This window comes from Noviherbaspirillum malthae, assembly GCF_015352985.1.
GTDB classification, from domain to species: domain Bacteria; phylum Pseudomonadota; class Gammaproteobacteria; order Burkholderiales; family Burkholderiaceae_D; genus Noviherbaspirillum; species Noviherbaspirillum malthae.
In genome coordinates, this window is the sequence record NZ_JACYXF010000049.1 from 1 (window position 1) to 48878 (window position 48878).

At 53.2% G+C, this 48878-nt stretch carries 42 protein-coding genes and 1 pseudogene; 15 read left to right on the forward strand and 28 right to left on the reverse strand.

Annotated features, from left to right (window positions below; genetic code table 11):
* Positions 1-261: 261 nt before the first annotated feature.
* A complete protein-coding gene (locus tag IGW03_RS28300) occupies positions 262-1488 on the reverse strand; it encodes a replication initiation protein (RefSeq protein ID WP_194725873.1) in 1227 nt (408 codons plus the stop codon).
* Between the two features lie 1081 nt (positions 1489-2569).
* On the opposite strand from IGW03_RS28300, the gene IGW03_RS28305 reads away from it, so the two are divergent.
* Both IGW03_RS28305 and IGW03_RS28310 read left to right on the forward strand, forming a co-directional pair.
* Entirely contained in the window at positions 2570-2986 is a 417-nt protein-coding gene (locus IGW03_RS28305; RefSeq protein ID WP_194725874.1) for a hypothetical protein, read from the forward strand.
* 35 nt (positions 2987-3021) lie between these two features.
* Positions 3022-3792, forward strand: a complete 771-nt coding sequence (locus IGW03_RS28310) for a TraX family protein (protein ID WP_194725875.1) — start codon at positions 3022-3024, stop codon at positions 3790-3792.
* 722 nt (positions 3793-4514) lie between these two features.
* On the opposite strand, the gene IGW03_RS28315 is transcribed toward IGW03_RS28310, so the two are convergent.
* The gene (locus IGW03_RS28315; RefSeq protein WP_194725876.1) at positions 4515-5234 is read right to left on the reverse strand and encodes a DsbC family protein; all 720 of its coding nucleotides are present in this window, start codon (positions 5232-5234) and stop codon (positions 4515-4517) included.
* Between the two features lie 292 nt (positions 5235-5526).
* Between IGW03_RS28315 and IGW03_RS28320 the strand changes: the two genes are divergently transcribed.
* From IGW03_RS28320 to IGW03_RS28335, 4 genes are all read left to right on the forward strand, one after another.
* Entirely contained in the window at positions 5527-5853 is a 327-nt protein-coding gene (locus IGW03_RS28320; protein WP_194725877.1) for a hypothetical protein, read from the forward strand.
* Positions 5854-6217: 364 nt separating this feature from the next.
* Positions 6218-7012 carry a translesion DNA synthesis-associated protein ImuA gene (imuA, locus tag IGW03_RS28325; protein WP_194725878.1) on the forward strand — a complete coding sequence of 265 codons (795 nt, stop codon included), beginning with the start codon at positions 6218-6220 and terminating at the stop codon, positions 7010-7012.
* A complete protein-coding gene (locus IGW03_RS28330; RefSeq protein ID WP_194725879.1) occupies positions 6951-8444 on the forward strand; it encodes a Y-family DNA polymerase in 1494 nt (497 codons plus the stop codon). The genes imuA and IGW03_RS28330 overlap by 62 nt, the downstream gene beginning before the upstream one ends.
* 11 nt (positions 8445-8455) lie before the next feature.
* Positions 8456-11608, forward strand: coding sequence for an error-prone DNA polymerase (locus tag IGW03_RS28335; protein ID WP_194725880.1), 3153 nt, complete (start codon positions 8456-8458; stop codon positions 11606-11608).
* 79 nt (positions 11609-11687) lie between these two features.
* Here IGW03_RS28335 and IGW03_RS28340 read toward each other — a convergent pair whose 3' ends face one another.
* Positions 11688-11948, reverse strand: coding sequence for a hypothetical protein (locus IGW03_RS28340; RefSeq protein ID WP_194725881.1), 261 nt, complete (start codon positions 11946-11948; stop codon positions 11688-11690).
* 1339 nt (positions 11949-13287) lie between these two features.
* Here IGW03_RS28340 and IGW03_RS28345 point away from each other — a divergent pair.
* Positions 13288-14964, forward strand: a complete 1677-nt coding sequence (locus IGW03_RS28345; protein ID WP_194725882.1) for a DUF4214 domain-containing protein — start codon at positions 13288-13290, stop codon at positions 14962-14964.
* A gap of 1078 nt (positions 14965-16042) precedes the next feature.
* Here IGW03_RS28345 and IGW03_RS28350 read toward each other — a convergent pair.
* The 3 genes from IGW03_RS28350 to IGW03_RS28360 form a co-directional block, all read right to left on the reverse strand.
* On the reverse strand, positions 16043-17626 hold the full coding sequence (locus IGW03_RS28350; RefSeq protein ID WP_194725883.1) for a hypothetical protein: 1584 nt from the start codon (positions 17624-17626) through the stop codon (positions 16043-16045).
* 331 nt (positions 17627-17957) lie between these two features.
* Positions 17958-18392 (reverse strand): PACE efflux transporter, encoded by a 435-nt coding sequence (locus tag IGW03_RS28355; RefSeq protein ID WP_194725884.1) that lies wholly within the window; start codon positions 18390-18392, stop codon positions 17958-17960.
* A gap of 178 nt (positions 18393-18570) precedes the next feature.
* Positions 18571-19062 (reverse strand): hypothetical protein, encoded by a 492-nt coding sequence (locus IGW03_RS28360; RefSeq protein WP_194725885.1) that lies wholly within the window; start codon positions 19060-19062, stop codon positions 18571-18573.
* A 195-nt stretch (positions 19063-19257) separates the two neighbouring features.
* On the opposite strand from IGW03_RS28360, the gene IGW03_RS28365 reads away from it, so the two are divergent.
* Entirely contained in the window at positions 19258-19743 is a 486-nt protein-coding gene (locus IGW03_RS28365; RefSeq protein ID WP_194725886.1) for a hypothetical protein, read from the forward strand.
* A 60-nt stretch (positions 19744-19803) separates the two neighbouring features.
* Here the strand turns inward: IGW03_RS28365 and IGW03_RS28370 are convergent, their stop codons facing one another.
* On the reverse strand, positions 19804-20091 hold the full coding sequence (locus IGW03_RS28370; RefSeq protein ID WP_194725887.1) for an HU family DNA-binding protein: 288 nt from the start codon (positions 20089-20091) through the stop codon (positions 19804-19806).
* Between the two features lie 266 nt (positions 20092-20357).
* Here IGW03_RS28370 and IGW03_RS28375 point away from each other — a divergent pair, with 266 nt between their 5' ends.
* Complete coding sequence (locus IGW03_RS28375) at positions 20358-20678, forward strand: hypothetical protein (protein WP_194725888.1); 321 nt, start codon at positions 20358-20360, stop codon at positions 20676-20678.
* 123 nt (positions 20679-20801) lie between these two features.
* Here the strand turns inward: IGW03_RS28375 and IGW03_RS28380 are convergent, their stop codons facing one another.
* Positions 20802-21359, reverse strand: a complete 558-nt coding sequence (locus IGW03_RS28380; protein WP_194725889.1) for a hypothetical protein — start codon at positions 21357-21359, stop codon at positions 20802-20804.
* A gap of 191 nt (positions 21360-21550) precedes the next feature.
* Between IGW03_RS28380 and IGW03_RS28385 the strand changes: the two genes are divergently transcribed.
* Positions 21551-23617: a TonB-dependent receptor plug domain-containing protein gene (locus tag IGW03_RS28385; RefSeq protein WP_323745038.1), complete on the forward strand. Its 2067-nt coding sequence runs from the start codon at positions 21551-21553 to the stop codon at positions 23615-23617.
* Positions 23618-23682: 65 nt separating this feature from the next.
* Here IGW03_RS28385 and IGW03_RS28390 read toward each other — a convergent pair whose 3' ends face one another.
* Complete coding sequence (locus IGW03_RS28390; protein ID WP_194725891.1) at positions 23683-24942, reverse strand: integrase domain-containing protein; 1260 nt, start codon at positions 24940-24942, stop codon at positions 23683-23685.
* Between the two features lie 1088 nt (positions 24943-26030).
* Here IGW03_RS28390 and IGW03_RS28395 point away from each other — a divergent pair.
* The 4 genes from IGW03_RS28395 to IGW03_RS28410 are packed head-to-tail and all read left to right on the forward strand — an operon-like array spanning position 26031 to position 28675.
* Positions 26031-27059 (forward strand): ParM/StbA family protein, encoded by a 1029-nt coding sequence (locus tag IGW03_RS28395; RefSeq protein ID WP_194725892.1) that lies wholly within the window; start codon positions 26031-26033, stop codon positions 27057-27059.
* Positions 27052-27588: a hypothetical protein gene (locus IGW03_RS28400; RefSeq protein ID WP_194725893.1), complete on the forward strand. Its 537-nt coding sequence runs from the start codon at positions 27052-27054 to the stop codon at positions 27586-27588. Before IGW03_RS28395 ends, IGW03_RS28400 begins: the two co-directional genes overlap by 8 nt.
* A gap of 48 nt (positions 27589-27636) precedes the next feature.
* Positions 27637-28215, forward strand: a complete 579-nt coding sequence (locus IGW03_RS28405; RefSeq protein ID WP_194725894.1) for a hypothetical protein — start codon at positions 27637-27639, stop codon at positions 28213-28215.
* Between the two features lie 16 nt (positions 28216-28231).
* Positions 28232-28675, forward strand: a complete 444-nt coding sequence (locus tag IGW03_RS28410) for a hypothetical protein (RefSeq protein WP_194725895.1) — start codon at positions 28232-28234, stop codon at positions 28673-28675.
* 87 nt (positions 28676-28762) lie between these two features.
* On the opposite strand, the gene IGW03_RS28415 is transcribed toward IGW03_RS28410, so the two are convergent.
* From IGW03_RS28415 to IGW03_RS28450, 8 genes are all read right to left on the reverse strand, one after another.
* Positions 28763-29935 (reverse strand): type II secretion system protein, encoded by a 1173-nt coding sequence (locus IGW03_RS28415; RefSeq protein ID WP_194725896.1) that lies wholly within the window; start codon positions 29933-29935, stop codon positions 28763-28765.
* 101 nt (positions 29936-30036) lie between these two features.
* Complete coding sequence (locus IGW03_RS28420) at positions 30037-30594, reverse strand: PilW family protein (protein ID WP_194725913.1); 558 nt, start codon at positions 30592-30594, stop codon at positions 30037-30039.
* A 23-nt stretch (positions 30595-30617) separates the two neighbouring features.
* On the reverse strand, positions 30618-31721 hold the full coding sequence (locus tag IGW03_RS28425; RefSeq protein ID WP_194725897.1) for a type II secretion system F family protein: 1104 nt from the start codon (positions 31719-31721) through the stop codon (positions 30618-30620).
* On the reverse strand, positions 31718-33529 hold the full coding sequence (locus IGW03_RS28430) for an ATPase, T2SS/T4P/T4SS family (protein WP_194725898.1): 1812 nt from the start codon (positions 33527-33529) through the stop codon (positions 31718-31720). The genes IGW03_RS28425 and IGW03_RS28430 overlap by 4 nt, the downstream gene beginning before the upstream one ends.
* Positions 33530-33558: 29 nt before the next feature.
* On the reverse strand, positions 33559-34092 hold the full coding sequence (locus IGW03_RS28435; RefSeq protein ID WP_194725899.1) for a hypothetical protein: 534 nt from the start codon (positions 34090-34092) through the stop codon (positions 33559-33561).
* Positions 34093-34115: 23 nt separating this feature from the next.
* Positions 34116-35831 carry a hypothetical protein gene (locus IGW03_RS28440; protein WP_194725900.1) on the reverse strand — a complete coding sequence of 572 codons (1716 nt, stop codon included), beginning with the start codon at positions 35829-35831 and terminating at the stop codon, positions 34116-34118.
* A gap of 18 nt (positions 35832-35849) precedes the next feature.
* On the reverse strand, positions 35850-37484 hold the full coding sequence (locus IGW03_RS28445; RefSeq protein WP_194725901.1) for a hypothetical protein: 1635 nt from the start codon (positions 37482-37484) through the stop codon (positions 35850-35852).
* A complete protein-coding gene (locus IGW03_RS28450) occupies positions 37484-38149 on the reverse strand; it encodes a TcpQ domain-containing protein (RefSeq protein ID WP_194725902.1) in 666 nt (221 codons plus the stop codon). Before IGW03_RS28450 ends, IGW03_RS28445 begins: the two co-directional genes overlap by 1 nt.
* A gap of 138 nt (positions 38150-38287) precedes the next feature.
* Here IGW03_RS28450 and IGW03_RS28455 point away from each other — a divergent pair, with 138 nt between their 5' ends.
* Complete coding sequence (locus IGW03_RS28455; RefSeq protein ID WP_194725914.1) at positions 38288-38731, forward strand: lytic transglycosylase domain-containing protein; 444 nt, start codon at positions 38288-38290, stop codon at positions 38729-38731.
* Positions 38732-38864: 133 nt separating this feature from the next.
* On the opposite strand, the gene IGW03_RS28460 is transcribed toward IGW03_RS28455, so the two are convergent.
* The 11 genes and pseudogenes from IGW03_RS28460 to IGW03_RS28510 all read right to left on the reverse strand — a co-directional run.
* On the reverse strand, positions 38865-40241 hold the full coding sequence (locus IGW03_RS28460) for a TraB/TrbI/VirB10 family type IV secretion system protein (RefSeq protein WP_194725903.1): 1377 nt from the start codon (positions 40239-40241) through the stop codon (positions 38865-38867).
* A 1-nt stretch (position 40242) separates the two neighbouring features.
* Positions 40243-41055 (reverse strand): TrbG/VirB9 family P-type conjugative transfer protein, encoded by an 813-nt coding sequence (locus IGW03_RS28465; RefSeq protein WP_194725904.1) that lies wholly within the window; start codon positions 41053-41055, stop codon positions 40243-40245.
* Positions 41052-41771, reverse strand: coding sequence for a VirB8 family type IV secretion system protein (locus tag IGW03_RS28470; RefSeq protein WP_194725905.1), 720 nt, complete (start codon positions 41769-41771; stop codon positions 41052-41054). The genes IGW03_RS28465 and IGW03_RS28470 overlap by 4 nt, the downstream gene beginning before the upstream one ends.
* A 149-nt stretch (positions 41772-41920) precedes the next feature.
* Entirely contained in the window at positions 41921-42946 is a 1026-nt protein-coding gene (locus IGW03_RS28475; RefSeq protein ID WP_194725906.1) for an OmpA family protein, read from the reverse strand.
* Positions 42947-43020: 74 nt separating this feature from the next.
* Positions 43021-44109 (reverse strand): type IV secretion system protein, encoded by a 1089-nt coding sequence (locus IGW03_RS28480; RefSeq protein ID WP_194725907.1) that lies wholly within the window; start codon positions 44107-44109, stop codon positions 43021-43023.
* On the reverse strand, positions 44106-44840 hold the full coding sequence (locus tag IGW03_RS28485; RefSeq protein ID WP_194725908.1) for a hypothetical protein: 735 nt from the start codon (positions 44838-44840) through the stop codon (positions 44106-44108). The genes IGW03_RS28480 and IGW03_RS28485 overlap by 4 nt, the downstream gene beginning before the upstream one ends.
* A 20-nt stretch (positions 44841-44860) precedes the next feature.
* The gene (locus IGW03_RS28490) at positions 44861-45574 is read right to left on the reverse strand and encodes a hypothetical protein (protein ID WP_194725909.1); all 714 of its coding nucleotides are present in this window, start codon (positions 45572-45574) and stop codon (positions 44861-44863) included.
* Positions 45575-45596: 22 nt separating this feature from the next.
* Positions 45597-48071 (reverse strand): VirB4 family type IV secretion system protein, encoded by a 2475-nt coding sequence (locus tag IGW03_RS28495; protein ID WP_194725910.1) that lies wholly within the window; start codon positions 48069-48071, stop codon positions 45597-45599.
* A gap of 11 nt (positions 48072-48082) precedes the next feature.
* Complete coding sequence (locus tag IGW03_RS39100) at positions 48083-48412, reverse strand: VirB3 family type IV secretion system protein (RefSeq protein WP_194725911.1); 330 nt, start codon at positions 48410-48412, stop codon at positions 48083-48085.
* Positions 48412-48735: a hypothetical protein gene (locus IGW03_RS28505; RefSeq protein WP_194725912.1), complete on the reverse strand. Its 324-nt coding sequence runs from the start codon at positions 48733-48735 to the stop codon at positions 48412-48414. Before IGW03_RS28505 ends, IGW03_RS39100 begins: the two co-directional genes overlap by 1 nt.
* Positions 48736-48760: 25 nt before the next feature.
* Positions 48761-48878: pseudogene (locus tag IGW03_RS28510) on the reverse strand (IS5/IS1182 family transposase); the annotation flags it as partial.

Sequence of the window (48878 nt, forward strand, 5' to 3'; positions counted from 1 at the left end):
TCAAGCTGGCTATCTGCGCCGAGCAATCGTTCCGGCGTTTGAAGGGATTCACCTGGCTGGCAGAGGTGATTCGAGGAGTGAAGTTTGTCGATGGAGTTCGTGAGCATCAGCAGCTGGCCGCCGCCTGATCAATCACCGTCTATCCACAACATTTGACGATACCTCAGCGGAGTCAAGGTCCTGTTTCTTGATGTGCGGCTTCAACGCCTTGTCAGCTTCCTTGGCATTGCTTCCAAATACGTCTTTCGTCATAAAAGCTGATCAAGCGGTGTTGGCGCGGTCTCCGGCGACCACGCGTTCCCGCAGCCAGGCAGTGAACAATGCAGCATGGATGCCGGCGAACTTGCCGGTGGTTTCGTTAAAGCGTGCGTCTTTGCCTTGTGCCGTTTTCATAAATTTGGCTGCATATGCACGCCGCTCCTCTGGCGAAATGCGCTTCATACTTTGCACGGTCTCCGCGCGCTGCGCATCTTCCTTGGCCCGCTGCTGCTTTTCCTTTGCAACTTCCTGCGCGGCCCGCTGCTTCTGTTCCTTGATGATCTGCGCGTCCTCGATCACGCCGTCCTCGAACAGCCGGCGGGCATAGCCGGCTGCATTCTTTTTGATCTTGCCCAAGTGCGCTTTCTGCTCGACCTGCTCGACGACCTTGCGCGCCTTTTCGTAATCCTCGCCAAGCCACTGCACGGCCAGCCGCTGCGCAATGCCAAGCGCCATCAGGCGGTTGCACAGTTCCGAGTTGGCCAGTTCGGCTTCGTAGTCGCTCTGCTGGAACAGGGCCGATTGCTGTGCATTCTTCGCGACCACCTCGAACGAAAAGCCGACGACGTTGCGCCCATTCTTCGACGGCACGAACGTCAGCGTGATATCGGTCAGCTTGTTGATCTCGTCAACCGAGGGCTTGATGATCCGTTCGTTGAAGCGCTTGAACGTGTCATACAGCGGAGCATCGGCGCCGAGCACCTTGCGCCAGGTATCTATGGTATGGATGCCGGTCGAACCGGTTCCGATGAAACGCTGGCAGTTTTCATACAACGCCAGCGCATAGTGCGATGACAACATGCGCTGTACGTTCAGGTTGATCATCGAGTAAGTCGCCGGATTGGCCAGCAACTCTGCCAACTTGCTCGAATACTCGTATTCGCAGACGCCATCCTTGATCACGGCGGATGCGAGGTGCGACATCACGCCCCATGCCGGTGACGGCCCGCTTCGATTGAACAGGTCAAACTCAATCTGCGTGGCCTGCACGGACTTGAGGGCCACCTTCAGCGCTTGCTGGTTCTGGCTGTCTTCCCATCCGACCATCGGCATCAGGATCGACACGGGGATAGAATGAATGCGCTTGTGCGGTAATGAGTCGTAGGCATTGAGCAGCAGGACATTGACGAGCTTACGTTCCAGAAGCGAGAGCTTGCCACTGCTATGAATCGCCTCGACCGCCTTGCGCAGTTCTTCGCGCGGAGTAGGTAGTTGCGGTGGTTTAGTCATGTTGGCTAAGCAAGGTTTATCAGTTTCAATGATCATAGCCCACATAAGTCACCATAGGAATACCGTAAAAGGTGACCTTTGCAAAAAAACTCACCGTTGGCAACACGGTTACCCGAGATGGTGACCTATAGCGAATGTGCTTATTCATACCTCAAAAGGTGACCTATGGCGAAATGTCCCTGTTCATACCTCAGAAGGTGACTTATGGCGAATTTTGGCTATTCGTACCCCAGAAGGTGACCTATGCACCGTAAACGGTGACATAACGGGTAAACCGCTACCCAAGACGGTGACCTTTCCCATACCTCAGACAGTGACCTAATACCCGAAACAGTGACCTTTCCTACCCAATAAGGTGACCAAATCGGCCGGAAACCCGCATGGATACTGGGATTGCAGTGTGTAAACGTTGTTAAAGATGTTGTTGTTAATAAATACAACAACAGCAATCCAACACCCAAGAAGGTGCCAATTCAGGGGGTGAGAATGTTTGGGACCTATTTTTTTCGGAATTTACTCCGAGTTATTAGCTTACTGGGAGTAATTTCACCCGCTTAGGTCACCAAATCGGGTACGGAACCCGAATGGATAGGTCACCTTTTTCGGTATGGACGAGCCAAAGCACCCCGCAAGGGCAAAGCACCCGTTGCAGACAAAAATGTGGCCGAGTGTTCCCCTAAACGAACAACGTAGGCATGCAAAGCGCTGGAGAGTTACCCTAAAGTTTCACCGTCAAGGATGAAGCGTTCACCCGAACTATGACCATTAGGTCGAGAAGGGGCGATCAGTGTTTTCTTTCGGTGGAATATGCTTCGGGAAGTCGAGGCGAATGACTGTATATGGTTCTACCGGATGTAACTCCCTGCTACCTGGAATAAACGGCTCAAGGCGTCGAGCTGTTCTCGCTCATCGCAATGCGAGCATTTTGTTCTCTGGGGAAGGGCCATAGGCCGCAAATCAGGTACAAAAAAGCGCAGCATTCATTTTTCTTGGAGTGAATAGCCGTTAGCCGCCCTTACAAAGTCGACTTGCATCACGAAGAAAATGAGGTAGGTTGGTGCTGTTGAAGCTAGGGATACAAATGAAAAACTATCGCGCATCGGTAACGTACGTCGAATTTACGGATCACGATCTGGTTGAGCTACCGTGGTCAGAGCCGACCCTTGGGGATGCAGAAGCAGATGATGAGCGATTCGATATTGGTTCGGCGGGCAGCACATCGTTCTCGATTGCTTTCAGAGCAGGTAGTTCTGAGACGGCAAACGCCAATACGATCACCGGCAATAACGTGTGGACGTCTTCTCGACTTCGCTCCTTGGAACAGGGCGGTTCACTGATGTACTTCGGACGGCCAGCGAAGATACGCCGCATTATCGAGTCTGGTGTTAATCCGTACGGGTATGCTTACAAAATCATCGACGCTACTTATGCCGTGAACAGCACCGTCACCGCAGTGATCACCGAGGGTGAAGAAATGGGTGTGCTCGCATCTCGGTAGCGGAAAAGTTTGCAATACAGGAAGGCAAGAACGCAGTGACAAACGATTCCGAGAAAGAGCCAGGAGGGCGCGTAAATCCGCGACCTCTCGCATTGAACGCCCTTCAGGCCGACCTGTTGCGGGTCATTGCGTTCCTTGCCATGTTGAGTGACCACTGGGCGAAGGCGTTTCATCCAGAGGCGCCACCTCGCCTCGCTGTCATTATCGGAACAATAGCTTTCCCAACGTTTCTCGCAGTCTCGGCAATTCTTGCTGCGCAATCGGGGCGGATGCACTGGCGACGTATCATGATCATAGGCATCGCCGCCATCATCACGCAGCCGTTTTTCAGCATCACGTTCGAGAGGTATTTTGCAGCGCTAGGCCTGCCTGGCGGCGTAAATATCTTATTTTCGTTTCTCGTACTGAGCATCCTGATCTGGATAATCCAGGTCGTCAGCTTGCAACGACCAGTACATGCCCTTGCTGCAGCAATAGCCTTCTATCTCGTATTGCATCTAGCGGGGCCGTTCTTACAAATAGGAGCCTTTGGTCCTTTCGGGCTGTTGGTTGGACTTGGCTTCTACTTGAGCGCGAGATTTTCCCTGTGGTGGCTTGTGCTCGCTCTCGTTCCTTTGTGGGGCTTCGATGCCGATCCGATACTCGGAGCCGGCTATTTCATCACCGGGTTGATGGTCAGCTTTATCGGCTGGCGGCAGGCTCGATATCCCGCGATGACTAATCGACGTTTCTTGCCAAGGCACTTCTTCCTCGCTGGCTATCTCGGCCATCTGGTACTTTTGCTTGGGCTAATGCGATACCTCTAAGTACACTTGGCTGCACAAATTTTAAGCAGGCGCAAAGAGTGGAAGCGCCGATCTTTTATCGTTGGCTTTCAACATTCACCAAGGAGGACATTTCCATGTCGGCGACTATCATGAGCAAAGACACTGCAGCTGCTACACGTGGCTCGAGCAAGTACCTCGCAGCAGCAATGTTGTTCGGGGCTTTATATTTCCTTCTTGATTTTGTATGCCCAGGTGGACAGGTCTCAACAGGGGGTAGTGGGCCGACTTGGATGAGCCTTGTAACTGGCATTCTGCTGGCAGGAGCATTTCTCAGCTATAGACCTCTAACCACTACAGTGCCAAATGAAGTTGGTGATTCGACTCCCACTTCCACATCTGTAGTATAAGAGTGCCAAAGTGACATGTGTACTTGGCATTGTTTCAACTTCCTGTGATGAAGAGCTCTCTTATTCTACAAATTGTCCATGGAACTATGAGATTTTTGAGAGTCGGTATCCTTTAAAATCAAGGTGTTAATGTAGGTTTTGCTCGGGCAGCGTGGCCGCGACTTCTCTCTCGTAGGAGCCGAGAAAAAGCGTGACAGAGGGTGGAGCAATGATAGTCGCAATGCCTATTGCACGTTTCATGATTGGCAACTGTGGGACCTAAGGAGGCCCAAACCTCCTTAGCTGTCAGCGACGTCATATCGTAGTCGGCCTCGCAACTTTCATTTGAATAGGTACAGCAGTGAATTACGGTACCTATTTCGAGCTAACAAGCATCTTTTCAATCTCCGGTGCAGGTGCATAACCCGGAACACGCTTATTCGAGGTAAAGAAGAGGCCTGGAGTGCCATTAATGCGCAATTTTTGCGCTAGGGCCTTGTTACGGTCGATTGGAGTTTCGCAGTCGCTCTTCGCAATCGGCTCTTTGCCCGATGCCATAAAATCATTCCACGCTTTTGTCTTATCTGCGGAACACCAAATTGCTTTCGACTTCGCAAGGGAATCGGGAGAGAGAATAGGGTAAAGAAACGTGTACACCGTGACGTTCTTCAACTGCCCCAGCTCTGAATGCAGCTTCTTGCAGTAGCCACAGTTTGGATCTTCGAAAGTGGCGATAACACGCTTCCCATTACCATAGACGGTCTTGATAGCATCTTTCAGCGGCAGTTCCGAGAACTTGAAAGCACCCAGCTGATCAATGCGCTTCTGCGTCAGGTTCTCCTTTGTAGCCGAGTCGATGACAGTTCCGTTGAAGATTACGAAGCCGCCCTTGTCATCGGTGTAGACGATTCCCTGCGGTGTCACCACTTCATACAGGCCTGCGAGATTCGACTTGTTAACAGCCTCGATCGGTACGCCGCCCAATAGTGGTTCAATATTCTTGCGAGCACTGTCTAAGACCGGGTTCGCGTAGGTGAGGGAAGCACTGAGGGAGAGTGTGGCAAATGCCAGGCAAGATGTAAGCGAAGTTTTCATCTGGAGCACCGAAGTAGAAAGATTCATTGGAACATGGCAGCTATCGCCTCAAGCGCTGAAAGCGTCCGGTTTTCTACCGTTAATTGCTCCTACCAATCTGATCTCGCCATTCGCAGGTATCAAGCAAACACCCATTGATATCCGAGATGTCATTTGGCGCACTCATATAGTTCACTGAAATTGCATACCTTTTGAAATCGCATTGGTGTCTTGCATCGGTAATGTTGAATGCTAATCCACTACGCACCAATCTATGCGTCTAGACCAACGCTCCCGATCACAGAAGACAAGAATGAGCCCCTTGCACGTTACAGAAATAAATGCGCGCCCGCGGCCGCGAAGGAATGCGTCCGATCGGATTGATATGCGGACGTTGGCACGTTATGGGGATGCATTTCTGAACCTGTTGTTGGCTGCTATGCAGTTGAAGAACGACGCAGCGCTCGCCAAGGCTTTTGAGACATCAGCGCCGTTCATCAGCAAGGTAAGGAACGGCCGTACGGCTATTTCGGATGCCCTGCTCATACGTGCACATGAAGAGACTGGGCTCAGTATTCGAGAGCTAAAAACATATCTGCCTCCCTTGGACAGGCGCTCCACCGCGCAAATTTGCGAATAATGAAGTAGGGCGCGAGTCAGTTGATTCGCGCTCTATCTCCACTTCGCCTAAAAAGCTTTCCTCCCAGCTAGGCAAACAGGTTATTGACGGCAGTGCATAGACGCCGTCCAGGATGTGTCGCAGCAGCGACATAAAAATTTCGTACCTATAAATTCAATTTCCAAGACCAACCGCCTTTTTGGCCGATTGAACCCTCTTTTTGCCGATTTTGCTCAAATTCCCACCAATGTTGGATTCATTGATGGCCGAATGAGGATGGAAGGCGGTTTACTTCTTGCCGCGCGTCGCTATACTGCCGTAAATACTGTATAAAAACACATGTGTTCGTTTTAGGAAATAATAGTTTGTTATCGAAGAGGCAATCTTGTCAATCTTATCGGGAAGCGACAGCACAGTAACAGAGAAGCGCGACCGGTTTTTTGCGCTGGCAGAGTCATTGCGGGACTCGCTATGGCGGGGTGACGCCCTCGGCCGGTCGCGAGTGTCGACAATCTCTACTGGCTATCCCGGCCTAGACCAAGAATTGCCCGGCCATGGTTGGAATGTATCGGCGCTTACCGAGATCCTTTGGGGATACCAAGGCGGCGGCGAATTCCGGATCCTGGCACCCGCACTGAAATCGCTGTCTCAGACCGGCAAAGCCATTGTCCTGCTCGGCTCTCCTTATGACTTGATTGCGCCCGCACTCGATCAGTATGGGATCGAAGTTAGGAACGTTTTGATCGTCAATGCGGAGAAACCTGCGGATCGCTTATGGACAGCCGAGCAGATTCTCAAGAGTGGAAGTGCAGGGGCACTGATCAGCTGGAATCCGACGGCCAAAGCTGAGCATTTACGTCGGCTGCAGGTGGCCGCAGTCAGCGCTGACGGACTGACATTCATTCTTCGTCCAGCCAATACCAGGCACGAGCCGTCGCCAGCGCCGCTACGCCTGCAGTGCGACCCTGCGCCGTTTGGTCAGCTCACCGTGGACGTTTTCAAACGACGGGGACCGTCCGCAGCTGCACCTGTTCTACTGCCCGCGTTTTTTCCACCTTCAATGAAGCGTGCGCTCGATCGCGCCCAGCGCAGCGTTGTCGTACCTGTTGAGACACCCCATGTGGATAGCCTCGTTTCATCCCCAGTTGCCTCTCGATCTGGCGTTCCGACGCTGGCCTGAGGCACTGCAGGGGAACCTGCGAGCCACTGTCCCACTTGCCATCGTTGAATCTAAGCGAGTTGCATGGGTAAGTTCTTGTGCAGAAGAAGGCGGCATCACTCCCGGCATGTCGGAGGCTGGCGCGCGCACGCGCTCCGCGAACGTGATACTGGTGCCTCGTGACATCGAGGCGGAAGAAAAAGCATTGACCGAGGCAGCTTTGTGGGCGCTTCAATTTACCCCTGAGGTCGCATTGCGTCCGGCTGGACTGCTGCTTGAGGTCACGGCGAGTCTCAAACTATTTGGCGGTGTAGCCGCGATCATCGACCGGCTGAGAAATGGCTTCCTAGAACTCGGGCTGACGGCCAGTATCGCCGCGGCGCCGACTGCTACGGCCGCCTGGTGGATTGCCCAATGCAGCGATGGTGTCATGGCAGATCAGGACATGTATACGAACGTCGTCGATGCACTGCCCGTCATGCTGATCGAGCCGCTCGTCCCTCATTCCGAGACATTGAAGGCAATAGGTTGCAAGACGATTGGTCAATTCAGGAAGCTTCCACGCAACGGCATTGTCAAGAGATTCGGCAAGGCTGCGTTGATTGATCTGGATCGTTGCTTCGGAAGCGAACCGGAACTGATGGCGTGGTATGAAGCACCGGAACGGTTCTGCCAACGTATCGAACTTGGTGCCCGAGTCGAAACGACGGAACTGCTTTTACAGTCTGCGCGACGTCTGCTGATGCAGATGGTGGGGTTTCTTACTGCCCGTTTCAGTGCCGTTACCCAATTTTCGTTGCTGCTGCACCATGAGACCGTTCGGCACGGGAAAAGTCCCACGTCCCGGATTGACATCAAACTTGGAGCACCGAGTCGCGACCTCGAGCATCTGACGCTCCTGATGAAAGAGCATCTCGCCAAAGTCGTGCTGGAATCGTCAGTAATTGAAATGACGTTGTCGGCTGACGAACTCGAAGAACGTGCGGCACCGAACACGGAGTTGTTTCCGACGGCGGCCAGCCAGTCGGAGATGCTGGGCCGCCTGATAGAGCGTCTAACAAGCCGCCTCGGTCCTGATGCCGTGACTCGCATTGCAATTACCGCAGACCACCGGCCAGAGAAGTGCACCGCCCATATGCCTCCATTACCTACTAAGAGCGCGAGCAGCAAGAGTGGCCTGTCGGGTGCATCCTTCCCGCCGCGGCCGACTTGGTTGCTCAAAACGCCAATTCCGCTTGTCACTCGCCATAACAAACCATTCTATGGTGCGCCTTTGAGACTGCTGATTGGGCCCGAGCGCATCGAGACAGGATGGTGGGATGACGATGTGATCGCCCGCGACTATTTTGTTGCGCTCAATGAATCCGACCATCTTGTGCTCTGGGTTTATCGAGCAAGGATCAGTGCGGACGACGAGGAACCGGGCTGGTTTCTGCACGGCTTTTTTGCGTAGGGTCGGCGTAGATGTTTTCCTTACTAGATTATGCTGAACTCCACAGCGTGTCTTGTTTTAGTTTTCTCAGGGGTGCCTCGCACCCCGAGGAGCTGGTTGCACGTGCGGCCAAGCTTGGTTACACCTCGCTGGCTCTCACAGACGAGGGTTCGCTCGCTGGCGTAGTGCGCGCACATGTCGAGGCCAAGAAGCATGGACTGCACCTGATCATTGGTACTGAAATTATCCTTGAATGTGGTCTCAAGCTAGTGTTGCTGGCAATGAATCGGGACGGGTATGGGAATATTGCAGAACTTCTGACAGTGGGACGCCGGCGAGCGCCCAAGGGTACATACCTTCTCCGCCGAGAAGATATTCTGTTCAACGGAAAGCCAAGACATGGGGCGGCGCATTTGCGCAACATGATGGGTTGCTATGCCTTGTATATTGGCGATCGAGCGCAGCCCGACGAGGTTTTGATGGAGCAGGCGGCTTGGGTCGCCAGCGCGTTTGCAGGCCGTGCATCGATCGCGGTGGAGTTGCAGCAAATGCCGGACGACGACATGTGGCAGGAACGGCTTACCGTTCTGGCCAATACAACGAAGTTGCCCATGGTCGCCGCCGGCGACGTCCACATGCATGTGCGTTCAAGGAAGCCGCTGCATGACACGATTACCGCCATCCGTCTTGGCAAGTCGATCGCCGAGTGTGGACTTGAACTCCACCCTAATGCCGAACAGCATTTGCGGCAGAGAATCCGGCTTGCACAGATTTACTCACGTCCGTTACTTGAACAGACACTGGAGATTGCAGCGCGCTGCACCTTTTCCCTGGACGAGATCAGTTACAGCTATCCCGACGATATCGTGCCCGCCGGCGAAACGCCAACGAGCCATTTGCGCAAACTGACATACCAGGGGGCATCCCAGCGGTACCCGAACGGAATACCAGCAAAGATTCAGGAACTCATTCTCCATGAGTTGGCCTTGATCGAAGAATTGGAGTTCGAAGTCTATTTTCTGGTGGCAGGCGATATCGTCGCTTTTGCGCGCCGGCAGGGCATCTTGTGCCAAGGACGTGGCAGCGCGGCCAACTCAGTGGTCGCCTACTGCTTGTTCATTACGGAAGTTGATCCGTCGCGCATGAATCTCCTGTTCGAGCGTTTTGTCAGCAGGAGCCGAAAGAACGAGCCGCCTGACATTGATATCGATTTCGAGCACGAAAAGCGGGAAATCGTCATTCAGGAGATCTACCGCCGCTACGGCCGCCACCGCGCTGCGCTCACCGGCGCCGTCATCACTTTCCGGCCAAGGTCCGCCATCAAAGACGTTGGAAAAGCGCTAGGAATGGACTTCGCCCAACTGAACGCGCTGACCTCATCGCAGAACTGGTGGAACGGCAACAGTATCGATCAGGAAGGCCTGCGCGAGCATGGTCTTGATCCTGAGGCGCCAATCGTCAAGAAGCTTGTGGCACTGAGTGAAACGCTTCTAGGCTTTCCACGCCAGCTGTCGCAGCACGTCGGCGGTTTTGTGATCGCACAAGACAGCCTGTGCAGACTGGTACCCATCGAGAATGCGGCGATGGAGGATCGGACCGTCATTGAATTCGACAAGGACGATATCGAGGTACTCCGGTTTATCAAGGTCGACATTCTTGCCCTCGGCATCCTTTCCGCAATTCGCCGGGCGCTGGATATGATCAGCGACCGCCGCGGCGAACTGTTCACGTTGCAGGACGTGCCGAGCGAGGATCCGGCGACTTATGACATGATCTGCAAGAGCGAGACCGTAGGGGTTTTCCAGATCGAATCCAGGGCACAACGCTCCATGCTACTGCGCATGCAACCACGGACATTCTTCGACCTGGTAGTGGAAGTCGCATTGGTTCGGCCGGGGCCGATCCATGGCGAGATGGTGCATCCTTACCTGCGCCGCCGGCAGGGACTAGAACCGATCGACTATCCCAGCGAGGAGGTGAAGGAGATTCTCGGGCCGACATTGGGCATCCCGATCTTTCAGGAGCAGCTGATGCAGCTTGCCATGGCGTGCGGCGGCTTCACTGCCGACGACGCGGATGCTCTGCGGCGTGCCTTGGGTTCGTGGAAGAAGAAAGGACAGCTCGAGGAATATACCGGCAAGCTTGTCACCGGCATGCTTGAGCGCGGGTATTCCGAAGACTATGCGAGGCGCATGGCGAAATTCGGCGAGGCGTTCGCATCGTACAGCTTTCCGTTAAGCCATAGTGCGAGCTTTGCACTGCTAGTTTATGTGAGCGCCTGGCTCAAATGTCACGAGCCAGCGATTTTTCTCGCCTCTTTGTTGAATAGCCAGCCAATGGGCTTCTATACGCCCAGTCAGTTGATACAGGATGCGAAACGGTTTGGAGTCAAGGTTCGTCCGACCGACGTTACAGTAAGCGAATGGGATGCCACGCTCGAAGAACGAAAAGGCTACACCGGAGACGGTAGCGGGCAGCCGATTGTGCGATTAGGCCTGCGGCTTGTGAAGGGACTGTCAGTAGAAGGGGCAGATAACATCGCGATGGCGCGTGCCATGCGTCCATTTTCAAGTGTTGAAGACATGGCCAAGCGTGCGAGTCTGTCGACTCACGATCTTCAAGCGTTGGCCAAGGCCAATGCACTGGTGGAGCTGGCAGGCCACAGGCGTCAAGCGGCATGGGAAGTGGCCGGTATGAAACCGATGCCCAAACTATTACGCGATGCTCCGATCCATGATGACGCATTGGAGCTGCCGGCGCCGACGGAAGGGGAAGAGATCGTCGCCGATTACCACAGCACTGGTCTGACGCTCCGGCGGCATCCGCTGGCGTTGCTGCGCGAACGCTTCACCGCAATGAACCTCAGCACGGCTGAGGAGCTGCAAACCTTCCCTGACAGGAAGCTGGCCAGAACCACAGGCATTGTCACCGGCCGCCAGCGCCCTGGCACAGCCAATGGCGTCATGTTCGTGTCCATTGAGGACGAGACGGGCACAACGCAGGTCATCATTTGGCCGAGTCTGGTGGAGAAGCAGAAGAAAGAGGTGCTGAACGCGACACTGCTTACTGTGTATGGCGTCTGGCAGCGCGATGGAGCATCAACCCACCTCATAGCAAAAAGATTGGTTGACCACACGGCTATGCTGGGTGCGCTCAACAACATCAAGAGCCGGGATTTCCACTGACTTGCTACGGACGATACCAAGCGGTCCTGTGTCGATCATCTGATCCCAGGATAGGAAAGAATTCACGGGAAAACACTAGCTACGCAGCGTCTTTTTTCTCCAATATCCGGCCGGTGTAATGCGGAAGAAGCCGCAAACGTTCTATAAATTTGCGTTGCTCAACCTCAGGAAGATTCGAATAGAGACCGAAATCTGCCTGGATGTCTTCGAGATGAGCTTCCGGAACAATGACAATTAGCTCATTGGCCATATACGACCGTTCTAGCGCACTGGACATGTATTCCCGCTTGAAACGCACGACGACGCGACTGTCAATTTTCTGATACTCGATTTCCACCATTTTGCTTCCTTTGGCACACGTTTCAACGTCTTGGGGGCGCATATTAGCAACACCGCTAGGCTACGAACAGGGTAGAGCAGGTCGTTCCTTGGCGTGCGCATTGAATGTCAGTCGTAAACCTGAGATGATATAGTTTCCTATGGGCAATAGTTTCGCTGCCTGTATCTTGTGTCTGATGCGCGGTTTTCTGTACGTTGCATCAAATTTCACCGCCGTCGTATGACCGTAGCAGAAAATCAACTCGCCTCAATAACCGTAAAGACGCCTGCAGAGCTCGGTATCGCGCAGGTTAGGCTGCCATCGAATTTTGTTGCCCGCTATATGGCTATGGACGCCGGCGGCTGCTGGTACCTATTCGACTCGCGACCGATTTATGACTGTGGCGAATGGACTATCCGCGGCGGACATTGGGTAGAACTAGGGATCGACGGGATCGACGGCGGCGTGCGGGCACCGGAATGCGCAAAAGGGCTGTCTGCACGGGATAGCTTATTCGAGATAGCTGAAGCCGTTTAGACCTTGGATTGGTATTGCAAAATGTTTGAGAAGTCGTTATTGAAGGCTGGCCAGGAGTTGGAGCATGGCCAGTTTGGGATAGTCAAATACACAAAGGATTGTGTGCTGCTGGAAAAGCTGAGCGGAAAGCCGGCCACGATCTACGTAGAGCACGAAAGGGAAATTGTAGAAGTTTCAATCTCTCACGTACGGATCGCGCGACGCCGAGCTAAACGGCGGACTGCTCAATAGCAGAGCCGTTGGTCAGCATCGATATTCATCTCTCCAGCGGCGTAGGGCAGCATGTAGCCCCATGTTAGGAATGCCCATCTGAACGGACAGACCGCTATGGTCTCGGTCGACGCGTATGGTCTCAGCTAGCCGAAGGAACGCATTGAACGGCGTCACTGCCAGGCGCTCAGTTTCGCATGAGTATCGCTACAAGCCGTCAAGCGTAAATCGCATTCAAAATCGACGAGGTTTTGTCGTAGCCCTGCAATCAAAGGAAGGTAATCTAGGGAGGTTACTTTTATCGTTTTGATTCAGGGTTGCGCGCTCGAAACGCCGTAATAAGATTGACCTAATACTTCATTTACTGTGGTGCCTGGAAAAATAGTTACGGTTTCCCATAACTGTGGGATTACGAAGCTATTTGAGGACATCAGGAGTTGTAAATGACTGTGTTTTGGTGCGACTAGGCGCTATTTATGATGTACGGTATCGGCGGAAAATGTAGGTGAAGGTAGCGCTGGGAAGATTATGGTGGAGGCTCGGTTAGATAGTGGAGCACGCCTAATCTACGGCAGCACCAAGCAACATAAGAACAGATAAACGGAAAAGTCGCATGATTCAGCTAAAGATTGCAAGCTACACAGACAACACAGGCGAGTATGCAAACAGCAGTGTTCAGGTGCAGAAGGCCTTGAATACTGTCGCCGCGGACCTGAGCCGCTTCATAAGCGGACCTAATGCAACGATCGATGTGGATATCCGCGTTATGTCCTACGACCGGCCGACTGCATCTGCAGGTGGTAGCTACCTGCCTATTACGCTGGGGCCTACGCGCGCTACAGTGCAAAGCGTCTCTGAGAAAGAGGCAATTACCGGTGTGGATGCCAACGGGGCGGCTGCCGATGCCACAATCACATTATCGCGCAGCTTCATGCAATTACTCGCCGCGTGGTCTGCGGATCCGTCCTCCTTCAATGGAGCGGTTACCGATGAACTGTTGAGGCACGAAGTCTTACATACGCTGGGTTGGTCCGGCTTTCGTAACAAAACCACGGGTGCGCTACCTGATGGATACCAATCGGTATTCGATACTTTTATCACGATTGAGAACGGCAAACCCTATTTCACTGGTGAGAATGCAGTTGCAATCTATGGCAGCAAAGTTCCCCTTATCGGCTTCACAGGAACCGCTTCGGCCATCTACCATATCGATGATACTGCTGTCGCACTTGGTAACGCGATAATGGCCCCTGCGATTGGTTCATCGGCCACAGAGCTGGATGTCGAATTGGCGGTCATGAAGGACTTAGGGTTTTCTATCTCCAAGGTGCTGGTGGCAAACAACGGAAGGACGTTCATCCCTGGTACGGCCGCGGATACCGTAACCGGTACGGCAGCGATTGACCGCGCTATCTATGCCGGGCGTAAGGCTGACTATACGATTACGTCCGACGGCAGCAGCATCACAGTGAAGAATAATGCGACTGGCACTGACATCGACAAGCTGTTCAATGTGGAACGCATTGAGTTCAGTGATGTAGCAGTGGCCTTTGACGGAAACGCACAAGCGGGACAGGCGTACCGGTTGTATCAGGCAGCGTTCGATCGCAAACCGGATTTGCCGGGCATCGGATATTGGATGGATAAGTTGGAGAAGGGTGTTCAGCTCCTCGACGTTGCGTACGGATTCATCAACTCTCCTGAATTCCAGAGCAAATACGGGCCAAATCTATCGAACAAGGATTTCGTCACGCTGCTCTATAAAAATGTGCTGCACCGAGAGCCTGATGCGTCTGGTGCGGTCTACTGGGAGAAGGCCTTGCAAGACGGGGTGAGCAGGGCTCAAATCCTCCTCGGGTTCAGCGAGAGCGTCGAAAACCGTTCTCAGGTGATAGTTGGTGCCAATGGCAGCGAGGCGCAGGCATACCGCTTATACCAAGCAGCTTTTGACCGTGCTCCAGACCAGCCTGGCCTAAACTTTTGGATCAATCACATGGGCAATGGTTTGAGTCTTACTGGCGTTGCTGCAAGCTTCATTGGGTCCAATGAGTTCCAGACACTTTACGGCGCAAATCCGTCAACTACGGAGTTCGTCACGCGCCTTTACAGTAACGTCCTCAACCGCGCACCGGATGCGGCAGGGCAAGCACATTGGGAAGCCGCACTCAATGGCGGTACATTGACGAGAGCGCAAGTGTTGATGAGTTTCAGCGAGAGTGCCGAGAACCGAGCCAACGTGGAGCTTGTCGGTGTTGTCCAGAGTCATTTTGACTATATTCCCGTAGCGTAATCGCTATCAGGGGTATTTAAAGTGTAGGTGACCGGCATAGCCGCCGGCACCCACCAATCCCGTAGAAACCTTATTGCGAATGTTCGAACTACAAACTTCCAACCAGACTGTTGCCTGCGCCAACATCGATGACCTCATACGCATTCTACAGACGCACCGTGGTCAATCTGTAGCGGTCGATGATCTCAGGCCCGGCGGCCGTCTGCACCATTTAGACGTTTCCGAGTCCGGAGGGTGTAGTGAACGTTTCGCCAGCCGCCGGATTGTTGATCTTCGTATGCTGCTTGCTGTACCAGGGCGGCCTGTATATCCCTAATTCCTCTCTTCAATTCCACAAGCCATCCCAAACAATGATGACTTCAATGAACGTGCATGCCAGTATCTCGGAGGCTGACCTAGCCACAACAACGCTCTCTGCGGACGATCTGGCAAAGGCAATACAGATTGCGCTTCGTGACCTAAAACATCCGGTGAACGGCGCACCAATCGTTTGGCCGGCCCCTATTCGAGTTGTCGTTGAGGGAAATGGACCGGAAACCCGGCCATACTAATGAGTCCTCATATCAGATGCGGGCAGCGCCACCGGCGCCGACTCCCCAAGTTACACGCCGTCATTCTTGCGATAGTTGGCATCGCGTTAGTCCATCAAGGCACCGCGGCAGCACAGACCACAACGCTTCCTGCGGCCAGCCGTAGCGTCTTCAAGTGTGAGGAAAGCGGCAAAGTAATCTATAGCGATCAGCCATGCTTGGGCGCCGAGCGCCTAACGATTCAGCCTACACGTGGCATGAATAAGGTGACCGGTAAAGAGCGTATCGGAGCAGATGTAGCGCGTGAGCAGAGGCATGAAACCTTTGTCGAAGCTGTCAAGCCTCTCACTGGCATGGACCAGACTCAGTTTGATAAAGCCTCAAGGCGGACAAGACTAGATTCGAGGGGGAAGGCTAAGTGCAATGTACTCGATACAGAGATTGCACGACTAGAAAGCCAGAAAAAAGCGTCAGCTGCTACTGAGAGAAGCCAAGGCGATATACAGTTATTAGAAGCACGAACGCAATATCGCAACATAGGATGTTAGTCAGAGATCACCATATCGCACCGTCTGGAATAGAGCAAAGGCAGAGCGCATGCTTTCCTCACTAGCATTGGCGTGTCTGATGTGCCTAATCTCGAAACCTAGATAGTCTGCCCACTGAACGCCTTTTTTAAAACTCATCCAGCTATCCATTTTTGCCGCGAGTTCAACATAGAGGTTAACCAGTTTGTAGAGGTTGCCACCGGCACAGTATTTTGAGAGCTCGAAGGCTTCTTCAATGTGCTTGAATGCCGCAGAATAATCGGACTCGCGGTAGCACAGAACTCCGCGCAACCACGGCTCCATCCAAGGAACATACCTTTCCACACCGAACGAACGCAACTCCGTCGTGTACTGGTCAATCAATTCAACGTTGATTTTGTGGTTCTTCCTCAACTCCAGCCCGGTCAATAGCAACTGCGGAAATTGATTCGGCATCTCGTCGCGTCGCGTTGCACTCAATCTGTTTATAAGGGAATGAACCACCAACGGTCCGAACCGCTCAACCAGCGGTGGCACGAGATCGGTCAGATCTGCTCCGTCATTTCGCTCTTGAATATGTCGCATCAGGACTCTTTCGCAAACGACGGTGCGCTCGTAATGGTTTCGCCAGTAAGCATCAGATTCCCTTCGCCATACCTGGTCGGATATTGCTTCAGCATATACACTCGCCGTGAGTACCGATGTGACCTTATTGTTAATCGCGGCCGAGTCTTGTCGAATCCAGTGGCTGTATTGCCGGCACTGCTTAACCAATCGGTCCAGAAAATCAATACCGTAGTGTGTGACAATTTCCCTCGAAATGTAGGAGCTGGTTCGCGCTATAAATAGCGCAGTGATGATGCTGTCTTGCACTTTTCCATCAATCGTTCGTCGATGCTCTGGGGCTTTGCAGGCCGCCATCTTTTCAAAGGAAGTTTTGATATTCCAGTACAGCACTGACCAGGTAGGTATGACGGTACCTTGCAACCACTTGGTTGCGCTGTCGTAGTTTCGCCGGGCGACAATATCGTCGGTAAGGGAAGACCTACCAGGATAATGGAAGTGCGTCTGGGTTGTGTCACAGACCTTATAAGCCCATCGCAGGGTTTTCTCGAGTGGTGACTCAATGGAATTTCCAGAAATGGACGGCAGGTACCAATCAGGGCAATCCGGAGTGATGTACTTCAGCGCCCCTATGTTGTACCGTTGAACGGTCATTGTTACTACTGCAGTGACTAATTCTGCTGCATGGGCAGCGATGAGATATCGAACTGTTCCGGATTTGTTTAGATAGGTGCCTTCTTCCCTGAGATTGTCACGATAGCAATCTAGAACACCAAGTACAACGTCGCCGATGGCAGATACGACTCGCAGATCGGGTATGGTCCCGGCCACGATGCCTGCGAGCGTTCTTAGGGATTCACCAAGTGCGGCGTTGATGTTTCCCTCTTCATCGGCTAGACGTTCTAGCTTCCTGTTGATCGTACGTATATCTGTGTCGGTAAGGCCGATGTCATCGGCATGCTTACTAGTCAGTACGCCGGTGGCGTCGTAGATAAAACTTACTAGCTCGCCGAGGGTGGGGAAGGCTATATCAGTAACCATTGCGGCAATCGATTTTGGTTTTGAGGGCTCCAGTAGGTGTGCTGGAGCCCGTGGCGTTATTTTTGGTTCGGGTTGAGTTGTTTCCCGCGGTTCCCGTTGACCTGAGCATTGGTCCGATTCGTGCCAGGAGTCCCCTTATTGCGATTCAGCATATTGCTTCGGTGATTCGCTTGCTGCTGTTGCGGGGGCGTAGAGATATGTTTCGCTTTCGACATCGTTTTCTCCAAAGTGGTGGGTGGAGTGGAGATCGTATGTCGATGGACGAATTAGGTATATGGGAAAAATTGCGACGGAATTTTTCCGGGAATCGGTGTTCCCCTGGTGGCGACCATCACGCTGCTTCACGAGCCGCGGCAGACGTGGGTAATCCGAAAATTCGGTCAAAACACCAGCTGAAGCAGAAAGCATAGACCAAGAAAAAGGCGACAAGACCGAGATTCGTGGCAAATGCGTGCACGAGCGTCATTTCGAGCCACCATGCTATCAGCGGCACCAGCATCAAAATCAAGCCGCCCTCGTATAGAGCCGCATGCACGATCCGACGCTTGACACTTCGCCCGCGTAGGGCCTGGCCTTTTTCCCATGCTTCGAACAATGTGGTGAACGCTAGATTCCACAGTATTGCAACCAAGGAGGTCGCAACCGAGAGAATCCCAGCGTGGGCGAAATCCTTATTCGAGATCGCTGTAAATGCCACAGCGCAGATTGCTACCGCTATGGCCTCGAAGGTTGCGACGTATACGATCTTTCGTTTGAGCCCTTGCACTACCTAATCCCATGAGTTCTTATAGGCCGCTATTGTAGATTGAACTTCACTTGGTATAACAAGCCGCCTTTGTCAGGAGCATCCCAACATTTGTAGTGGCGTGAGTCGGGATGGGCCGGCGGCACGTCGTTGTGGTAGGTGGTTGGGACGATCGGCGCCGCCCCTATCGCTTGAGCGATTACGATTCGCTCGCTGCGACGTTACCCATTTTCTTGGAGTAAAGGCGAGTACGGCGTCCACCTTCGGCAGTGATTTCACCGCTCTTAGCCAGAACGCTCAGTGCATTGGCCATTCTCTGTGAAAGTTTCTTCCGATCCTCGGGATTCGGCCGGATACGCAACGCTGTAAGTGCTGCTTTGAATATTTGTGCTGGGGTTTGAGGCGTCTCGTTGATCAAGCTCGGCCAGAAATCTTTCCCTGTCGACGGTAGCTTTGCGCTCTTCGTGCCACGGCCAGCCGCCTTCTCCGTCTTAGGTGATGAGGACTTTGCCGGAGCAGCCTGCTTGGCGCCGCGGCGTCCACGAGATGCAGTTACAGGAGCATCGATACCGCGGAGCGTCTCAAGGATATCTTCCAGATCCACTATGCGTTTCTCATAGAAGGCTACGGCCTTGCGCGCTTGACTCAATTCGTCCTGAATAACTTTTGCAGCAGATTGTACACGGGCCATTTTATGAACCTCGCTGTTAAGAAAGATGCATTCTAACAAAACCGCTTAATTCTCAGATTGGCATAGCGTTGCGGCGAGTAATTCGGGCCGAAGTTAGGCATGGCAGAACTTGAGACATGGTCCTATGATAGACCGTTCCAGAAGTACAGACCTATAGTCCAAACAGTTTATCTATATTTATAGCGCTGCAATCCCATGCCAGAAAAAGCGACTCTTACACAGGAAGAACTTGAAATCGAGGCGTCAAAGGTGGTCGGTCAGATCGTCTTTGCCTTATCGAGAATGGAATTCAATCTTGGATTGTGCTTGCGCAACCTGGTTGGCGGGCAGGATGTGGAAGCAGTGAATCCGCTAATAGCGAGGCTGTCTTTCAAGGCAAAGCTCGATGCGCTCTTAGACGTAGTCAAGCACAAGTTCTCGACGGAGGCAGAATGCATAGGGGAGCTGAAGGCCTGGCACGCAAAGATGGATGAAGTGCGAATCAGCCGGAATTCGTTTGTTCACGGTCGGTGGGGCACCTTGGCGGCAGCCCAGGAAGTAGTAAACGTCTCCCCGGGACTACCGAATGCTGCGCCTCAAAAAGAGACAAGGTACAGCCTTGACGATCTTGCAGAAGAACTAGAGGAGATAAAACAGGTGGTCGATCGCTTTTATAACTGGCGGAGCAGGTGGCGGGTCTAAGACCAAAGGCACAAACCTTGTGCCTGCAGGGTAGGGCGACAGATGCCGCCCGTAGATGAATTACTTCACTTTGACCTTGGCGACGAGGTCTTTGAGAGCCGGCGCTGCTTTGAAACGGACGTTCTTGGATGCCTTGATCTTGATCGTTTCGCCAGTAGCCGGGTTGCGGCCGGTGCGGGCAGCGCGCTGAGACACAGTGAAAGTGCCCAGGTCGGGGAAGGAGAAACGGCCTTCCTTCTTGAGGTCGGTACCCACAAAGCCGAACACTTGCTCGACGATTTCTTTTGCTTTTACCTTAGTCAACTCGTGGTCGCCAGCGATCTTGTCGATGATTTCGCTCTTGTTCAATCTAATCTCCAGACATGAATTCAAAATGGGTACTGTAAACAGTGATCGTTTTGCGATTGCCTGTTTATAGACGGTCAATTGTAGGCCTATATTTGCTTCAGAGCAATAAAATGTGGCCTCTATTCGTCGCCTTGCCGTGCAAAAAGATGTCTTTATGGCATAACAAATCCTTACACGGCTTACATCTTTTACGTCATCACGTCCAAGTACGCTGCGTTTATGGAGATGCAGTACCCATTATTACGACTACATAAAAAGGAACCTCCATGAAAAACCTGCTGGCTACTCTGATCGTTGGTACATTCGCTTCTGCAGCTATTGCTCAAACGGCCGTTACCGCTACGGCGACTACACCTGTTGTACCGGTAACTTCCACCGTTGCTGCGACCGTGACTACACCGGCTGCTAAAGCCGATGTGAAGGCTGACGCGAAGGCCGCCAAAGCAGAAGCGAAGGCCGATGCCAAGGCAACTAAGGCTGAGGCTAAGGCAGATGAAAAATCCGCCAAGGCGGATGCCCAAGCGGATAAGAAGGTCGCTGAGGCAAAAAAGGACGCTGCAGAAGAAAAGGCCGCAGCGAAGAAATAATGTAGTGGCTTTCTAATCGCGCAGGGGCGGATCATTCCGCCCCTTCTAGTGGAATACCCTCCGGGGCGCTAGCGAGAGGCTTTCCAGAGTTGTACGGATGTCGGGCACTTCTTGAGGCCTTCCTCATATGGATCCACAACATGGCTTCCCAGTGTTGGTGACGATATGACGGGCGCGGTCATCCCATAATTCAATCATTCCATAGTCCTTCCGGTTCGTGACGGGCAGTCGCTTTCCGAAATGCTTCTCTGTGTAGTCTTGGATGATTCTCCGAATACGGTCGACGTCACGATACTTGTGGCCTTCAGGATTACCCATGGCGATCGCTACCTCACCACCGTCCACGCGTGCGGTGAAAATGCGAACGTCCTTGCCCTCGGCTAGCAGCTCACGTACTCGTTGGGCCATAGCCGGTACCGGTTCTCCAATGTGGGCTTCACTGATGTATTCGTCGAAGTAGGAGAGGGTGCCGTCCAGATCAATCCCATACCATCCGATGGAACCCGCCGGAATATCATCGGGCCAGGTCGTGAAGTATTGCGCTTCCTGCGCAGCCATCTGAATAGCCATAGGCAGACTTGAAGCACCTGCCTTCTGGGCCGCTTCGGTAATACGGATGAGTGTCTCCTCGAGGGTGGACGCCCGTTCATACTCTAAACCCTGTGTTGTGATTTTTGCCATGTTATTGCGAGGATTACGGTGATATGCGCCTTGGTTTGTAACTCTAACGCTAAAGTTCTTTGGTACGAATTGTTACCATACTTTCTTGTTGGAAACATGCTATAACTCGGCCTTAATGTGATTTAGTCGTTCAGCAATGAGTAGGGCGCGATATGGTAGGCAAAAAAGGGCGGAGATCAGTAGCGGGACTAGTGCATATTCTTTTGTGTGCTCCGGCCGTGGCGTTCGCGGATCACCCAATTGAAGATGAAGATCTGTACCTCGTCTATGGCGAGCGTAATCTTAGTACCATTGCAACTGGGTCCCCAACCTTGCTTCGACGCGCGCCTTCTGTTGTCGTTGTCGTAACAGCCGACGAAATTGCACGAAGCGGCGCGATTGATCTGGATGAAGTGCTTCAGACCGTCGCGGGTGTGCATGTGAGCCGAGCACCGAACACCTACAGTTCACTCTACCAGATACGCGGTATCTCTACGGGCCAGAACCCACAAGTCTTGATGCTTCAAAACGGCATCCCAATGACGACTCTCTTCCAGGGTAATAAGGGAACGATCTGGGGCGGCCTGCCGTTAGAGAATATCGCTCGGATCGAAATCATTCGGGGACCAGGTTCGGCGCTATACGGCGCTGATGCATTGGCGGGTGTTATCAATATCATCACAAAGACGGCCAATGAGGTCAATGGAACGAAAGTAGGCGTACGAGCAGGCTCCTTCTCTACCCGCAATGCATGGATTCAACATGGAGGAAAAGCCGGCGCTCTCGACATAGCCGCTTATCTGAACATTGGAACAACCGATGGACATAAGCGGGTAATCGAGGAAGACGCCCAGACTTTGCGAGATCGAATGGCCGGAACACGCGCCAGCCTAGCCCCAGGTCCGGTCAACGTAGGATATGACTCGGTTGATGCTAACCTCGACTTGAGCTATGAGCATTGGCGCCTTCGCTTTGGTTACAAGCTGCGCGACGACCTTGGCACCGGTGCCGGCATTTCGGCAGCCCTCGATCCCATTGGTAAGGAGCAAAGTGAGCGCATAAATACTGATCTGTCGTGGACCAATCATAAACTGTCTACGGACTGGGGAGCCGGAGCAACGGTAAGCATCATGCAATACAAGCAGCGAATCCCGGTCGACTTGAGGTTACATCCGCCTGGCACTATCTTTCCGACCGGTGTTTTCGCAGACGGAATGATTGGCCATCCCGATACCAGTGAACGGCAATTCCGGGTTTCAAGCTTCGTGACTTATTCAGGGTTCAATTCCCATACCGTCAGAGTCGGAGTAGGGCACGACGATCTCGATCTCTATGAAACGCGCACTATCAAGAATTACGTATTTGATGCGGCGGGTACGCCAGTCCCAACCGGACCAATAGCTGACTATTCCGAAATCCAACCGTTCATGCTCCCTCAAAGCCGTAAGGTTACTTACGTCTATGCTCAAGACCAATGGCGCTTTGCGCGTGACTGGGAGTTTACCTTCGGTACCCGCTATGATCGTTTCTCGGATTTTGGCGGCACCACGAATCCACGGGCAGCATTGGTATGGGACGCCGCTCTGAACGTTACAGCGAAATTGATCTACGGCCGGGCATTTCGGGCGCCTTCGTTCTCCGAACTGTATAGCATCAACAATCCTGTGCAACGTGGAAATCCAGCACTGAAGCCGGAACGGATCGACACCATCGAAGCAGCGGTGACATGGCAGGCGCATGAAGCCTTGACCACAAAGCTGAGCCTGTTCAAGTATGAAATGAAGGACATCATTCGTCCTGTTCGGAACTTGGCTCCAGCGATGGGAACGACGTTCAACAACATGGGTCGCCAGCATGGACATGGTCTGGAGCTTGAAGCGGAGTGGCAGATTTCACGGCACTTGCAATTGACCGGTAACTATTCGTACCAACGATCAATTGATGAGACGAGCGGACGGAATCCAGGATTCGCGCCACGGAATCAGGCGTATCTTCGTGCGTCATGGGCGGTCGCACATGGCTGGCAGCTCAATCCCCAAATTACATGGGTCTCAGATCGAGCACGTGCCGCCGGCGACCCCCGCCCGCCGGTCGCGGACTATAAGACATTCGACTTGACCCTGCGGACAGCAAGGCCAATCGGAAAGTGGGAGTTTGCGGCATCGGTCAGGAACCTGTTCAACGCTGACGCACGGGAACCGAGCCCAGCCGGAACTATTCCGAATGACTTGCCGATGGCTCCGCGTGCGCTTTATATACAAGCAGCTCTACAAATGTAGCTGGATCAAAAGAATTACGTATCTCATCTCACTGAACGCTGCCGCGAGCGGTGCTCCCAAGGTGATCACAGATCGTTTTGCGACTGAACTTGTCTAATGAGGTGAAGGGCAGCGGCCTCAAGCGCCTGACGTACGCCAGTTTCAAACTCAACCCACTCCTCCCCAAAACGGGCACTGTGTGTCCTCCAGAGATGGTAGGCTTGCGAAACGGTCACCTCAATGCCGTCCTGGTCTTCGATTACAGATCGTAAGACATCGGCATGAGCACGATACGTCTCCGGCGCCCTTTGCGTTTGTCCAAGTCTTTCAAGTGCACGGATGCCTTCCCTGATTACGGTTTCGAATCGCTTTTGTTCATCAGCACTTGGCTTGCAATTTAGAATCCCCCAGTAAGCAGCGGTGATCACTATTCGCAAATGTCCCATTGATTGAGAGACCCACCCCTGCCTAAGCTTAAGCTCCTCATCCGAGAGTCCGGACGTTGTCCCGCCCAGAGTTGCAGGTACAAATGCGAGTCGCAGAGCTTCATTTTCAGCGAACTGAGCCCTCAAACCATGAGGGGTAATTCCCGACTCCCTTTTTGTTAGGCCAATTCGGCGTGCATAATAGTCATAGCGGTCGAGGTTCTTTTCCAGATTCGTTGGTCCGCCATTGCCGTCGAACTCCCAACCCAAACGTTTAGTCTTGCCGGTCTGCGATTTCACATAATCGATGATCTTGCGGGGATAGTCAGTCTCGATTGGGATATCACGTCCCCTGCCGCCTTTTCCTCCCTCGCCGTCATACACTCTAAAATACTGGCCTCGGTCGGCAGACCATGGTTTGCAAAATAGCACTTCCCGCCGACGGAGCCCGAACGCGAGTTCAAGACGAAGCATTAAGCCAAAGTTCTTATTCACTTCGTCGGCCTTCCTTATGATCTCTGCAACGTCTACACCATTGGCCGTGGGGCCTTTACTTTGAGTAGCGGCGAAGGAGATGGCAAGCAGATCTGGGTCAACATGGGGAAGATAGTCGCGCCATGGTCTAACCAGATGAGGCTTACCGATTGCTGTAAACACAACCCGAAGTCGAGACGCGTGGTTCTGCAGCGTTTTCGGCTTCAGACTTCGATTCTCGTACCAATATACGAACACGCGCTCGAGGTGTCTGTCACCAACCGTAGAAAGTTTCTGCACCATCATATTGAGATCGTTGTGCAGGGTATTGAACAGCGTACGAACTGACTCCTTAGTCGCGTCTTGCGTCCTGAATGACGCCACCCGGCCGTTCATCCTGGTCATTGTCTTCATCACTTCCGCTAGCTCGGCTTCCCACGTAAACATCTTTTCTCCTAACGTTTGCTCATAGCAGCTCTCCTCTCGACTTCCTGCCACTGCTTTTAGAAAGGCAAGGAGGCGGGAGGAGAGCTACTTAATTGGCATCTCACATTTGCAACAACCACGAGCGGGGTGAAGGTCCCATCTTAAGTATCCCGTTTTCGCGCTGTATCTCCTTCATGCTCATTACAACAGCGCGCCGCGGCCTCACGACCAACGGTTGCCCAACTAATGAAAGCTGGGCGCTGAACGTTTACGGAGTTTCTCCCGTTGCGTATCCAATCCACCAGGGACTGGTATGGGTGACGCAAACACCCTCTAATCTGGAAAACACGCAGACTTCCCTGCGAAGAGTCGTATGTGTGCCGCCGGGTCCCAATGCCCGGAGTGCTCCACATCCCGCAAGAGCGGTCCTCTCTAATGGTCGTAGGTTGTTGCGATATTCACTCTCTCGAACGAATGATCTGGAGACCCGTTTGGGTCGATATGTAGGAGTAATTGGGGGGTACAGGTGATGATATGTACTCCGGATCGGTAGTATTTTTGGCCTGTGATTCGCATGAACACAGGAGTCGCGCGGTACTCTGTATTGAGATGTGTCGCACAACGTTCTTATAAAAAAAATCGCTGTTCCTCGTCTCAAGAGACCGAAGCATAGGAAAAGCGCGCATTGAAGGTAACCGTAGACCGACTGGTCACCAGTTATTTGCAGTTATCGGGCGTAGGCCCTAGCTCAGAGATATGCCGAACATCGGCGTTGGGTAATCTCGGGAATGGCTTGGCAGCCATACCGAAGATTGAACGTGCTTGTAGTGGGGTACTGCTATTGATGAACACCAGACCGCAAGGCGGCAAGGGGGAGTATAGAGCAAATTTAGAGACACTATCAATGCCTGGACGATGTTTTTATAGAAACTGAAAAGTGGGCCTTAAAACAACCGCATTCAGGAGAGAAGCGCCGTTTTGATCCCTTACTGTCGCTTAGATGTGTCGATGTGTCAATGTGTCAATGTGTCAATGTGTCAATGTGTCATTCGTTATTTATGGCTCGAAGTGAAATCAATCATTGAGCAGCTTTTAAGGGAATCAGTTATATGGAAGAGCAAACAATTGTTGCACTCGACGCTGGACGCAGCGCCATGAAGGCAATCGCATATGCCAATGGGATTAAGACTGAGACGGTTATCCCGTCAATCGTCGCTCCATGGGAGTCGATCTCTGACGACGCTCAGGCTGAGAAAGCCGAGATTGAAACAGTCGAAGTGTTCGGAAGAAAGTATTTTTGTGGTGAAACGGCCCGGATCGTTTCGGGAACCAGCATGATGACCGGCCTTGACGATAATTGGCACACCACAAAAGAATATCGTGCCCTATGTCTTGCGGCTATAAAGAAGCTTGTTCACATGGGCGTGCCGGGGTTGACGAATCCGTTGGTAATCGTGGGTACCCCGGCAAAGCTATTCCAAGCGCATCGCGCCAAGCATCAGGAAGTTACGGCACAAACCATCAATGGCACTGTGCGGGCAATAAGCCAACCTATGGGCGCGTACTTTTCCTACCTTCTCGATGATCGTGGAGTGCCGCACCGGGATCGCCTATTCAGGAAAAATGGTAGTAAACGTTCATGGGGCATCATTGAGATTGGCCACTTCACGACCGACTTCGTACTCATCCGGGAAGGCGCTCCGATCGATAATAGCTTCAGGTCTTGCGAAGGTATGTCAGTAGCATCTGATCGGTTGATGCAGATCCTCACCAACAAAGGTTATAACAACCAGACCCCACTCAAGTGTGCAACATCGCTAGTCACTGGCACTGTGAGTCTGCGGGGCGAAGACGTCTCGGTATCCGCCGAGGTCAACGAAGCGGCCGGGTATGTTGCTGAACGGATTCTGACAATGGCAATAAATACATTTTCTGCGGTACGGGAAGATCTCGATGGATTCCTAATCGGCGGTGGTGGAGCGTCACTGATATTTCCTCACCTACAAGGTTCTCTGCACAACGCAGTGCTCCTTGAAAACCCCAGAATGGCCGTAGCAGAGGGTTATATCAAATTTGGAACGAGTGCCATACTTAGGGCCACACGTGCACAAAAACTGATGGTTGAGGCAAATGGCTAACGGGGGTGAAGACATCGGCGATGACGAGGAGAAGAGCCGGCGAATCCATATCATCATCAAGGCTGAAGACTGTCCTGGGTTTCTGAGCCATCTCAGCTCACTGCCGCATGGAGCCGAAGGACCTTTGATTCGCGCTATTCTCTTCGACTGGTATAGTAAGCAGAAAAACGAGGGTACTTTGGATTCAACCGTGGCGGCGTTTCTAAAGAGCCTCAACGGCAAGAAGAGAGGCCGCATCACAACAGTGGCACCTATCATAGGGACCAAAACGCGGCACTCCTCTACCGTAATGCCCGCACAGTCTGAAACTCGTAGGACGCCTACGCTGGAGACCTTACCATCGGCCTCGGCGCTCAGCGCGCCATTAGGCGTTGGTAATAGTGAATCCCAAAGATCCGAAGAACGGGTGGAGCCAGAGAACCCCTCTTCGGAGTCGGTAGTTGGTGAAGGTAAATCGGACGGCACTTTCGCCAATGAAGACTGGGACCTCGTGGGTGCTACTGGTAACCTCTTCGACATCTCCTTGTAAAGGCCGTGGGAATTGGTTCAACTGACCTAAGATAGAGGTGCAATAGGGATGGGACACGACGATTACCTTTCTACCAAGGAACTACTGGCGCGCGGTTGGACTAAGAGACTGATTGGCCTTTTCCTTGTGAAGCCAGATAAGACGGTGCCCAATCCCTACAAACCCGGAAGCCATCCAAAGGCCTTATACCTCTGTAGGCGTGTTGAAGAGGTGGAACAAAGCGATGTGTTTGGAAGTGAAAAAGCCAGATCAATAAGCTATTCGCGACGTCTAGAGCAGGGGACGGAAGTCAAGTTTGCACAACTGACTGCGATCGCCAACGACATTGTGCTACCTGAACTTACGCTATCAATCGATGACTTGCTTTCCGAGGCCTCAACAAGGCGTAATGCCATTTCCGCTTCACGGATTACCTCAGATACCCAGGTTGCGCTAGACATTTTGCTTGATACGATAAAGTCGCTGGAGTGGCACTTAGATCCGTTTATGTGGCATCCCGGCATAAGGCATGCAAGGAAACTGCTCCGAGGCAGGATGCTTGCACATATCATCGACCACTATCCGGCCTTGGCTGCAGATGCTCGTGAGCGAGGCGAGCAAGACAATGGTGATCCGGGAGAGTGGTAATCTAAGGAGCAGTCACATGAAGCGCAGCGACAACGACAATACAAATTTCATAGGCCAGGATTGGGCAACTTTCAACAGACTGCGCTTCCTCAGGTCAGTTGCTGCCGGCAAGGCGCCGAAACCGGCGTATATCGCCGGCATCAACGCACGGAACGTCTGGGGGGCCGATGTATCGGGGAACGATCCACGTTCCGTGAAGGCCACCCTCGCAGGTCGCGGCGACCTCCGTGCCTTCTGGTGGAACTTGAATCAACGACTGCACAATACGATATTCCCTCGTTCGACACTACAGGATGCGATGTATCAATTTCACCGGCGGCACGGCAATATCACTTTGTGGCGCCTTGAACTTGCCCGAGATTACTGGGAAATCGTTGGTGCAGTACGGAAGGGAGGGGTTGGTGAGGGTATTGCAACCGCGATGAGACAGCTGCTCGGCGCGCTCAAAAAGGGTGCGTGAGAGCTATATGATGTAGACTGCCCAGCGTAACGGACCGCACCTATCGTTGAAATAAAGCCCTGCGAATGCAGGGCTTTTTACATTTCACTAACCGCCGTTTGGATCAGCTAGGCAGCTCGTGCCAAGGCCGGTAACGGCCCTTCCGTTGTTGAATACCTGAATGTAGCCGTACTTACTTCCATCTCCGGTCGCTGTGTAACTGAAGACACCCTCAGTACCGAGGTTCACATCCTTTCCGTAGGCGTTAGCTGCCATCAAGCCGTTGATATCGCCAGCGTCCGTGGCGTAGATCTGCACGATCGAATTGGAAGGTCCGTATATATATTTCTTACATCCCATTTCTGCGGCCGAGAATCCAGGATTGTCGGAGTTGTTGGTCCACTTACCGCCTTTGCAAACCAGCAGATTGCCGAATGCATCCTTGTCGATTGTGCCAGCAGCTGCGGTGCAGGGATTTCCCGCAACTGGGTCACCGCCACTATCGGCGCCTGGCGTCACTGTACCGCCAACGACTACCGTTTTATCAACCTTCACATCCCCACCGAATTCGCCGTGGTTCACGTTGACGATATTGTGTCCACCTGCCTTGATGTCGCCCGTCATCTCGTTGCCGCCATCGATACGAAGAAACTTCGACATTACGCTGGAACCGTACCCACCCCGGATAGCAACGATTCCAGCCTGACCGGTTGGGTTCATTACCGGCGTCGACCAGCTTCCGTTGTAGCCATTAAAGACGCTAGGATTGGCCGCCGGCGAGTAGCCAGACATTGCGCCGACCATTTTCACAATACGACCGGCACCGGCTTCATCGGCCGCGGAGAGCCCAGGACGGGTAATTGGCTTTGTTGTGTGAGTGAGCCAGTCAAGGTCACACTTCTCGACCACGCAACCGGCCGGGACGCGCTCAATAACCGTGGACATCTGGCCGCCGGGGATATGCGTCGGATCGAAGCCGGAAGGGAGCATGCCGATGTTGACGAGCTCCAGCAGCGTTGGGCGAGACGGGTCGGCCACGCCAGGCACCGGGAGCGAGCCCTCGCGAATTTCGTAGGCGTACTTAGCGGTGTAGTTTTCGACAGCAATGCCAACGTTGCGAATGGCATGGCCAGCCGCATCAAGGTTTCGGTCAAATTGAGACTGCGCTCGAATGTAGAGCGTACCCGAGATCGCGACCGCAGTAATGGCTGTAACGCCGATCAATTCTATTAAGGTCACGCCAGATTGCGGCTTCGTTGATGGTGGTGGGTGCAATCGCATCAAACTCTCCAGTTAGTCGACGGTATAAAACATAAGGGCTTACGTTGCTGTGCAACGTAAGCCCTGAATAGCGGCTCTACGCGAGACCTACATGGCCGGCGTTATGCTTTTTGGCGCTCAAAAATGATCGTATTACCTGCTGCATTGTTATTGCATGCTCCTACGAGAGCGCCTTCCTGTACCGTTGTATCAGTCGGCGCCTTCACAACTGTCCCATTCACGCTGACGCGCTGGAAAGAAGATCCTTGCGCCTTTGTGAAATTGAGGCAGGTTTTTTCATCAAGTCGGTCGTTGGTCACCGCCACTGCATCATTCGGATTGTTCAACGATGCAGCAGCATAGGTCGCGTTGCCGCCAAATTTCGTGGTGATCACATTGGTACCTTGAATTGCATCCGGAGGGATTGCACCGATGCGAATTGCCAAGGCGTTGTCAACGGCGGAGGTGTCCGGCGACGTGGCAAGGAAGTTCATAACCTTTTCCATACCAAATTGCAGGCGCTTGCCTTCGGTGTCGATCTTGTTATCACCACGTACTAAAGTGATGATGCCCACGACGCTTGCCAGAACCAGCGCGGCGATGACCATGTACACCATCAGTTCGATCAGTGTCACACCTTTTTGAGCCTTCAGTGTCTTCAAATTCTGCAGTTGTTTCATGACTATTCTCCTTACGGTTGGAATTAAAAACTATTGGTTTGGGTGTACTGACTGAGTTTTGCAGACAGCGTTAGGGTGTCGTAAGCGATGTAGCCGATTACCGTCCATGCCGCGAACTTGATGCAGCCGGCGATCATTACTACATTGCTCTTGACGATCTTGAGCATGTCGTCAACGTTCTCGAAGCCGATGCGACGCATTGCCTCTTCCAGCTTTCCTGAATTGTTGAAGCTCATGAGTTGCTCGATGACCGGCCCAGGCAACAGACCGGTGTCCAGCGCACCGACCACCATCTGACCATCCGGATCGATACCACCTACGAGGGGATATCCATCCGCGATACGCGATCGCATAATCTCGAGGTGCCATCTAATGTATGCGTTCTCGCGGTCGATGACGGTGGCGATTACTTCATCAAGTTGCACCCCATTTCGAATCATTCCCGAAAAAATGATGAGGAGTTCGCCAGCTTTTTTCAGACGGTAGATGTTGTAAGGGGGAACGAAAACATCCAAAACCGCACGGACGCGACCGGTTAGATTGAACAGGCTCCAAACGATGTAGGCGGCTCCGAGAATCAGCGCTGGGACGATAAACAGAGCATATTTCAGGCTCCATTGCACGAATGGATGAACAATCTGGTAGCTAACACCGAGGCTTTTCAAGGGCATCAGACCAACAAATTCCGGAATGATCGTAAGACCAAAGAAGAAAACGACCGCGACCGAGATTGATAGCATCACGCAGGGGAACCATAGCGCCGTCATGATCATTTCTCTGATCTTGGCCATCGATTGGTTCAGGAATCGTGCGGTGCGTACCCCTTCAATGACGTTGTTGACCTTCTCTCCAGTATGGATCATCAGTACGTTGAGATCCGAAAGTATGCCGTCGCCGCTCTCGCTGAAGGCCTGGCCCTCGGCCATACGCACGCCAAGTTCGCCGATCACTGGAGCGACGAATGAACCCTGTGCCTCGGCGGCGGCTTGACGAGAGACCATGAACTTCGTAAGCGGGATGCTGAGCTCCATCTGTTGAAGGAGCTCACCAAAGAAGTTATCTACCCCTTTTCGGAAGGCGAGTACCCTGAGCCCGAACAGGAATTGATTTGTTTGCGTATTGCTCAAGCTGCTCTCCGATTTTTCATCGCGTAGAGTTCGAAGGACTCGAACACCGATTCAACTTCCCTTGGATCGACGGTGCCAGTCAATACCTTGTAGGTCGCGACCTCCATTGCACTCTTACCCGTCGTTGTCTGATCGTAGAGTGCGCTTTTCCTGCTGCGGAACTCACGAATCGCCTCCAACACCTTCTTGTCACGCAGAAGGAGAAGAATCTCATCATCCGGTATTAGTACCGAGGCCGCTACTTCACGGCCGGCGATACCCGGTAAGTGGCTGACCTTCTTGCACTCGGGGCATCCTTTGCGGTTGCGAAAACGCACCATGGAAAGATCATCCGATCCAGTGGCCCGCTGTAATGTGTGCATATAGGCGGCATCGATGCCCGCTTCGTCATGCCGCAATGCGCAGTGCGGACAAACCCGTTGAATCAGGTTTTGAAAAACGCAGATGGAGAGATTGTCCGGTGTCGAGAGAAAGCCACGGTCCAGCATGAATTGGTCCGAGGCGAGTCGCTCGTAGATCCCGATGGGCGAATCAGCGTGGACGGTAGTCAGTGTCTTATGGCCGGACTGCAGGAGCTGCTGGAAGCCGGCTGCCGATTCTTTGCCTCGTAGCTCAGAGATCAATGCAATGTCCGGGTCGAGGCGAAGAATAGACTTGATGATATCGGTCACGGCATCATCGACTGTCTGGCCTTCCCGGGTGGCGACTTGAATCTGTGTCACGCCATCCAGATCGCCCTCAACAGGATCTTCGACGGCAATCGCGATCTTTTCGCGCGTCGTAATCTGACGCATGATGTTGTAGAGCGTTTGCGTTTTCCCTGATCCGGTTTGGCCAGCAAGGATGATACTCCCGCCATTTTTGTAGCTAACCAAGCTCATGCTGCGTGCCTGGTCCGGCATGTAACCGCGCGCCAGCAGGTCCGATTCGAGCGACTCGCCCTTCTTGGCTTTATCGCCCGACATCCACAGGATACGCATCACGGCATGGAATCCGCTCTGGCATGGGGTCAGCTCAAAGCGTAACTTGAAGAGCTGCGTTCGGCCGTCAATTTCCAACTCCAGCGGAAACGCCGCCCGCTGTTGTGTTTCAAAGGTGAGCACCGAGCCTTTGTTCGACCCTTTTTCTGCTTGCGTACTATATGCGGCCCTTGATAGCTTTTCCAGTCGGTCATAAGAATATGACAATCCGCTGTTGTGCACGGCGCCAAGGATACGAAAATCGATACGCGGCTGCTTCTGGTCACCGCGGAAGTGAATATCCGAAGCATCCATCTGTACAGCGCGTTTGACCACTTCCTTGAATTCCCGAAGTGTCTCGCTGTCAACTAAAGTGGAAGTGCCCGTATGGAGGGATGTCTTTTTATTGAGTCGGTCCAACACGGTTGTAAAGACCGTATTGGAGACCAGGTATCTTTCGAGCCGGCCCGAACTTTTCCGTTCTACAACATTCTGCAATACCTGAAGTGCAAGTGCATTTTCGAGGGCGCTGCGTACGACTATGAGAACGAGCGTCGACGAGTTAGCTTGAATCAACGCGTAGTTCTTGGCCTCCTTGCCGTACACCGTGTCCATCTCCCGGTCGATATTGACCACCTTGGCGGCGCCCCAGGTGATTTGGAGATGCTCTTCGTTGGTGACCTCGTGGTCCGTCCAGCGCGCGGAGTGTTTTGGACGTTCATCATTAGGCCTAGTCTCCAAAGCCACTTCTTGTAGAGGATTCTGGGAGGAAGACCGGTTCGATCCTTCGGAAGAAGGGCGGCGATGGTCATTCTTCGGCTGAGAAGTTTTGTTTAATAAGCCAAGCATGTGCGTGATGCGAACCAGTTAGAGGTGGTTTAGGGCAACGGGCGGCGCGGAGCAGCTGCAGCGGCGGGCAACGGCATCGGCAGAGGCGAGGGGGCGTACTGGGGAGCCGCCGGCGGGAATTCTCGGATAACGTTCGCTATGCGCAACGTCACTGTCCTTGAACGTGCCTTCTTTTCCTTGCGTCGCTGTGCGGTCTTAGTCAGCTTGACCGTGCGTTCCCCAATATCTGTGAGAACCCACCCATCAATGTCCATCCCCAGCTTCAAGGGCACGGTTGCGCCCCGATAAGCGATCGTGGCTTCAATATCGGTGCCTACGCCATAAAGGCCCGTTAGCCGCATTTCCTTCGGGTCGGCCGGAGCTCCATAACTTGCAGCTACGATTGGGGCGGTGCCTTGCTCATTTGGTGTGAGCGGGCGGCCGTTTTTGTCCTTATCGTTCGCCGCCTTGAGTGAGTCGGCATAGCGTGCCTTCTGCAATTCGTGTAATTCTTCCATTGTTACCGCTTGGGCGACAACGGAGCAGGTCGCAAGAAGGCCGAATAGGAATGCTTTCTTGATCATAATCTGGGTCCCTTCGGTGAGCGTTATTTGGCGGTGTTGAATGGTGTCGTCAGACGCGGTGCCTGCGCAGCTTCCGATGCTGGTAAGCCAGGTGGTGTTGAGCCAGGGCCGGCTGTAGTTGGAACGACTTGAGCGTTACCTTTCAACTCCGGAGCCGATTCGGAGCGGACTGGCTTGGCGGCGATTGCAATGCCGTCGTTATTAGCAGGCATGGCGGTGCCGGCCGGGGTGCCTTGCGCGGGTGTGGCCGGCGGAGCGACTGGCGTTGCGGCCTGTTGAACCATGGGCGCGGGTGCAGGCAGGGGCGTGCTTTTCTTCGGAATAAGGTCCGCTACGTAGTAGTAACCTTCGGCCTTGAACTGGAGAGTTCGCTTGTCCTCGTATACCCTGATTGAATGGATGAAGGCGGTTGGTGGCAGCGTGTATAACATTTCATACAGCTCCATTGGCCCCGTCATTGACCACGCACCAGTTCGGACTTCGAAGTTGGTTCCATTGTTTGGCGCGGGCGGCAATTTATTGGATTCCGGTGGCAGTTTGTTCGGAGCCTGAAAGTACACCTTGACGCCGTGATCCTTCGCCTGACGTAGAGGCTTCAACAAGCCATCGATCGCGATAACAGGAGCGAGCCGGGCAAGTAGATCAGCCGGCTTCGTCTTGGGGTCCAGCGTAATGAGCGTTGCGTCGAACACCTTACGAGCACGCACCATCTCCACTTGCTTGTCGATCGCAAGATAATCGTCAGCGGATATGGGTAACGGAGCCGATTCAGGCTTACGCCGATATTCTATTTGGCATAGTGGATCTGCGATGGTGTTCGGTGCGCCGGTTGAGCCTGGCAAGGTGCGGGTTGCGCAGATAAACTCGGAAAACTCCCATCCTTTGTCCGCCATCCGGACTTTACGGAATGCCGTGAAGGCAGTGCGCGCGGCGTCCGCGGCGGCGATTCGCTTGAATCCGGTGGTGAAATAGGTTGCGAACGCTTGCGCATATACATCTTCCGGCTTTGGCTGCGCCGCGGCCAGAGCCCTGAGGCGAGCCTCCTCCGCGAGGCGTTCCTGCTCCTGGACCTCGAGGTAATGCATGTATCCAGCGCCGGCCGTTCCGGCAACCAAGACAGTGAAGGAAGCGACTACCGCTTTTACCGCAGTCGGCGACAGGCCTGTGGGCTTCATTAGCGCGTCGGGCGGGCACTCGGGCGGGAACAAGTCCTCTATATGGGTTTCCGAGAGCGACGCAAAGTTCTGGTGATATTCCCCAAAAATGCCAAAGCTATGCTCCGGGAAACCACAGACGTAGACCTTTACTTCCGAATGGCGGTCTCCGTACATCTCCATCAGCGTTGCGGAAACATCGGTCAGCCGAACCATCCGGTCACAACGATCCATCGGTGCTCCATCGACGACGCCTCCGACCCAAGCGCGCATCGCGGAGATGTCGCTTGCACGTGCGATATCGCCTTGTACCCATACGATCGCCTCGAGTCCCTGACCTAGCGGGCGTGTCATCGCAAACCACGCCAATGCCGATGCAAACTTTTTCGGGACCTTGCGCTGGCCTTTTACCGATGTGACGCCGTAGTAGAGTCGATCTTCGAGATTGAGGATCAGGGTGTGCGTGGCGCGGGACGACTTCTTCAGGGTAGTCAGGTATTTCTTCTTCTCTGACTCTGCTTCCGGAAGTCCGTACCAATCTACACCAAGTGCAACGGCGTGCTGATGGACTACTTCAAATCTCATGTCAAATCCAGATCCGCGTTAGGATGCACGCCACAATACGGGGGTGATGACCAGGAGCATGTTCTCCTTCTGGCGATCGGCGTTAGTTGAGTATCCAGTCAGGCCGAGCGCCTCTCTTCCAGCATTCTGGTTACGTCCCAGCTTGGCGAGCACGATCTGCTCGCCGGGCCGCACGACCAATGTCTGCCGGGTTGCGCGTTGCGGTACAGTCTTCGACCGGACCACAGTGCCATTGACGAGGGTGACATCGAGGGGGACACCGTCAGTAACGTCGACCACAATGTCCAGCATCATCGAGTTGTTGTCATAGATATGGGGAGTCAACTGGATATTGACGCCATAGCTGTATTCCTTCTGCTTGATGGTAGTTACGGCGGCAGCGTTAGTGATCGTTGTACCCGTTTCAGCGACATACTCTTTTGTGGTGCTGGTCGAGAAGGGCAGAGGACGGTTGTTGATCGTATATCCGTTGTCGTGCCATTCTTCGGTCACGCCAGAGAGCTGTCGCATCGCCTGAAGCAGCATGTTGGAGCCTTGCCCACCCGAGAGGCCGTCGCCGATGACACCGGGGAGCGAGGTTGTGGGAACGCTGGCGGTAGGCGCGAGCCGGAAGATCCCAATGCCACCCGGTTCCGTGACCAGATTTGTACCGGCGGAACTAATCAGACGGTATTTCGAGCCGGATAGCAGGGCTTGCCAATTGATGCCAGCTTGGTCATTCCAGTTATCTGACACGCGATAGAGAGCCACATTGAAATAGGCCACCCTTGAGGCGCGGCGGTTCATATCTTCAACGAATATCCCGATTTCGCGGAGCACCTGAGGCGTGTCAGTTACGACCAAGGTATTGCTTGCAGTGTTCGGGGTAACGCTACCGCCGTTGCTCAGCTTTGCCGATACCTGTGCAGTGAGCTCCTTGAAATAGTCGACGTCCCGCTTACTCTTGGACCGGGTAGCGACACCTGCGTTGGAACCATTCTGGCCGTTTTGGCTAGACATTTCGCCGGCGCTTGACATACTGGACTCGGTCTCGAAATGGTCCAGCATCCCTTTTACCTCGAAGGACTTGCTCTTATAACGGAAGAAGTGGATTCGGCCGGCATCGTATTCCCAGCTGACGCCCAGTTTTGCGACTACCATGTCCAGGTAACTTGCGAGAGAGCCCTTGTAGTCGAGTGAAATATTCCGTTCGCTCTCAAAGGCATTGTTCGCCACCGCATCAGACCCTCGGCTCGCGGAGGAGCCTTTGCCTGCAGCCGGCACCGATGCCGACTTTACGTAGATGTTCTGGTTTATGTCGACCGGAATTCCGGTGTACTTGGTAATGATTTCGGCCAGTTTCGGCAGATTGACGGATCCCTCGTCCGAGACGAATTTAACCGGCGTCTTCAGTGGATTCGAAAAAACTGGTGGAAGCAGTTTCTCTGCCGAAACGGCCACCATCTTGTTGCCGAGGTAGGCGCCATCCTTGAATACGATGTGGCGCTTGTTCGCTGAGTCGGTGGCCTTAGGCAGCGTTGACTCCATTGCTGCCATACGGTTGGCCATAGCCGTTGCAGCAGTCCGCGCCTCTTGAGACGCGCCACAGGCAGCGAGGAGCGATGTCGCAGTGAAGGCAGCGGTCAAGCGAACGGAAATCATCTTGTGTTTCATTATCGGGACCCTGTCAGAATCTGAATTGCGTTGTTTCGGCGCCATACGACCGCCTGCATCGGGCTGACCTCTTCATAGGAAGCCAACACCTCCTCCAACGCTTCCAGAAACGGCTTGTCGCAATAGGAGGCATTCATCGAGATCACTGGCTCCTCGCCTTTGATCTCCCAGGACATTTGGTAACCAGCGCGTTTCGCCCACCGTTCCAGAATGTCGCTCAGCTTCCCGTCCTCTTGGCGGATGACGAAGGGGCAGCTGGCATCGGCATTTGTGGTTGCACCCCCACGGGCGGTCTTTGCGACGAGAGCGTTTTCACGCTGCTCCAATTGTTCGATGCGTCTAGCGATGTCGGCGGAGGAAGTTTGCCGTGCGGCGGCCGTTTTCAGCCGCGCCGACTCTTGCGTGATGGTCACGGGCCGACCACCGATAAAGCCTTGAATTTCCCTTGGCGTGCCTTTCACGATATAGCGATCGCCGTCGGAGGTCGCGCCATTGATCACCAAACCCGGGGCAGCTTTGATGTAGGTGTTGCGACCGTCGTTATAGACGTCGATCTGTTGCGGCGATTCGGACTCGAGAACGAAGGTTCCACGGTTGGGATTGGCTTGGGACGGTAGTGCCACGCATGTGAGCATTAGAGCAGCCAGGAGGAGGTTCGATTTCATTTGCGCGCTTTAATAGGAAGTCAAACGTTCAGTGCCCCTATTCTGTCCGCGTCATGTCGGGATTCGAGAGTGAAAGTCACCGTTAAATCAACGCGATTCACTTAAGGAGAGAGGGAGATGCGCCCGACAATTCAGGTTATGAAAACTCTCACATTTCTCATTGGCGCCTACATTGCGGCTACATCGAGCAGTGCATGGGCTGACTGCTACGACGCTGCGGCAGCGTATCACCGTGTCAATCCATGGATCTTGCGCGCAATCGCCGCGGAAGAGTCGAGCTTCAAGCCCAATGCTGTTGGGCGGAACAGTAACGGAAGTGAAGATGTTGGTGTGACCCAGACCAATAGCGTCCACTTTGAGGAGCTTCGGCGGTATGGGATCGGCCGAAACGATCTCTTCGATGCCTGTACTTCAGTCTATGTCGCTGGTTGGCTTCTTCAGAAGAAGGTCAAAAGGCATGGGAATACTTGGACTGCCGTAGGGGCATACCATAGTGAAACGCCCGAGAAGCGCGATTCGTACGCCAGGCGAATCAAAAGAACGATTGAAGCATGGACTAGAGCGGGATACATCAAGCCGTAATCGGGCGTCGGCGATCGGTTGGGCGCGCGGCCAGCGTGCCCAACACATAATGAGCGTAAGTCATTGAATATAAAGGAAACGCTCTCTTGAAAAACCCGATGTTACATGTGGCTTTTGCATAATAAGAGAACATTCAGCGTCGGTATGGCACCATCGCCATGTCATGAGCGGCAAGAAACAGGAATTCCTCACCTGGTGCAATCGTCAGCGTAGGTGCAATGTAACGATTTCGCTCCATCAGTGTTTTGATCGTGTCATTCAACGCCATGCCGATGATGGACCCACCAGTTTGAGTGCCAGTTGCGGTAGAAGCAGTTGAAATCTGACGGTCCTCTTTTGGAAGAAGTAAGGACGCTGCCCCTACGATCAGGCTTGAGCCGAACATTTTGAAGAAATGATTATTCACATCGGCGGCGACGCCACCTTGCCCGATCATATCGGTGGCCGAGGTGCCGGCTAGCGAAATCCATGTCCCGTCGGGCAGGATTAGGCGATTCATAGCAATCAGTAATCTGTCCTGACCGATGCCAACATCGCTATTCACGGTCCCGACAAGTTTGCTATGTCTGGGGATGAGAACATGCTTTTGGTGGATGCTGTCGTAGACATCTGCAGTGACCTGAGCAGTGACCTTACCGGGTAGGTGGCTATTTACGCCACTGAGAAGTACGGCTCGAATGATAGTGCCCTGGTTTAACACAATGGAGGCCGCCGGCGCCTGTTGACGCAGAACGGTATTTTTAGCGCTGGAATCCGCCTGTGCAGCTAAGAAATCGGAGTTGGTCGGCTTACGAGTTGAATCGGTCTGCTGGGAGCTGGAATACTTTCCAACAGCCTCCAGGAGCTTTTCTGGACTTGAGTTATTCAAAGCTTCTTCCCGGCGTTTATTCATTTCCAATAGCTCGGTTTGCAGATCATTCAAGCGCGCATTGGGGTTGGCCGCCAAGCCTTGTGACTTGTCATTTCCTCCCACCAGCTTGAAATTGCCTCCTTGTGCCTCGAGGGGCGATGCCAGAATCTCTTCGCGCCGCTTGGTAGCCTCAGCTAGTCTCTTTGCTTTATCGGCGGCATCGGGGTCATACACCTGCGCCGAACTCTCCGACGTCGGGAAGGCGGGCGAAGGTAAGGGCTTGTTACCTTGTACGGTTGCGATAGTGCCGCTAGCATCTTTGGCGGGTGCTGGCTCCGTTGCCGCATCGGCCTTGAGCTTGTTCAGGAGGTTATTCGTGTTATTGACTTGCTGGGTAGGGTCGACTTCGGCTGCTTTAGGCTCCTCGATCCGGCGGCTGGCGGGCTTGTCGTCGGAGAGGAACAGCCATGCACCTACTCCGATCGCCAAGACCGGCACTGCCAGCGATGAAAGATTTTTCATCATCTTTCGCGGGGCTTTATCCTTTTCAAAGCCGCTTGCGTCAGTCGGATTTAGATTCTGACGTGAATCATTCTCGCCTGTTCCAAGCTCGTCTTCAGAGAGGGGAGGCAGTTTGTTGAAGGGGTCTTTGATTGACATATTACTTACTTCCGTTCCACCAACTTGTCCGGGCTGAATCGCGTTTCGTGATACGGACCTCCTCGTGACCAAGCTTCAGCAGCAAGCCAGAAGCGACACGCTCGACCACGATGAAATCGCCGCGGGGCCGATAGTTCACCAAGGAGGGATTGTTTTTCTCGTCAAGCAGGAATACGGCTGGGGCCACTTGGGTAGGAGGCATGCGTAAGTAGGTAAAGCGGTCGTCGCTGTAGACTGTAAGTGGCTTGAATGACGCTTCGCCCTGGATGTCGTAGGCGAAGTTGAACGTAGTAGGGTCGACGTTGGATGCAAGGATCTGACTGTTTAGACGTGTGTTTTCCTCAGCGACGACGACGGCTTCAGCCTCTTTCCGTAGCCGGACCTGTGCTTCCCTGTCTGGGTAGTCGAAGCTGACCTTCTGATAGACACCAGAGTCCTTTGTGCCGGAGACGATCTGGAATTGATAGCTCCGCTTATTTGTGACAATGGTAAGTGTGGTCTCGATGTTGTCTCTTACGGGCTTGACGTAGATATTTCGCGGACCACCCGAAACACGCCACTGCAGGGAGTCGCCGACTACTGGTTCTTCCTTCAGGCCCTCGTCTTCACCCAGTTCAATGTGAGTGTGCTTTGCCGTACCAGTGAGGATTCGGTAGATGACCTCTGGACTGTAGGTGAAGCGCTGGATACGGTTATCGGTCGGCGCCGGGATAGGCGCTGCTGCAGGATCGACGCGTGCAGTAGCCTTTGGGGCAGCGTATGCGGTTGATGCGCAAAGAATCACACTCGCAAGGACTAAAGCTCGAAGTTTCATTTGGAAAGCGTTTCCTCAGTGAGATTGAAATTGGAGATATACAGACCGGCTGGGTTACGCATGACCTGCTCTCTAGTGCTTGGCTTTATCCGGACAAAGGTAACCGTCATCGCATAGGCTTCGGTCTTAGGCGCCGCGTTTGGACACCGCGTTGTCGTTTTGAACCTCAAGAGAGCTACATCGTCTTTGACGAAGTTGACAGTCTTGTATTCGTAGGTGCGGATGAGCCCTGCGCATTTCCGGAGCAGGGCATAGGGATTGTCGCGATTACGCAGATCTGCCAATTGGGCTACGGCTGCATTGACTACCATCTGCCCGGATTCCGCGGTTGTGGAGTCAAGGGTCGAGGTATTGATATCGAAGACATTCTTCGCCCACTGGTTAAGAAAATAGGCGATTGAGTCGCTATCCGGACTCCATTTTCCAACTGGTTCACCATCAGCTACTAAGCGTCCGCCCTCTACCTTATTGACCTGAAATGTCTCAATGGTCTTTAGCGGTAACAGCCCAGCAATGATCCAGACACAACCTGCAAGGCCAACGGCCAAGATGACGGATAGCAAAAAGGAGCGATTACGGTCTATCGATGGCTGTGTTCCCCGATCAAAATAACGCCGCGCGGTATCGGTGGAGAGATCACCAGGTGCGAAGTCAGGAGGGGCGCTTTGCCTTGAGGGGGCTGTGCGATGTGAAGTAGGGCGCGTGGAAGATTTCATACCGCCCATTTTCTCTAGAATGGCCGGCGATGTTTCGGTGAAACCGCCGACGAAATTAACCTGATTTCAGCCCACGTGGGCATATAAAAAAAACGTACCCTCGACACGCTCAGGTACGTTTCATCGGTCTCTGCTTCGGAGAGAAGAGATCAGCTGTCGTTGCGCGGCAGGTTACGCTGCGCGACCTTCTCGCTTTGGATCATGGCCGCGTATTTTTCTGGAAGAGCAAGTTCTATTTCCACACGGCGATTCTTGGCTCTCCCATCTGCCGTGGAGTTGTCAGCGATAAAGCCACCCGATGCTTGTGCCGAAGTCACGATGCGATCTTCGCTAACGCCTTGCGCGACTAGATATGAGCGTGCGGCAGCAGCACGACTTTTCGCGACGTTGAGATCGGGTTGGCTATAGACATTGCTGTCGGTATAACCCCTTACTTCGATCTGTTGCGCATGTTTCGCATAGTTCTGCAGGGTCTCACGTACCTCTTTCGGGGGCTCGAAGCTTGCGCTGTTATATTTGAAATTTACCCGCACGACGGTGATGTCCGGAGTACGGGAGCGCGGGCGGGCGGCCTCTCCACTAATGTCAGCACCCTTGGACGCTATTGCCAACAAGGCTTTTAGCTCCTCCAGTTCCTTTCGAATGCGAACTAGCTCCTGACGATAAGGTTCCTCATCGTCAATGGATGGGGCTGGTTGGTGCACCGGACGGATCTCAGCAAGCTGGATAGGCCGTACCTCGGTAGCGGGAATCGGAACGACCGGCTGTGGGCGGTTCAGCGGCACAGTGGCTGGGAGGATCGGCACCGAATCTCGGCGCGTTACGGCTGACTGGCCGCCGTTTGAAACGACACGAATCGACGTATGGATGCCGTTCAGAACTACATAAGGCCCGACCTTCTTAAGTGCAAGCTTACCGCCTTTAGGATCGAAGATATCGGTGTGGCGGATTTCGTTATCGTTGATCTGAATGACCGTGTTCCCGTCCATGTCAAACACCTGAACGATCCCAGTAGCTTGTGGATTTTGCAACGTGTAGTTAAATTGAATGGCCGATTGCGGTTGGTCCCGGTGGGTGACGATAGCGCAGCCTGAAATGCCGATAACGGATGCTATGGAAACGATAAGGATTCGGATCTTCATTTCATCAAACTCTTTCCCATTGTGTTGCAGCAAAACTCCTATTCTAAGGAACGCCCCGACCATACGTCGGGGCGAATCCTACAGACCTTTTTATGACCATTCGGCTATTAGATATAACCCCTCATCTTTAGCCACGGTTTGATCACGGCATTCATCGCTACCGCCCCACCACGACTCGCACCGCCCTTTATGCCCTTATTCGCAGTCTGTGCACCTTTCAGGAGCTGAGCACCACCGCTGCCGCCACCCGCACCTAGTGTTCCAGGAACCATGGCTGACGCGATCGTCGGCACCTGCGATAGGATACTGTTCACGGTAACTATCATGATCGTCATGACAGCAAGAGAAGCTGCAACCGGCGTGTCCGTGGGTATATTGCTAGTCAGTCCAGCAAACAGTGTTGACGCTATGGACACCGCGACGCCCGCAACACCCGTAACTAACGCAGCGGCAACCATAAAGCCAATCCATTTCCCGAAATAGTCCCGCGTCCAGGGCGTGACCATTAGGGCGATGAATATCGGGCCAAATGCGAGACCAATAGCAAACAGGAAAGGTCCAAGCAAGACGACAGCCGCCACTTCTGCAATTGCCATCATTAGAATGACAAAGATTGCGGCAGCAATCAGAAATGTCGCAATGAAATCCAATAGCTGGGCGCCCGGGAATGACAGTTTTAGGATGTTGCCCATTACGTCTACCTTAGCAAACGCCGTCTTCATTGCTTCCGTGACCATGTCGAGGGCACGAGTGAAGTACTGAATAATATTACTGAGCGGATCTTGAGCCCCCAGACGAAGAATCTCCAAGGTCGACGAAAGGTCACCTACTCTTGCACTATAAGTCTTTATCAACGCCGCGGCGATCATCGCAGGTAAAGCGACATCGAAGATGACTTGTAACATCGACTCATTAGACGCGCCCAGAGTCTGGATAGTCCGCACAATAAGGTAAAGCAGTGCTAATGCACCGCCAAGGGCAAGTGCTTTCCCTTCTAAGCCACCTGCAATCTGGAGGCCGTGGGTCTTGAGACTGTCGATAGCCTGAGATGAGACACGGGTTTGTACGGCTTTGGAGGTGTTTGCAAGCCCTTCGAAGAAACCGCCGGAGGACGGCTCCTCTGCATTTGCCATGGGCGTGATTGCCAGCGCAAGGAGCAGTGTCACTGCCCTTAACAACAGTCCGATCGGCATCATGGTGCACCCCGGTTCATGCGGTCAAGAAGCGTGTTTGCTGAATTGCGCATTTTTCGCTGATGATCGCGATAGATTTGGTTGGCCGCGTCCTCCTCCTTATTCTTCATCATATCGACCCCTTCATTAGCGATCTGATTAGCCAGCAATCCCATCATTTGCTGGTTTTGACTGATGAGCACATCGATTTGGCCACTAACAGCCTGAGTTGCCTCCAATTGGCTATTCGTAGAATCGACCTTTCGGAGAAGGTCTACACGCCGCTTGTTCAGCGAATCCATTGAGCGTGTTGTCTGCTCGTAACGGTCGAGCAGATAGCGGGCTCTTGCGGTTTCCATTGTCTGGCGACCTTTTAGGAATCCTTCCCACGATCTGTTACTTGCTCCGAACTGGGCATTGAGGTTTTGATAGAGTCCTTTTGTATCGTTGATAACGCCGGTGAGCTGCTGGTTAATGCGCACGACATCTTGATAAAGCCGCAATTCCTCTTCCAAACCAGCGAGCTTCGCCAAACCATTGATGGAGGTGCCCATACGCACGAGTTCGATCGTTTGCCTTACGCTTTGCATAGCAGTTGTAGCCGAACTAATTTCAGATCCTACTTCAGCGATGGCGGATTGCGCATTCATCACAAAGTTGGTTGGATCCCATACCGTAAGGGCCTGGACTGGCACAGTGAACAGTGAGGCGACAAAGGCCAATATCGCGGTAGTATTTTTTGCGGTCTTTTTCATTGCGTTATCCAGTTGGACTGTTATTTGAAGGCATTGCCAGCGTCCCGGAGCACCTTGTCTTTGCGTGCATACTCTCTAAGCGCTGCCTCACGGCTAATCTGGTCGCGGCTCATCGCCGCAGCCTTGTCGCCCGCTTTCATATTCAACATTGAGATCATCTGTTGGTTTTGGGAGATGAGCATGTCTACCTGAGCGCCGAGGCCCTGAGTTGCGGACGTGATTGACGCGTTCCCTTCCACCTTCGCGAGAATTTGTGACCGCCGTGCATTCATTGCCGCCATAGATCGGTTCACGCTTTCATATTTGTCGATGAATGCTTGAGCCCGGTAGGTGTCAATTGCGGACCTTCCTTGCATGAAAGCTTCTCGGGAGAAGTTGCTTGCTCCAAACTGAGCATTCAGATCCTGGTACATTGATTTTGAGAGGTTGATCGCGCCCGCAAGCTGATTGTCCACCGCGACTAATTCCTGATACAGGCCTAGCTCCTCTTCCAGCCCCGCCATCCTCGCTAACCCGTCGATTGATGTAGTTGCACGGATGAGCTCGATGGTTTGTCGCACCTTCTGGATGGCGGTAGTGGCGGCGCTCACTTCCGACACGGCAGTCCTGCCGGCCTCCATCGCATTCATTACGAAATTGGTTGGGTCAAAGACGGTCTTTGCATGGAGAATGGCCGGAGTGGTGAGGCAGGCTATTGATCCAGCAAAAGCAAGCACAAGTAGTCTGCTTTTCATATCGACGGTTCCGATGGTTGAGTTACTGTTTCGCTATCGCGGCTAGGTATTCCGACTTCCAGTCTGCCCTGCCACGCGCACGATGTTCCTTGTAGGTGTTGAGTACCGACGCCTCTGATCTCAAGTAAGCTAGACATTCGGGAGTGAATTCAGTCGTTAGCACCCTTGAGGTCGAGCCTTGTATCAGAAGGTAATCACGCTTCGGCTGTAGCGCAGCGATCACATCGACCTGGTGGTCTTCAAGGCCAAAGAAGTGCTTGTAACCAGCACGATGACTTTCAACCTTTTCGTTTACGCACATCAAAAAGCTATAGACGTTGTCCAGTAGAGTCGCGGCGATGTCGGAGTCGGTGATAGATTCAGGCGACTGGATCGTCATCCAGACAAAGGCGTTCTTCTTTCGAAAAGTCTTCAACCAGTCAGCAAGCATCTCCTTGAAGACGGCATTGTTCAGCAGGAAAGATGCCTCTTCCAAGTAAATGAAGGTAGGGCGGCCGTCCAGCGACGCGTCGATCTTGCGGAAGGCGTAGTCCATAAAGGCGCGGGAAATACGTTCCACCGCCATGATGTCCTTCATTTCTATCGTGGTCCAGTTGCTGAGCGAAAAGTCGTCGATGACTGTATCGAACATTCCATAGGGCCTGCCTTCCAGCCATTCGCTCAGCTCGGTGGCTAATCTCTTTGAGAGAATAGTAGCGAGGTCAGACATGCGGAGCGGCTGCTTATTCTCCTGATAGTACTTTGCAAGATCGCTCAAGGCATCGTCGAGCTCAATTCGATCGTCGGCAGTGGGAACAAAGCCGCCTTCCTCTAGCCGCCGGAGGATGAACTCCCGCACCCAGGTTTGGCCATCTGACGAGCCATCCATCATCGCAAAGAATGGATTCAATTGGGCGTTGTTGCTCTTGATGTCAATATGCCGGCCATCGTGAAGCTCTGTGACGATCTTGCATGACAGGTTCCGGTCAAAGACGAAGGTATTGGTATTCCCGTACCGCTGAAACTGGGAGAGGCAGAAGTTCACAAAGGTCGTTTTGCCACCGCCAGTGGGGGCTACGATCAACATATGGCCTACCTGGCCCACATGCGGCACGAAGTAAGCTCTGCCGCCGTAGCGATTGCCGAACACTGCCAGGGCTGGAACCGCTTGCTTATAGATGTCTTGCGAAAAGAAGGGATGCGTCGGGCTACCTTCGGACATCGTGTAGATTGGTGTGCAGTTCGCTACATTCTCAAGCGACAGAAGCTCGTATCGAGTTTGTTGCGACCATTGTCCTGGCAGCATTGCAGCAAAAGACGGGGCAGCATTCTTCCGTTCCCGAATTGCCTTGAACTTCAGACGCGAGAGCGCCCTATCTACACTTTCGATGTTATGTTTCAACTCAGTAGGAGACTCGCCGTAAACGAACACCGTGGCATTGTGATAGGTGTAGATGTCACCGTGCGTTTCGATTCCGGTAAGCGCCTCCTGGCATTCAAGAAGTAAGTCTTGCTTGCCGGGCAGGGGTTCAGGTTCACGATTCGACGCTTTCGCCATTGCGTGGGTGACTAGGCCGAACTGGGTTAGCTTATAGTATTCAATTGCGGCGTTGATTTCGCCCCTGCTTTTGTCTGTTCCGAGAAATCTTACAATCTGACAGATAGTTAGTTCCATCGGCATTGCGACCAGCGTCTCGAACATCATGGGACTTGTAGTTTCCGGCCATTTCACCAAGCCGAGGACGCCCGCAAAGACGGTTTTCGTGTTGCCTTTGAATTGCAGTACCTCCTTATGACTCGCGATATAGTTACTCGGTAGCCACGCATCGAGCAGGGCGCCCCTTGGCTTCGTATAGCGCGAAGTCGTGTTCGCGCGGTTGAGAAGCGTATCAAGCGCGCTAGTAAAATCATCGCCCGCTAGGCGCTCGAACTTGAGCGGCGCGGTCTGCGTAAAACCCATAATGGTTCTGTTGAACACATCGATGTTTTCTCGCAGTTGGTTGATGTCCCTTGCGAACGCGACCGTGCCTGAGAGTGATTCCCGCAATGCGGCACCGAGGGCGGCCGACAAGCTCAACCCTTCCGATTGCAACCGGGAGACACGGTCGAGGTATTTGTCGGTTCCGGACGATCCAGTAAAGAGCAGGAAGAAATAGTAACGAATCCTGAAGCGTCGGCCCTGCTTGAAGATCTTCGAGTAGGCCTTGTCAAGGGCTACAGATGCCTCATTCGTGGATTCCAGATCGGGGTATTCTGGGTCTCGCCGCTTATCCACAATCCACCATGCTGTGATGCGTTCATCAAAGCTGGCATAGCTGCGTTGCAAGAGGTCGGTTGCGTTGTCGACCCGTTCGTCGAAGAGATTGTCAGGGTCCAGGCCGCTGTACTCGAATGCCGCCAATAGCGACCCGTCCTTGTTCAGGACAATATTAGGCGTGATAAAGTCGATCCACGGACAAATCGCCTGCAATGGGTGACTTTGATCTTCCTCGGGCTCACGGAACTTGATGGAAAGCATGTCGGGCTGCTTTATAGACGTATTCCTCTACCAACCTTGGCAGGGCGTTTGAATGGGTCGGGAAGTACTTCCCTGCTATGGGGATGATATTCGTCAGCCAGATTGGCATATCGGGCCATGATCTCGAAAACCCGATGATCCTTACGGTATGCCCACCGGACGACCGCATGAATAACTAATCCGATCATGACTGGGAAGAGCGCATACAGCCATCCCGCATTCGACCCGATAATGACTGAGACGAATGCGATCGGCCCCCAGATCGAACCTAGCGCTTTAGGTGTAACGCCATAGTTGAGGCGCGATCGCCTAAGCGCTTGGTAGACGACTGTGGAACGCATTAAATGTTGCAGCCGACAGTTAGGCCCGACGACGTAATCAATGAAGCGGCGGCGATTACGATACCGCAAGCGACGCCGACTTTGATGACGATGTCATGCAGTTTTGATACTCCAAAAATATGCTCAATGGCCCAAAGGAAGATCGCTACCAGTGCAGCAGCACCAACGATGCTCTTGAAATATTGCGCAACCCAGCAGAAAATGCCTCCGCCGCCCGCGCCACCCAGCGCAAATGCGACCTCCGGCAGAGCGGCGAGGAAAACTGCAGCTGCAGCGCTTGTGTAAGCTTTTTGACTATGCTTCTTCCAGTAGGTATTGACCATCTTTGACTCCTTTGACTAGAGCCTGTTATGAACTAAAGAAGATGGACATGGTTTTGCTAAGCATGAGGCAGACGAAGGCGACATAGTGAAGCCCCGCCAACGTTTGCGCCATGCGTTCATAATCGCGTGCCAATCTTCGGAAG

Coding starts and splice junctions, on each gene's coding strand:
- IGW03_RS28300 (WP_194725873.1), bottom strand. CDS start 1,488: ATGACTAAACCACCGCAACTACCTACTCCGCGCGAAGAACTGCGCAAG.
- IGW03_RS28305 (WP_194725874.1), top strand. CDS start 2,570: ATGAAAAACTATCGCGCATCGGTAACGTACGTCGAATTTACGGATCAC.
- IGW03_RS28315 (WP_194725876.1), bottom strand. CDS start 5,234: ATGAAAACTTCGCTTACATCTTGCCTGGCATTTGCCACACTCTCCCTC.
- IGW03_RS28320 (WP_194725877.1), top strand. CDS start 5,527: ATGAGCCCCTTGCACGTTACAGAAATAAATGCGCGCCCGCGGCCGCGA.
- IGW03_RS28330 (WP_194725879.1), top strand. CDS start 6,951: ATGTGGATAGCCTCGTTTCATCCCCAGTTGCCTCTCGATCTGGCGTTC.
- IGW03_RS28335 (WP_194725880.1), top strand. CDS start 8,456: ATGTTTTCCTTACTAGATTATGCTGAACTCCACAGCGTGTCTTGTTTT.
- IGW03_RS28340 (WP_194725881.1), bottom strand. CDS start 11,948: ATGGTGGAAATCGAGTATCAGAAAATTGACAGTCGCGTCGTCGTGCGT.
- IGW03_RS28345 (WP_194725882.1), top strand. CDS start 13,288: ATGATTCAGCTAAAGATTGCAAGCTACACAGACAACACAGGCGAGTAT.
- IGW03_RS28350 (WP_194725883.1), bottom strand. CDS start 17,626: ATGGTTACTGATATAGCCTTCCCCACCCTCGGCGAGCTAGTAAGTTTT.
- IGW03_RS28360 (WP_194725885.1), bottom strand. CDS start 19,062: ATGGCCCGTGTACAATCTGCTGCAAAAGTTATTCAGGACGAATTGAGT.
- IGW03_RS28365 (WP_194725886.1), top strand. CDS start 19,258: ATGCCAGAAAAAGCGACTCTTACACAGGAAGAACTTGAAATCGAGGCG.
- IGW03_RS28375 (WP_194725888.1), top strand. CDS start 20,358: ATGAAAAACCTGCTGGCTACTCTGATCGTTGGTACATTCGCTTCTGCA.
- IGW03_RS28380 (WP_194725889.1), bottom strand. CDS start 21,359: ATGGCAAAAATCACAACACAGGGTTTAGAGTATGAACGGGCGTCCACC.
- IGW03_RS28390 (WP_194725891.1), bottom strand. CDS start 24,942: ATGTTTACGTGGGAAGCCGAGCTAGCGGAAGTGATGAAGACAATGACC.
- IGW03_RS28395 (WP_194725892.1), top strand. CDS start 26,031: ATGGAAGAGCAAACAATTGTTGCACTCGACGCTGGACGCAGCGCCATG.
- IGW03_RS28400 (WP_194725893.1), top strand. CDS start 27,052: ATGGCTAACGGGGGTGAAGACATCGGCGATGACGAGGAGAAGAGCCGG.
- IGW03_RS28405 (WP_194725894.1), top strand. CDS start 27,637: ATGGGACACGACGATTACCTTTCTACCAAGGAACTACTGGCGCGCGGT.
- IGW03_RS28410 (WP_194725895.1), top strand. CDS start 28,232: ATGAAGCGCAGCGACAACGACAATACAAATTTCATAGGCCAGGATTGG.
- IGW03_RS28415 (WP_194725896.1), bottom strand. CDS start 29,935: ATGCGATTGCACCCACCACCATCAACGAAGCCGCAATCTGGCGTGACC.
- IGW03_RS28420 (WP_194725913.1), bottom strand. CDS start 30,594: ATGAAACAACTGCAGAATTTGAAGACACTGAAGGCTCAAAAAGGTGTG.
- IGW03_RS28430 (WP_194725898.1), bottom strand. CDS start 33,529: ATGCTTGGCTTATTAAACAAAACTTCTCAGCCGAAGAATGACCATCGC.
- IGW03_RS28435 (WP_194725899.1), bottom strand. CDS start 34,092: ATGATCAAGAAAGCATTCCTATTCGGCCTTCTTGCGACCTGCTCCGTT.
- IGW03_RS28440 (WP_194725900.1), bottom strand. CDS start 35,831: ATGAGATTTGAAGTAGTCCATCAGCACGCCGTTGCACTTGGTGTAGAT.
- IGW03_RS28445 (WP_194725901.1), bottom strand. CDS start 37,484: ATGAAACACAAGATGATTTCCGTTCGCTTGACCGCTGCCTTCACTGCG.
- IGW03_RS28450 (WP_194725902.1), bottom strand. CDS start 38,149: ATGAAATCGAACCTCCTCCTGGCTGCTCTAATGCTCACATGCGTGGCA.
- IGW03_RS28455 (WP_194725914.1), top strand. CDS start 38,288: ATGAAAACTCTCACATTTCTCATTGGCGCCTACATTGCGGCTACATCG.
- IGW03_RS28460 (WP_194725903.1), bottom strand. CDS start 40,241: ATGTCAATCAAAGACCCCTTCAACAAACTGCCTCCCCTCTCTGAAGAC.
- IGW03_RS28465 (WP_194725904.1), bottom strand. CDS start 41,055: ATGAAACTTCGAGCTTTAGTCCTTGCGAGTGTGATTCTTTGCGCATCA.
- IGW03_RS28470 (WP_194725905.1), bottom strand. CDS start 41,771: ATGAAATCTTCCACGCGCCCTACTTCACATCGCACAGCCCCCTCAAGG.
- IGW03_RS28480 (WP_194725907.1), bottom strand. CDS start 44,109: ATGATGCCGATCGGACTGTTGTTAAGGGCAGTGACACTGCTCCTTGCG.
- IGW03_RS28485 (WP_194725908.1), bottom strand. CDS start 44,840: ATGAAAAAGACCGCAAAAAATACTACCGCGATATTGGCCTTTGTCGCC.
- IGW03_RS28490 (WP_194725909.1), bottom strand. CDS start 45,574: ATGAAAAGCAGACTACTTGTGCTTGCTTTTGCTGGATCAATAGCCTGC.
- IGW03_RS28495 (WP_194725910.1), bottom strand. CDS start 48,071: ATGCTTTCCATCAAGTTCCGTGAGCCCGAGGAAGATCAAAGTCACCCA.
- IGW03_RS39100 (WP_194725911.1), bottom strand. CDS start 48,412: ATGCGTTCCACAGTCGTCTACCAAGCGCTTAGGCGATCGCGCCTCAAC.
- IGW03_RS28505 (WP_194725912.1), bottom strand. CDS start 48,735: ATGGTCAATACCTACTGGAAGAAGCATAGTCAAAAAGCTTACACAAGC.